Source organism: Campylobacter sp. P255 (genome assembly GCF_003627915.1).
Classification (GTDB): Bacteria; Campylobacterota; Campylobacteria; order Campylobacterales; family Campylobacteraceae; genus Campylobacter_D.
Genome location: NZ_NREN01000011.1, coordinates 1 through 54559 on the forward strand (window position 1 = coordinate 1; position 54559 = coordinate 54559).

47 protein-coding genes and 8 tRNA genes are annotated in these 54559 nt (G+C 30.8%); 17 read left to right on the plus strand and 38 right to left on the minus strand.

The genetic code is table 11. From position 1 onward, the window contains the following. Positions 1-272 precede the first annotated feature (272 nt). From CKA54_RS06305 to CKA54_RS06385, 17 genes are all read right to left on the minus strand, one after another. Positions 273-2057 carry a ShlB/FhaC/HecB family hemolysin secretion/activation protein gene (locus CKA54_RS06305; protein ID WP_120760741.1) on the minus strand — a complete coding sequence of 595 codons (1785 nt, stop codon included), beginning with the start codon at positions 2055-2057 and terminating at the stop codon, positions 273-275. A gap of 27 nt (positions 2058-2084) precedes the next feature. Next, positions 2085-5675: a filamentous hemagglutinin N-terminal domain-containing protein gene (locus CKA54_RS06310; RefSeq protein ID WP_120760742.1), complete on the minus strand. Its 3591-nt coding sequence runs from the start codon at positions 5673-5675 to the stop codon at positions 2085-2087. A 19-nt stretch (positions 5676-5694) separates the two neighbouring features. Next, entirely contained in the window at positions 5695-8262 is a 2568-nt protein-coding gene (locus CKA54_RS06315; protein WP_143297924.1) for a hypothetical protein, read from the minus strand. A gap of 236 nt (positions 8263-8498) precedes the next feature. Continuing rightward, positions 8499-8574, minus strand: a tRNA-Glu gene (locus tag CKA54_RS06320). 5 nt (positions 8575-8579) lie between these two features. Continuing rightward, a tRNA-Lys gene (locus CKA54_RS06325) sits at positions 8580-8655 on the minus strand. Positions 8656-8657: 2 nt separating this feature from the next. Next, positions 8658-8734, minus strand: a tRNA-Asp gene (locus tag CKA54_RS06330). A gap of 19 nt (positions 8735-8753) precedes the next feature. After that, positions 8754-8829: transfer RNA gene (locus CKA54_RS06335), tRNA-Val, on the minus strand. A gap of 13 nt (positions 8830-8842) precedes the next feature. Beyond that, positions 8843-8918 (minus strand) — tRNA-Lys (locus CKA54_RS06340). A 2-nt stretch (positions 8919-8920) separates the two neighbouring features. Further along, positions 8921-8997 (minus strand) — tRNA-Asp (locus CKA54_RS06345). Positions 8998-9016: 19 nt separating this feature from the next. After that, positions 9017-9092: transfer RNA gene (locus tag CKA54_RS06350), tRNA-Val, on the minus strand. Between the two features lie 13 nt (positions 9093-9105). Continuing rightward, a tRNA-Lys gene (locus tag CKA54_RS06355) sits at positions 9106-9181 on the minus strand. Positions 9182-9271: 90 nt separating this feature from the next. Further along, entirely contained in the window at positions 9272-11380 is a 2109-nt protein-coding gene (locus tag CKA54_RS06360; RefSeq protein WP_120760744.1) for a polyribonucleotide nucleotidyltransferase, read from the minus strand. 136 nt (positions 11381-11516) lie between these two features. Continuing rightward, entirely contained in the window at positions 11517-12176 is a 660-nt protein-coding gene (locus tag CKA54_RS06365) for a phosphoribosyltransferase family protein (protein WP_120760745.1), read from the minus strand. After that, a complete protein-coding gene (locus tag CKA54_RS06370) occupies positions 12173-14209 on the minus strand; it encodes an LPS-assembly protein LptD (protein ID WP_253254859.1) in 2037 nt (678 codons plus the stop codon). Before CKA54_RS06370 ends, CKA54_RS06365 begins: the two co-directional genes overlap by 4 nt. Continuing rightward, the gene (locus CKA54_RS06375) at positions 14199-14657 is read right to left on the minus strand and encodes an RDD family protein (protein WP_120760747.1); all 459 of its coding nucleotides are present in this window, start codon (positions 14655-14657) and stop codon (positions 14199-14201) included. Before CKA54_RS06375 ends, CKA54_RS06370 begins: the two co-directional genes overlap by 11 nt. Continuing rightward, on the minus strand, positions 14654-15904 hold the full coding sequence (gene purD, locus CKA54_RS06380; protein WP_120760748.1) for a phosphoribosylamine--glycine ligase: 1251 nt from the start codon (positions 15902-15904) through the stop codon (positions 14654-14656). Before purD ends, CKA54_RS06375 begins: the two co-directional genes overlap by 4 nt. A 263-nt stretch (positions 15905-16167) precedes the next feature. Then, positions 16168-17607 (minus strand): hypothetical protein, encoded by a 1440-nt coding sequence (locus CKA54_RS06385; protein WP_120760749.1) that lies wholly within the window; start codon positions 17605-17607, stop codon positions 16168-16170. Positions 17608-17722: 115 nt separating this feature from the next. Between CKA54_RS06385 and CKA54_RS06390 the strand changes: the two genes are divergently transcribed. Further along, complete coding sequence (locus CKA54_RS06390; RefSeq protein WP_120760750.1) at positions 17723-18274, plus strand: class I SAM-dependent methyltransferase; 552 nt, start codon at positions 17723-17725, stop codon at positions 18272-18274. On the opposite strand, the gene guaA is transcribed toward CKA54_RS06390, so the two are convergent. Together guaA and nhaD are read right to left on the minus strand one after the other, a co-directional pair. Further along, positions 18275-19810, minus strand: coding sequence for a glutamine-hydrolyzing GMP synthase (guaA, locus tag CKA54_RS06395; RefSeq protein ID WP_120760751.1), 1536 nt, complete (start codon positions 19808-19810; stop codon positions 18275-18277). Between the two features lie 9 nt (positions 19811-19819). Beyond that, positions 19820-21178, minus strand: coding sequence for a sodium:proton antiporter NhaD (gene nhaD, locus CKA54_RS06400; RefSeq protein WP_120760752.1), 1359 nt, complete (start codon positions 21176-21178; stop codon positions 19820-19822). Between the two features lie 134 nt (positions 21179-21312). On the opposite strand from nhaD, the gene CKA54_RS06410 reads away from it, so the two are divergent. The 3 genes from CKA54_RS06410 to CKA54_RS06420 are packed head-to-tail and all read left to right on the plus strand — an operon-like array spanning position 21313 to position 24570. Further along, entirely contained in the window at positions 21313-21771 is a 459-nt protein-coding gene (locus CKA54_RS06410; protein WP_172586678.1) for a hypothetical protein, read from the plus strand. Then, positions 21758-23551 (plus strand): excinuclease ABC subunit UvrC, encoded by a 1794-nt coding sequence (gene uvrC, locus CKA54_RS06415; RefSeq protein WP_120760755.1) that lies wholly within the window; start codon positions 21758-21760, stop codon positions 23549-23551. The genes CKA54_RS06410 and uvrC overlap by 14 nt, the downstream gene beginning before the upstream one ends. After that, positions 23548-24570, plus strand: a complete 1023-nt coding sequence (locus tag CKA54_RS06420; RefSeq protein ID WP_120760756.1) for a hypothetical protein — start codon at positions 23548-23550, stop codon at positions 24568-24570. The genes uvrC and CKA54_RS06420 overlap by 4 nt, the downstream gene beginning before the upstream one ends. Here CKA54_RS06420 and recR read toward each other — a convergent pair. From recR to CKA54_RS06435, 3 genes are read right to left on the minus strand one after another with little or no spacing between them, the layout of a single operon-like run. Beyond that, complete coding sequence (gene recR / locus CKA54_RS06425; RefSeq protein ID WP_120760757.1) at positions 24567-25139, minus strand: recombination mediator RecR; 573 nt, start codon at positions 25137-25139, stop codon at positions 24567-24569. The two genes, CKA54_RS06420 and recR, sit on opposite strands and share 4 nt — an antisense overlap. A 1-nt stretch (position 25140) precedes the next feature. Then, positions 25141-26373 (minus strand): ArsS family sensor histidine kinase, encoded by a 1233-nt coding sequence (locus CKA54_RS06430; protein WP_120760758.1) that lies wholly within the window; start codon positions 26371-26373, stop codon positions 25141-25143. Further along, positions 26370-27041, minus strand: a complete 672-nt coding sequence (locus tag CKA54_RS06435; RefSeq protein WP_039617824.1) for a response regulator transcription factor — start codon at positions 27039-27041, stop codon at positions 26370-26372. The genes CKA54_RS06430 and CKA54_RS06435 overlap by 4 nt, the downstream gene beginning before the upstream one ends. Positions 27042-27155: 114 nt before the next feature. On the opposite strand from CKA54_RS06435, the gene dnaJ reads away from it, so the two are divergent. After that, positions 27156-28277, plus strand: coding sequence for a molecular chaperone DnaJ (gene dnaJ / locus CKA54_RS06440; RefSeq protein ID WP_120760759.1), 1122 nt, complete (start codon positions 27156-27158; stop codon positions 28275-28277). Here the strand turns inward: dnaJ and CKA54_RS06445 are convergent. The 8 genes from CKA54_RS06445 to gatC are packed head-to-tail and all read right to left on the minus strand — an operon-like array spanning position 28274 to position 34509. After that, complete coding sequence (locus tag CKA54_RS06445; protein WP_120760760.1) at positions 28274-29059, minus strand: shikimate dehydrogenase; 786 nt, start codon at positions 29057-29059, stop codon at positions 28274-28276. The genes dnaJ and CKA54_RS06445 overlap by 4 nt on opposite strands. Next, entirely contained in the window at positions 29056-29868 is an 813-nt protein-coding gene (locus tag CKA54_RS06450; RefSeq protein ID WP_120760761.1) for an SPOR domain-containing protein, read from the minus strand. The genes CKA54_RS06445 and CKA54_RS06450 overlap by 4 nt, the downstream gene beginning before the upstream one ends. 19 nt (positions 29869-29887) lie before the next feature. Beyond that, positions 29888-30433 (minus strand): DUF1882 domain-containing protein, encoded by a 546-nt coding sequence (locus tag CKA54_RS06455; protein WP_120760762.1) that lies wholly within the window; start codon positions 30431-30433, stop codon positions 29888-29890. Next, a complete protein-coding gene (locus CKA54_RS06460) occupies positions 30430-31671 on the minus strand; it encodes a serine hydroxymethyltransferase (RefSeq protein WP_120760763.1) in 1242 nt (413 codons plus the stop codon). Before CKA54_RS06460 ends, CKA54_RS06455 begins: the two co-directional genes overlap by 4 nt. Further along, positions 31672-33174, minus strand: coding sequence for a lysine--tRNA ligase (lysS, locus tag CKA54_RS06465; protein ID WP_120760764.1), 1503 nt, complete (start codon positions 33172-33174; stop codon positions 31672-31674). It lies immediately after the preceding gene. A gap of 10 nt (positions 33175-33184) precedes the next feature. Beyond that, positions 33185-33640, minus strand: coding sequence for a Fur family transcriptional regulator (locus CKA54_RS06470; protein ID WP_120760765.1), 456 nt, complete (start codon positions 33638-33640; stop codon positions 33185-33187). After that, the gene (locus CKA54_RS06475) at positions 33640-34200 is read right to left on the minus strand and encodes a CvpA family protein (protein ID WP_120760766.1); all 561 of its coding nucleotides are present in this window, start codon (positions 34198-34200) and stop codon (positions 33640-33642) included. Before CKA54_RS06475 ends, CKA54_RS06470 begins: the two co-directional genes overlap by 1 nt. A gap of 21 nt (positions 34201-34221) precedes the next feature. After that, positions 34222-34509, minus strand: coding sequence for an Asp-tRNA(Asn)/Glu-tRNA(Gln) amidotransferase subunit GatC (gatC, locus tag CKA54_RS06480; protein ID WP_120760767.1), 288 nt, complete (start codon positions 34507-34509; stop codon positions 34222-34224). A gap of 152 nt (positions 34510-34661) precedes the next feature. Here gatC and CKA54_RS06485 point away from each other — a divergent pair, with 152 nt between their 5' ends. From CKA54_RS06485 to pyk, 6 genes are all read left to right on the plus strand, one after another. Continuing rightward, positions 34662-35207 (plus strand): hypothetical protein, encoded by a 546-nt coding sequence (locus CKA54_RS06485; protein ID WP_120760768.1) that lies wholly within the window; start codon positions 34662-34664, stop codon positions 35205-35207. Beyond that, on the plus strand, positions 35204-36199 hold the full coding sequence (locus tag CKA54_RS06490) for a hypothetical protein (protein WP_120760769.1): 996 nt from the start codon (positions 35204-35206) through the stop codon (positions 36197-36199). The genes CKA54_RS06485 and CKA54_RS06490 overlap by 4 nt, the downstream gene beginning before the upstream one ends. A 1-nt stretch (position 36200) precedes the next feature. Next, positions 36201-36533, plus strand: a complete 333-nt coding sequence (locus CKA54_RS06495; RefSeq protein ID WP_120760770.1) for a hypothetical protein — start codon at positions 36201-36203, stop codon at positions 36531-36533. Next, positions 36520-37143 (plus strand): type III pantothenate kinase, encoded by a 624-nt coding sequence (locus CKA54_RS06500; protein ID WP_120760771.1) that lies wholly within the window; start codon positions 36520-36522, stop codon positions 37141-37143. Before CKA54_RS06495 ends, CKA54_RS06500 begins: the two co-directional genes overlap by 14 nt. Positions 37144-37251: 108 nt before the next feature. After that, on the plus strand, positions 37252-38598 hold the full coding sequence (locus CKA54_RS06505) for an FAD-dependent oxidoreductase (protein WP_120760772.1): 1347 nt from the start codon (positions 37252-37254) through the stop codon (positions 38596-38598). 12 nt (positions 38599-38610) lie between these two features. Then, positions 38611-40062, plus strand: a complete 1452-nt coding sequence (pyk, locus tag CKA54_RS06510) for a pyruvate kinase (protein ID WP_120760773.1) — start codon at positions 38611-38613, stop codon at positions 40060-40062. Between the two features lie 7 nt (positions 40063-40069). On the opposite strand, the gene gmhA is transcribed toward pyk, so the two are convergent. Genes gmhA through CKA54_RS06530 form a run of 4 tightly spaced genes read right to left on the minus strand, consistent with a single transcriptional unit; the run spans position 40070 to position 43451 of the window. Beyond that, entirely contained in the window at positions 40070-40630 is a 561-nt protein-coding gene (gmhA, locus tag CKA54_RS06515; RefSeq protein ID WP_120760774.1) for a D-sedoheptulose 7-phosphate isomerase, read from the minus strand. Then, a complete protein-coding gene (gene rfaE1 / locus CKA54_RS06520) occupies positions 40614-41993 on the minus strand; it encodes a D-glycero-beta-D-manno-heptose-7-phosphate kinase (RefSeq protein ID WP_120760775.1) in 1380 nt (459 codons plus the stop codon). Before rfaE1 ends, gmhA begins: the two co-directional genes overlap by 17 nt. After that, entirely contained in the window at positions 41986-42939 is a 954-nt protein-coding gene (gene rfaD, locus CKA54_RS06525) for an ADP-glyceromanno-heptose 6-epimerase (protein WP_120760776.1), read from the minus strand. The genes rfaE1 and rfaD overlap by 8 nt, the downstream gene beginning before the upstream one ends. Beyond that, positions 42936-43451 (minus strand): D-glycero-beta-D-manno-heptose 1,7-bisphosphate 7-phosphatase, encoded by a 516-nt coding sequence (locus CKA54_RS06530; RefSeq protein ID WP_120760786.1) that lies wholly within the window; start codon positions 43449-43451, stop codon positions 42936-42938. Before CKA54_RS06530 ends, rfaD begins: the two co-directional genes overlap by 4 nt. Positions 43452-43580: 129 nt before the next feature. On the opposite strand from CKA54_RS06530, the gene CKA54_RS06535 reads away from it, so the two are divergent. Next, positions 43581-43886: a c-type cytochrome gene (locus CKA54_RS06535; RefSeq protein WP_120760777.1), complete on the plus strand. Its 306-nt coding sequence runs from the start codon at positions 43581-43583 to the stop codon at positions 43884-43886. 12 nt (positions 43887-43898) lie between these two features. Here CKA54_RS06535 and ccoS read toward each other — a convergent pair whose 3' ends face one another. Next, positions 43899-44105, minus strand: coding sequence for a cbb3-type cytochrome oxidase assembly protein CcoS (ccoS, locus tag CKA54_RS06540; RefSeq protein ID WP_120760778.1), 207 nt, complete (start codon positions 44103-44105; stop codon positions 43899-43901). Next, a complete protein-coding gene (locus CKA54_RS06545; protein WP_120760779.1) occupies positions 44102-46447 on the minus strand; it encodes a heavy metal translocating P-type ATPase in 2346 nt (781 codons plus the stop codon). Before CKA54_RS06545 ends, ccoS begins: the two co-directional genes overlap by 4 nt. Before the next feature lie 171 nt (positions 46448-46618). Between CKA54_RS06545 and rho the strand changes: the two genes are divergently transcribed. Both rho and CKA54_RS06555 read left to right on the plus strand, forming a co-directional pair. Beyond that, entirely contained in the window at positions 46619-47920 is a 1302-nt protein-coding gene (gene rho, locus CKA54_RS06550; protein WP_039663099.1) for a transcription termination factor Rho, read from the plus strand. A gap of 2 nt (positions 47921-47922) precedes the next feature. Continuing rightward, entirely contained in the window at positions 47923-49464 is a 1542-nt protein-coding gene (locus tag CKA54_RS06555; protein WP_120760780.1) for a DNA polymerase III subunit gamma/tau, read from the plus strand. Here CKA54_RS06555 and CKA54_RS06560 read toward each other — a convergent pair. Beyond that, on the minus strand, positions 49461-51551 hold the full coding sequence (locus CKA54_RS06560) for a TonB-dependent receptor (RefSeq protein WP_120760781.1): 2091 nt from the start codon (positions 51549-51551) through the stop codon (positions 49461-49463). The genes CKA54_RS06555 and CKA54_RS06560 overlap by 4 nt on opposite strands. Before the next feature lie 164 nt (positions 51552-51715). On the opposite strand from CKA54_RS06560, the gene exbB reads away from it, so the two are divergent. The 3 genes from exbB to CKA54_RS06575 are packed head-to-tail and all read left to right on the plus strand — an operon-like array spanning position 51716 to position 53182. Next, a complete protein-coding gene (gene exbB / locus CKA54_RS06565; protein WP_120760782.1) occupies positions 51716-52147 on the plus strand; it encodes a TonB-system energizer ExbB in 432 nt (143 codons plus the stop codon). Beyond that, complete coding sequence (gene exbD / locus CKA54_RS06570; RefSeq protein ID WP_120760783.1) at positions 52140-52529, plus strand: TonB system transport protein ExbD; 390 nt, start codon at positions 52140-52142, stop codon at positions 52527-52529. Before exbB ends, exbD begins: the two co-directional genes overlap by 8 nt. Beyond that, the gene (locus CKA54_RS06575) at positions 52526-53182 is read left to right on the plus strand and encodes an energy transducer TonB (RefSeq protein ID WP_120760784.1); all 657 of its coding nucleotides are present in this window, start codon (positions 52526-52528) and stop codon (positions 53180-53182) included. The genes exbD and CKA54_RS06575 overlap by 4 nt, the downstream gene beginning before the upstream one ends. A 16-nt stretch (positions 53183-53198) precedes the next feature. Here the strand turns inward: CKA54_RS06575 and CKA54_RS06580 are convergent, their stop codons facing one another. Continuing rightward, a complete protein-coding gene (locus tag CKA54_RS06580; RefSeq protein ID WP_120760785.1) occupies positions 53199-53645 on the minus strand; it encodes a DUF411 domain-containing protein in 447 nt (148 codons plus the stop codon). Between the last annotated feature and the right edge of the window lie 914 nt (positions 53646-54559).

A 54559-nucleotide genomic window follows, 5' to 3' on the forward strand; every position in this document is an offset into this window, starting at 1 on the left:
GAAAAGGAAATGAAATTATAGCAACAAAAGCTTAAAGTTTTATTAAATGAAAAAAGAAATGAAAATAAAAAAAGAAATTTATAGAAAGGAGAATTTATAAATATAGAATAAAAGAATATAAAAGAATATAAAAGAATATAAAAGAATATAAAAGAATATAAAAGAATATAAAAGAATATAAAAGAATTAAAGTGTATTGATATAGGGTGTATGAAGTGAAGTGTGTTAAAGAAGTGAAAAAAAAAAGGGGGGGGGTATACAAAAGCGGTGAATTAAAAATAAATCCCACCGCTTAAGTATAATTTCATTCTATGATCATCATCGTATTTGTATTGATGTAGCGCTCTTGCTGCATCTAATTTTATATAATACTCATTTGCTTTATTATAAAGTATTTGCAAGCCTATTGCATCTAAAAAATGCTCATCTGCTAATCTATCTCCTGAATCTTTTTCATACCAAGCATAACCTATATCATAAAAAGGAGTGAAATAAAAATTCGTATTTGGTAGATTAATTCTTATACCAAAGTTAGCCACTATGGTATTATCTCCATCACCCTCACCATTATCATACGCTCTTACTCCATAAGCTCCACCTAAAGAGGAACTCTCAGAAGAATCTAATTCAAAATTTCCTAATACCTTTTGATAATTGATGTTTAATGTATGAGTGATGTATTCATTAATACTGTAATAATTATTCACACTAGCATTGAGTTTTCTAAACCAACCAAAGCCTTTAGATCCACTTTTAGATGTACTTCCAAATATAGTAGTACCATCATCATATACCTTACCTATACTTACTTTTGCACTATAACTTAAGGTGTTGTTTTCAAAGCCTCTAAATAAACCTTCTAATCCCATACTCCCTACATTAGAATGTTTATCAAAGGTTAAAAGATCCAAAGTTACATCGCTAAGTATCTTATGATAAATACTAGAAGTAAAGTACAAAGATGAATTAGTATTAATCCACACAGGATAAGAAAAGTCTACACCAAAATTTCTAGAAGTACCACTAAAACCTAAACCCTCATAATCTCCACCTAAAGAATAAGTTCCTTGAGATATACTTGGAGTAATTTTTAAATTTCCTAAAAAGAAAGTATAACTAGCCCCGTAGTTGATTTGTTTTTCATTGCTTGATTGTAAGTAAAAATTATAATAATCTCCCATATTCAATATAGAATTAAATCCCATACTAACACCAGCTCTTATATCCCCTGCACTTTTAATACCATAATTATCCGCATATAATAATACATTAGCCTTAGTATCAGGGACCACTTCTATCACAACATCAGTTTCCCCTACATTCTCTCCTGCTTGTAAACCTGCTAAGGTTTGTACTCCATACATTTCATTGACTTTATATACACTATCTTCTATGAGTTTAGTAGAGATGATTTTACCCTTGATTCTTTCATTAAGCTTACTTTCTATGAAATGATCTTTTATAGTCGTTTTATTTTTTACAACATACTTACCTAGTGTTCCTAAGGCTATGTTAATTTGTATATTATCTTCAAATTCTTGTTGGGGTACATAAGCAGTTGCTGCGGGATAGCCATTGACTTGAAAATAATAAGCAATGATATTAGATATATCTTGCAAATCTTGCAAGCTAAATTTTCTCATACTAAATTCACCTACAAGGTTTTGTAGATTTTCTTCTTTAATGCCTAGTTTTTCAAAGCTAGTGTTTTCATTAACGATGACAAATTTATAATGAGTGATAACTTTTTTAGATGTGGCATTTGAGTTGTTTTGATGATGTGGCTGATGAGGCGTTTTGGTATTAGTTTCATCTTCTTGTTTGAGTTTTTCTTTTAAAATTTCTTTTTTTTCTTCAAAGTCTTTTTTAGCCTCTTGGCTTTTTTCATAATCTTCTTTGGTTTTTAGATTTTCTTTGATGGCTTTGTTTTGAGGGAGGTTTCTATCAGGAGATAGTTCTATAACCTTTTCTATATCATTTTTAGCTATGCTAATGCCTCCTTCATTAGCATAGATTAAAGAACTAAGTGCTACGGTGCTAAGTAAGAGTTTTTTCATAAATCTTTCATTCCTTATTTAACATTATCAATTAATACAAGCATTCATTACTTTAGAATTTGAGCTTGTCACACATGTTTTTTTATAATCATCGCCTTCGGTCTTACCTATGATGTTTATTTCAGGTTCTTTTCTTATGAAATCATTTCCCATTAATCCAAATGGCACTCCGCCAAAAGTCACATAATCTACCTGATCTACTCGATCAGGTAGAGTTGGAAACAAATCAATCCAAGGTAAATCTGGCTTTGAAGAATTTCCAGGATTAATATTTACTGCTTCTAGTATAGGTTTATAAGCTGTTTGAGCATAATCACCTACTAACAAAAAACTACCATTATCTATTTTGTATTCTATTTTAGATTTAATATCTGACAAGCCCAACTGACTTAAGATAGCATCTTGCTGTTTTGATAATGAATTAATACTCAAGAGTAATTCACTAAGCACATTTGTATCAATTTGAGTGTTATTTCTTACATATTCGTTGTATTGATCTGCCAAAGCTTGCAATTGTTTTTTAATCTCTTCTAACTCTGCAATAAGCGAGTTAGAATTTAAAACAACATCTTTTAGATCATTTTTTAAAGCAAAACTAATTCTATCTTTATTTTCTAAGACCTTATCCATATTTGCTTTAATATTTTTGATATAAAAATCACGAATTCCACTTTCAAATTTATCTTCTGATGCTTGATTTAATCCATTATCTTGGTATGCTGCGATAAAATCTAAACTTTGTATGATTTTCAAAGCTTCTTCTTTGTTATTAACCGTATCTTTAAGAAAATATTTAGAGATAAATTCGATCTTTTCTTCCAAGGTCATTAATTTATAATCTTTCTCTGCCAACATTTGCAATAAGGTATCAATGTATACTTTATAATGTTGCTCTATAAGATCTCCCAAGATTTCTTCTTTAATAGTAACCTCAAATAAATCATCTTCACCTAAAATCGCCTCTTCGTTTTTTATACTTTCAACATCTGGATAATTTATTTTTTCACTTTCAACAAACTCTGGTTTACTAGGAAGTTCTATAATCGGTCTTGCGATAGAATTGTCTTGATTTAAAAATTCTTTATATTTTTCTTCTTTATTCTCATCGTTATATGTGTGAATATTTACTTGTGTATCTTTCCAGTAATTTTTATCAGAATCTACATCAGAAAAATCACTTTCATGATGATATACATGAATATCATCAAAAAACAGTTTTGATGTTTTATCATCATAAGCGCTGATGAATTTTCCACTTATTGCTTTTCCTTCACTTGCAGATGAGTATATTTGAGAGTTTTTTTCAAAAAATAAATATATATTTTTTAAATTTAACTTAATATCTCTACCCAAACCACGGCCATCCACACGACCTATAAAACCTCCCGCATTCGCAAAATCACCTTTACCATATGCTTGAATATTTTTAATATTATACAAACTTATATTACTTAGATCTCCTTGACCTTCTTTTTGGATCCATCCTGCAAAACCACCAACATTTACTATGCTATTTTTTTCTTGCTCTAATTTACCCAAGATAGTATCAATATTTCTTATAGTAATATTTGATATTGTTAATTTGTCGCTTCTATATCCTTCTATTTTACCTGCAAATCCTCCTGCGACAGCACGACCAGTTTCTAGGTTGTTATTATTGATAGCTTCTATTTTATTGGCTTTTATGCTGATATTATCAAAAATCCCTCCATTAGCAAAGCCTACAAATCCTCCTGCATAAGCATTACCAATATTTTCTGAATCATCATAAAACACACTTTGACTATCTTCATTAATACTTTTAATATTTCTAACTGCTACACTAATATTACTAAATTCGCTTTCACCAGAATCAATACTCCCTGCAAAACCTCCAGCATATGTATTACTCGAAGAATTAAACACAGAATTGATATCTCCTATATCTAAATTTATATTCGACACTTCAGATTTATAAATATTACCGGAAAATCCTCCCGTAACAAACCCTCCTCTAATCTCTTCAATCCCTCTAATATCGATATTATTAAATTGTCCACCTTCAAAAGAAATTTCTCCAGCAAACCCTCCGGTATATGTTTCCCTAGTAGTTTCATCATTAAGAATTTTTTTAATATCAAAAATACTTATATTTTCAAATTTTCCATTATTTACACTTCCTGCAAAACCACCTATGTGCGATCTAAAACTAGTACTAAGTCCACTTATCTCGCCTATAGTTCCAAGTAAAATTTGATCAAACGTTGCTCCATTTACATTTCCAACAAATCCACCTACATATAGATTATTATCCATTTGGGCTGAAATTTTCGAGATATTCTTAAGTTCTATATTTTCAAATTTACTACTACCGCTTGCATATCCAATAAACCCACCTGTTTGCATTGCGTGTGAAATGATAGAATTTTGATTGTAATCAACTTTTATATTTTTAAACACAGAATTATTTGCACTACCAAATATCCCTGCATAAGTGATAGATGGTATATTAGTTGTATCTATACTAATATTGCTTAGAGTAAATCCTTGTCCATCGAATGTTTTATTAGAAAATCCATTATCTTTTACCAATTCCCAATTATCATAAATAGCATCTTTATAACCAACTATCATATTAGTACATCCAAGTCCTTCTATACAGTAGTTTGCATAGTTTTGACCACTACTTGCTTTAAAATCTATATCACTTGTAAGTCTATATTTATCAGCTGTTTCTCTAAAGCCCTCTTTGTCATCATTCCACCCTTTGGCAAAATGCCACCAATCTACATCAGAACCTATACCTACATAATCATATACTTTAAAGTTGTTATTTGTGTTTGTATATTTACCAAACACTTTAAAAGAACTAGGGTTGTAATAATATCCACTAGCATTTAAATACATAGAACCTTTAAAGTTATTGCCATCACTTCCTTTGATATTTAATTTGCTAAGTTGATTACCATTAATAGAGCTTACATCAACATGAACTTCATTGCCTTGTAAGGTTATTTCATTAGCTGAAATTTGTTTTGAGTGTTCTCCTAAATTTTTATGATAGTCAGTATATGCATTAGATATTACTTTATTGCCTTGCAAGACAACGCTAGCAGCATTGATTTCACCACCCATATTAACCACATTACCACCATTTGGTTTAAACACAGGAGAGAAAGTATTATAAGCAAGTTTTCCATCGGCAAAATCTTGCATGCTTTCATTACTCATCGACGAAGTAGAAGCCACAAAGCGATTAGCATTGATAGTTCCTGTTTTAGTAATGATTACTCCATTGGGATTGATTAAAAAGACATTATTACCACCTGCATTTAATACACCTTCTATCATAGATTTGTTAGCACCATGGGCAATGTTTAGGTAGTTTTGTTGACCTTTGAAATTATTATTTCCAAAATTTACACTTTGATCCTTACCTATATTAAAACCACCACCCCATTGTATGACTGAGTTTAGCCCATTACCACTAACTTGCATATTATTGCCATTTGTAGTTATAGTCCCGCTAGTCCCATGAGTAAATTTACCTCCACTAGGTAAAGCCATAAGAGGAGAAAAAAGCATAGAAGAAACTATGCTTGAAAGTATGATATGATTTGATAGTTTATTTGTTTTCATAGTTATCCTTTCTTATGCTTTAGTTTAAATTCACTACTATGCTTTTTGCATCTTCGCTTACACTTAGAGTGTATTTAGCTTTTTGAGCTTTTGCTTTAATGTTTTTATGCAAGCTTTGATTATTTTTAGCGATAACTTCTAATAAGCTTTGTAAATCTTTTTGATTTAGATGTTTATTGTTTGCATCTACAAAGCCTTTTTCACTTTGCATTAGAATAAAGCTTTTATTTTTTACATTATTGTTTGTATATACATTAATAGAACTATCTTTAGAAAGATTAATAGCTTCTTTAGCACTTAAATAAGCCTTAGTATGATCTTTTAAGATAAAACTATAATGATCAAAATTATTTACAAGATCAGCTTTAATGTTTGTATTTAATACTAAATGATTATTAGTATTGCTTTGATGTGCTAGTTTTTTTGGTTTAAATTGATCTTGAGTTTGAGTTTGTAAAAAGCTACCAGCTAAAAGTGTGATGTTAGTTCCTTTAGATATATTTGTATTACCACTTAGATATAAAGTATTATCATAGCTTTTATCTTTTTCACTATATACACCAGAAGCTGTTATGATGATAGTAGAGTTGTTTTTATACTCATCTATGTTTAAATTATTAATATGAGTATAATTATCATGAGTGTTCTTAGCTATACCTGCACTAATTACTACTTCACCTTCTCTTTTATCAGAAGCTGTACCTAGGGCTAAATTATCAAAGATAAAAGTATTGTTAGCACTTTCATTTTTAGCATTAACAACATAGACATTAGAACTAGCTGCACTTGAATAATCTTTGATATTAACAATATTACCACTAGCTTTTTGATTAGCTCTTAGTATGATCTTAGAACCTTTATCTATATTAGAAGCATTTGATAAAGATTGGACTATATTATATTTTATAGTGTTTTTTTCTAAATTATCTGCTTCTATAATAGCTGTGAGATTTCTACCTGATTTTACATTGTCTAAAACTATACTATTAGCATTTGCACTACTTGCATAATAGTCTTTATTCTCCAAAGTAGCTTTGCTTACTCCATATAAATACAAAGGCATGGCAATATTAGAATGGCTGATGTTGATGCTATTGTTATTAGCTTTAGAACTAAGGGTTTTTGCTGCTGTGATTTGGATTTTATCTTGGTGGTTTTCATCTTCATAAAATGTAATAAAATCACCTTCAATGTTAATGCTATTTCCGCTGGCGCCTTTAGTAGCTATACCACCATATAAGCTAAACTCATTTGCACCTGCAAAATTATAATTAACGCCTAATGGCTTTTTAAGATTAATGCTAATGCTATTATCGTTTGCTACACCATCATTAGTCACGCCTGCATAAAAATCAAACAAGGCTTTAACTTCTACATTGGTACTTAAAGAAGCTAAAGTTTGCAAACCTTTTATATCTATAGTATTTTTATAAGCATTACCTTGTACAATTTTACCACCAAAAATGTCACCTACTAAAATAGCATTATAAATAAATGGAGTGCCTTTGGTATCTACCTTTAAACCCAAAGTTAAATCTTCAATAGTTAAAGAATTATTGCTTACTTCATAAGCTTGGCTATTGTTTACATTTACAAAGGCTCCACCCAAATGAGTCCACGACAACGTAGAATAAGAATCAATCAGTCCATGCACCAACAAAGAAGCACCATCTATGACGACTTTATTATTTTTAGCATTAGCATTATAAGCAATAGCTCCTGCAATATGAGTGGCTCTTTCATCAAAACTCAACCCGCCAATCTTGCTTTTTCTATATGGCGTAGAATGAAAATCTATCTTTGCACCCTTATTTAAAATCACACTATTATTATGCGTATTTGCATCTACACCAAATGCACCTAAGATATATGGAGCACCATTTAAAGGCAAGGTGTAAGTGTTTTCAACACCCATATTTACATAGGCATCTTTTAAGAAATTTAAGGTGTTATGGCTTGCTTCGCCTTTTCTTGCTATAGCTGGAGTGATTAAAAAATTATATTTATTATCCAAGCCACTAGCTTTAGGGCTAGCCACCTCTTTATCGGTTGGTTTTAGATAATACACTGAAGATAATTCTCCTGATTTTAATACCAAGGTATTATCATTAGCTTTTGCATTAAAGACATAAGCAGAAACTAAGAAAGGTATGTAGCTAGTTTGATGGACAGTAGCACTATAAAAACTGGTATTATGAAGCCCATTGATAACAAACATACCTTCTTTGATATTTGGAGTAAGCATATCTTGCTTAAAAGCAAGTTCTCTTGCTTTATTTTGGGTATCATGAATATTGTCTTTAGGGTTATCATAGATCAAAGTGATATTAGAAATATCTTTGCCATCACTCATTTGACCATAGAAGTTTTTACCATTTAAGAATTTATATGTGTTTTCTTGATAATCATATACATCATGATTAGAAAAACTATGTTCTTTAATAATATAAGCATTAGATGTCTTATCATACTCTGCATGGGTGGCTGCGTTTAAAGAATTTAGCAAAGTAAATGCAACCAATGATGTTCTTAATAAACCCTTGCAACTCTCCTTTATAGAGTGGTCTTTGGAAATTTTTTTATTCATTCAAAAGATCTTTCAAGAATATTTAATAAATATTATTAATGATTTATTTTAATGCAAAATGTAATAATAATTACAACAACTAATTAACAAACAAATTTGAATATTAATATTATATTTATGAATTTAAGCTTAAGGGGTAAAAAATAATTGATTTTAAATATAGATATATAATAATAAACATTATAAAACAAAAAAGAATTTAAAAGTGAATCAAATAAAAATAATATTGGATTATATGGCGACCCCTAGAGGATTTGAACCTCTGTTATCACACAGAGAGAGTGACGTCCTGAGCCACTAGACGAAAGGGTCATTAGTGGTGTCCCGTGTTGGATTCGAACCAACGGCCCCCTCCTTAAAAGGGAGATGCTCTACCGGCTGAGCTAACGAGACAATGGCGCGGCGGACGGGGCTCGAACCCGCGACCTCCGGCGTGACAGGCCGATATTCTAACCAGCTGAACTACCGCCGCACCTAAAACAATAAAAGAATGGTGGTCACTATAAGACTCGAACTTATGACATCCACCTTGTAAGGGTGGCGCTCTACCAACTGAGCTAAGCGACCATTAAAGATTTAGTGGTGTCCCGTGTTGGATTCGAACCAACGGCCCCCTCCTTAAAAGGGAGATGCTCTACCGGCTGAGCTAACGAGACAATGGCGCGGCGGACGGGGCTCGAACCCGCGACCTCCGGCGTGACAGGCCGATATTCTAACCAGCTGAACTACCGCCGCACCTAAAACAATAAAAGAATGGTGGTCACTATAAGACTCGAACTTATGACATCCACCTTGTAAGGGTGGCGCTCTACCAACTGAGCTAAGCGACCATTAAAGATTTAGTGGTGTCCCGTGTTGGATTCGAACCAACGGCCCCCTCCTTAAAAGGGAGATGCTCTACCGGCTGAGCTAACGAGACATTCAAAAAAATGAAATTATGCCAAAAGAATAATTTTTTGTCAAGACCAAAAGTAAAATTTTAAGCATATTTTATAATATGCTTAAAAAATCATGCAAGATCTAAAGAAACTTTGCCGTTTTTAATCTCTAAAACCTTAACCTTAACTTCAACTCCCACTTCTAGTTTTTCTTTGATTTTTGAGTTGTGTAGCAAGCCATCTACACCTTCTTTAAGCTCTACAAAAACTCCAAAATCTACAACCTTTTGAACTTTTCCTAAGAATTCTTCACCTATTTCAAACTTAGGCATTTCTTTTTTGTCGCGTTTTTTATTGAAATTTTTTGATTGGAGCAAATTTAAAATATATTCTTTGCTTTGTTGGATTAACTCATGGCTAATACCTGCGATTTTAACTTCGCCTTTTTCTCTATCTAAGTCAATGTTTACTTCGAATTTTTCGATGATTTCTTTGATAGTTTTACCACCTTGTCCGATAATATCAGGAATTTTATTTGGGTCTACGTTAAAAATTTCAACTTTTGGCAAAATTGCCTCATTGACAACAATATTTTGATTTGCTTCTTCCATTAAGTTTAAGATATGTCCTCTAGCTTCTTTTGCTTGATACAATGCTTCTTTTAATACCTGTTGATCTATGCCGCCAAGTTTTATATCCATTTGTAAAGCCGTAATCCCATCACAACTTCCTGCAACTTTAAAATCCATATCTCCATCGTGATCTTCAAGACCCATAATATCTGTCAAAATCGCATACTTATCATCTTCAAAAACAAGACCCATCGCTACGCCTGCAACTAATTTTTTACTTTCAACTCCTGCAGCTCTTAATGCTAAAGCACCGCCACAAACAGTAGCCATTGAACTAGAACCGTTGCTTTCTAAAATTTCAGATACCAAGCGAATTGTATGTGCGTATTCAGTATCCACGCTAGGATGTAATGCTCTTTTTGCTAAATTTCCATGCCCAAGCTCTCTTCTACCTGGAGCTTTTATAGGACTAGCTTCACCCACAGAAAAACCTGGGAAGTTATAATTAACCATGAATTTTTCGCAAATTGGATTTTTTTCAGTTAGCAAGTCTGACATTTGAGCATCATTATCACTTCCTAAAGTTGCAACCACTAAAGCTTGAGTTTGCCCTCTAGTAAAAAGACAAGAACCGTGTGCACTTGGCAAGATATTTGTTTCTATATCTATCTTTCTAACATCTTTTAAGCCTCTACCATCTGCTCTTTTATTTTCATAGATGATTTGACTTCGGATTAATTCTCTTTTGCATACAAGCAAGGCTTTTTCTATGTCTTCTAGCTTCCATTCATTTTCAGTTGCGATCGTTTCGTTTTCAATTTCTTTGGCTATTTGTAAAATTTCACTTGCTCTTTCACTTTTTGCCATTTGATTGATAGCTATTTTCAATTTAGCCATGTATGAATTTTTAATATATTCTATAATTTGCGCATTATCGCTTTCTACTTTAAATTCGAGCATAGAATTTTTTCTATAAGCAGCAAAAGTCTTCTCATATTCATTTGACCCACGTAAAATCGCATTGCCTGCAAATTCTAAAGCCTTTAAGGTATCATCTTCGCTTAACTCATTCATACAATGGTTATTATCTTGTTTATTTGCTAAAGCTCTCATCTCTATCATCAAAAGTTCATCTTTAACACCCGCTACGTAAAGATCTAAAGTGCTATTTTTTAGCTCACTATTGCTTGGATTTAAAACAAATTCATTATCAATACGACCTATTCTTACGCCACAAACAGGAGCTTTAATGGGAATATCACTTAAATACAAAGCAACACTTGCAGCATTTAAACTCATCACTTGCAAATCCACTTCAGGATCAGCAGATAGCACCATAACAACAATTTGGGTTGGATATGCATAGCCTTTTGGAAAAAGCGGTCTTAAACTTCTATCTATAATTCTCGCACTTAGTGTTTCATTGTCTCCAGGTTTAGTTTCTCTTTTAACATAACCACCTGGAATCTTACCCGCTGCATAAGCTTTTTCGATATATTGAACTGTAAGAGGTAGAAAGTCCTCTTCTACCATTTTATCTTCTCTAGCCACAGTTGCTAAAACCACAGCGTCTTTTTCTTGCATCAATACAGCACCCGCTGCTTGTTTTGCTACTTTATCTGTATCAAATATCTCAAGATGGTTGTTTATGTTGATTTCATGTCGCATGATTTTTCCTTTGTAATGTTTTTATCATAGGCAAAACCAAATAAGCTTTTTAAATTTTAAACACTAAAACTTAAAAAGCCTGTTTTTATTTTGCCTATAAATTTATATCTAAACAATAAATTGTCCAGATATAAATTTATCTTTTTAACGGAAGATAATATTTGCTCTCTTCTAAGATATCTAAAATTTCATGACTTTGCAAAATTGTTTTATTTTTAAAATAAAACTCAATATCTATAAAATGATCAATCTTTTGCACACAATAAACCTCATCTACAAAAACACTGATATAATCATAAACATCACTTGGCATTAAAGCTGTAGCGTAAATAATGCTATTTACTTCTTCTTTCAACAAACTTTTTATGCAAGAAGATGCGGTAATACCACTTTCACAACCTTCGTGCAACATTAAGATATTTTTACCTTTGAGATCTTTTAAAAGATTACCTTTTCTATAACGATAAACATTTTTTAAAATTTTTTCTTCATAAGTTCTATTTGCTTCGCCATAGATATAATCTAAACTTATATCAAAAGCTTTTACTAAAGCCTCGTTGTATACTAGCTCTTTGGTTTCGCTAATCATTGCGATTTGGCATTCGTTATTATTAGGAGCTTTAATTTGCTCTGTAAATAAAAAATTATATGGGATTTCTAGTTTTTGCGCAAGCATATTAACAAAAACTATAGATTTTAAAGATGGAGTGATGATGATATAATCTTTTAATTTATTAGTAGGTAATAAATCATATAATTTTTCAAATGCATCTTTTTCATCTTCAAAAAATATCATATCGACCTTTCGTTTTCTTGAAGCGAGAAGTCATAAGACACTCCACCCAATGGATAAAAATTAAACATAAAATACACACCGCTTTGATCTTTAGCGCTGATCCCTCCACTTGTAAGTTTAGGAGATATATCTTGACGGTACATTAAAGAATAATTCCAACATTTTCTTTGATACGTATAACCTACTTCCCATTTTTCAGGATCTTTTCCTAAGTCAAACCATAAACCGCCAAAAATTTGATAATTTGCATTAATGTGGTATTGTGCTTTTGTACCTAAAAAGTTATATTTTTCTTTTTCATAGATCCTATATGCATGATTAAGGCTAAATTTCCACTCCCCATAATCAAACAATGCCTCGCTAAAAACTTTGTCAAAACGATTATCTATGCCTGAATACTCTGCTTCATTTCTAAAACTAATATAATCATTATAAAAATATTCTACAGCATTATCAAATCCGCCAAAACTTCCCTGTTTGGTATAGTACTTTGCCTTCAAACTATGATAAAGTTTTTTCTTACCTAAAGTGCTGTAAAAATACTGAAACATAGAAAAATTTAATTGCTCTGGATCGTTTTTAATGTCTATAAAATCTTCTGTGATTTCTCCTGATTTTGCTCCAGGTATATAATAATTAGCCCCTAAATACAAAGTATGATAAAAATTTTCATAAGGCTTAGAAAGATCTGTGTATAAAGAAAAATTATGTGAATTACGAAACAAATGCTCTTGATTTTTTAAATTAGTATTGGAATAATCCACAAAATTCGCATAAATTCTTTCTGTAAAAGTAAAATTTAAAAAATCATCAAAAAGACTTGTATGATAAACCAAAGGTAGATCAAAGTCTAAAGTTTTAGCATAAATACCTGTTTGCCTATAATATCTATGAAAAGAAGCATCAAGACTATATTGTATATAATTATCAAAAAAGCCATTTAAATATCTATGATACTGAAAAGAAGGGTATTCTTGCAAGGTATCCTTGTTGCTGATTTTAGAAGTATCTATATAGTACTTTGCATAAGCACCATAATAATTATCATCATCAGATAAAAAATAATTTATTTTTGAAGTCACCAAAGAAGCTTCTGTTTTTGCACTAGAACTTAAGTTGGTATAATCCACATCATTTAAATATGTTGCATCAACCCATAAGCCTTCTTGAAATTCATCACTTAAAAGACTTTTAAACAGTGCCTCGCTGGAGTATTTGACTTCTATACCATAATGTTCTTTGTTTTTTAAATTTTCTTTTCTTTTGTAGCTTGATTTTTCTCCAAAAATACCACCACTGATTTCACCTTGAGAATATGGCGTATCAATAAATCTTAAAGTTGAATACAAACCATATCCTCTTTTTGTTCTAATTTGAGGTTCAAGCTGTATATCTGCATTGTCATCAATAACATAATAAATAGGTTGGTTATAATATAACCCTTCACTTTGTTTTAAAATCACTTGAGGGATCAATAAACCACTCTTTCTTTTGGTGTCCACACTAAATCCAAAATACGGCAAATACATCACAGGTGTATTTTTTACATACAATCTTGCATTATACAAGTGTAAAAAATTACTTTCTTTATTAAGTTTACCTTCATCAAAACGAATTTCCCAGTCAGGATTTTCAACATTACAACTTGAGACAACCGATTTTTTAGTAATCACAAATTTTTCATCAAAATTGGCTTGATGACATTGCATCCAAACTTCTAAATCATTGTTAGAAAAAAATAAATTTTTAAATGCCGTTGTATTGTCTTTGAGATTAATTTTAGTATATGTAGAATTGGTTCTTTCTTTTTGTCCTCGTAAAATATTTACATCACCAAATAATTCTAAATCTTTTGTTTTTTCATTAAATTTAGCTTCATTAGCAGTAATCAAATACAAATCAGAAACCACAACTACGTTATTTTTTGCTTCGATGGTATCATTTTTTTTTACAACATCCAAAGCATAAATATCTACTTTAGAAGCATACAAGCTTCCTATGCAAGCTAAGGATAGTAATATTTTACGCAAGATCAATCACCACAGTTTTAGCCGCATAATCATGCCAAGTTTTTAAAACGACATTACTTAAAGCCCAAGCAAATCCCAATCCATATAGCATATCACTGATTTGCCTTACACCTGCTCTTAAAGCGCTTTGGGTAAAACTAGGCTTATCTAGCAATTCTTGATCAATCACCATAATCTTTAAAAGCATTTTCCCTAAAGTAGCGCCATATAAATAAGTAAAAAGCACATGGTATGTAAATTGCAAGATCAAAATTCCACTCGCAAAACGCATTAAAAGGTTATGAATTTCTTCATATGTTTGAGCGGAATTAAATTTATCAAGCAAAATGACTGCAACAATCGCAAGTATTACAAAACTATCCACAATATAAGCAAGAAATCTTTTTTTAAAACTTGCTATTTTTAATTCTTCTTTTTCTAATTTGTCGAATAATTCTTGATTAGTACTCATTTAAGAACCTGAAAAGCAATATCTTTTCTATATTGTTTTCCCTTGAATTGTACATTCTCACAAAGCGCATACGCATTTTTTTGAGCTTCTTCTATGTTTTTTCCAGTTCCCACGCAAACCAATACGCGTCCACCACTAGCATATAGTTTATCATCTTCTAAACTTACGCCTGCGTAAGAAATATGAGAATTTTGCGGGATATCTCCTATTTCAATCAATGCTTTTGGGGAGTCTTTGTAAGGATAATTTTTGCTCGCACACACTACGCCCACGGCAAATTCATTTTTAATTTTTATAGTAGTATTAGCTAAATTTTTATTAACACAGGCTAAAAACAGATCTAAAGGATTTTCGATTAAAGGCATCAAAACTTCACACTCAGGATCACCAAAACGTACATTATACTCCAAAACATAAGGCTTGTTGTTTACCACCATCAATCCTATAAACAACACCCCTACAAACTCAGCACCTTCTTCTTTCATGCCTTTTAACGTTGGTGCAACAATATCTTTTTTTACCTGCTCTAGTAAATTTTCACTTGCTAAAGTACTTGGAGCATATGCACCCATACCACCGGTATTTGGTCCCTTATCGTTATCTAATAATCTTTTATGATCTTGAGCAGCTGGCAATAAAACGAAATCACTTCCATCACAAACCGCAAACACACTTAATTCAAAGCCGTTAAGGTATTCTTCTATAACAACAATTTTTCCAGCATCACCAAAGCTTTCACCACTCAGCATATTTTTAGTAGCCTCTAAAGCCTCTTCATGGCTTTGAGCAATGATCACTCCTTTGCCTGCACATAAACCATCAGCTTTCACCACAATAGGTGGAGTTAAAGTCATAATAAATTTTTTAGCTTTTTCATAGTCAGTTGTATTTAAAAATTTGGCTGTTTTAATTTTGTATTTTTTAAGAAAACTTTTCATGTAAGATTTTGACGCTTCAAGCATAGCAGCTGCTTTAGTAGGTCCAAAAATAGCAATATTATTTTCTTTAAAAAGATCCACTATACCTTCTGCTAAAAAATTTTCGCTCCCAACTATACACAAGTCAATCTCAGATGCCTTTGCATAAGCCGTGATCACTTTAGGATCTTTCATATTAAGATTAGTTCCTATTTTAGCGGTAGCACCATTTCCTGGAGCAAAGTAAAATTCTAAATTATTATTTGTTTTTTGAAGAGCCAAAGCGATGGAATATTCTCTTGCACCGCTTCCTAATATTAAAATTTTCATTATTTTCCTTAAAAGTGTTACAAAACCCAAATGGCCGGAGTATAAGTGTCTGACCCTCAAAAAGTCAAAGTATGCCATTAGGTGATTTTTAAAGGCTGCAGCTTCTCGCTTTTTCTCAAAGCTCAAACGAAGTCACAGAACACGGTAAATCACACATCACAGCTTATAATTAATGTGTTGGATCCTCTTTAATACCATATCGAACCATTTAGGCAGTATAATTATATCTAAGAAAACTTAAAAATAGGGTTTAAAAAGGATTTTTATAAAATTTTAAATTTGGTCTTAGATTCTTTTTTGAGAAAATATTTTCCTTCTAAAATAACATCAGCCACTGGCGCCCAAATAGTCTTTTCATCAACATACACTATATCAAATTCGTTATTTTTCATCAAACCTTGATAATTTACTTTTTTAGGTGCATGTTTAACCACATAGTAAGGATTCATAGCAAAAATTTGAATTTTCATACTTACATACAAATCTGGATTAGATGTTACCACTAAAAAGCTTTTTTCACATTCTTTTCTGACTTTTTTAACATAAGAAAGCAAGAGTTGGTCGTTTGGATTTAAAGCATGTTTATTCAGTCTATTTAAATAAAGTTCAGCAAATGATAAAGTGCAAAATGAAATTTCGGTTGTATTTTTAAAATATGAATTTTTTATACTTGTTGATTTTAATGACTTTTTCCAAATTTCTATATCAAGCTTAGTTGCACATATATTAAGTCCTTGTTTAATTTTATCAAACAATTTCTCTCTAGCCATATTAAAGCTATTACTAAAAATAGAAAGATTTTTTTCATAGAAAGATTTTCTCATTGCTTCTAATCTCTCTACGCTTTTGGTAAAATAATCTGCTTCGTTTTTTATTTCGACTAATTTTTGTTTTTTTTGTTGAATCAACTCTTCAAATTCCTGACGCTTTTTTCCAGTCTCTGTTTCTAATCTAGCCTGTTTGGATTTTATGTCTGTTATCAAAGTACTCATTTGACGATCAAGTGCTAATTTTCGATTTTTTCTATTATCAATAGAAGCTAAAAGTGCTTGATAGTGGCACTGATGAGATAAAAAAACTTCATCATACAAACGCTCCATATTGATATGCTTTTGCTTATCTTTCATATCTTTATAAGCCATTTCAAGATGCACGATGATATTTTTCATCGCAGAAAAATCAGCCTGATTGATAGTGTTATCTGAAAAAAGTAAAGTATCCAAAGCCTTGTATAAAAAACGTTTCATCGCGAAAAAATCAATAGTATATGGCACCTCACTGATGTCAATATCTTTAACCGCGTTAATAGACAAGGTTTCATTATAAAAATACCTTTGAATGGCTTGTGGAATAGTCAAATTTAAGGTGATTTTATCTAACTCATCATAATTAGTTTCTCTATAAAGTTCTTGCACATATGCATCACGTCTTGTAAGCCTTAAATCCTCTAACTCATCATCACTTTCTGTTTTCCAAAAATCTCTTTCCTTGATAAAATCATTATCTCCAAATTCTTGGAATTTAGATGGTCGTAAATCTGTAATATGCTTTCCATCGGATCTAAATTCAACAAACATACCAACCGTTGGCATACTTCTTTTATCATGCCACGCATGCTTATTAAATTCAAAAAAAGTTTTTGCTAGATTGATCACTGTTCCTCTTCCAGTAGCATCTACATAAACCATTATTTTTCCGTGCATATACAAGTCCTTAAAATTTAAAGAAAAAATTAAACTCTTATTTTAACTTTGTTTTCATAAATTTACAATAATATTTTAAAATTTAATAAAATAAAATATTTTAGGTAATTCATTTATGTTTTTATATCAATATTTTAAAAATCCAAAACAAACCGGAGCTTTTTGTGCAAGCTCTAAACAGCTAAGCAAACTAATCACTTCTCACGTACAACATGCAAATAATATTGTAGAAATTGGTCCAGGCACAGGAAGTTTTACTAAATACATTCTTCAACAAAAAAACCACAATGCGAGTTTTTTTGCAGTTGAGATCAATCCCCACATGGCTAATAAATTAAAACAAAACATAGACAACATTGATATAGAAGTAAGATCGGCAGAATTTTTACCCGAAATGCTAGAAAAAAGATCAATTAACAGTGTGGATTTGATTATTTCAGGAATTCCATGGGCTTTGTTAAATTCCCAAGAGCAAGATTTGCTGCTAAATTCCATTCATGATGTTTTAGAAGAAAACGGTTGCTTTGCTACTTTTGCCTATATACTTCCAACACCAAAAGGAAGAGCTTTTAAAAAGAAGCTTTTTGCTACTTTTAGCAAGGTAGAGATTTCGCCAATCGTTTGGCAAAATCTACCCCCTGCTTTTGTATATTTTTGTACTAAATAATCATTCCCACTCAATAGTCGCTGGTGGTTTACTAGAAATATCATACACCACGCGATTAATTCCTTCTACTTCATTAATAATACGGCGTGATATATTCTCTAACAATTCATAAGGCAAATGAGAAAAAGTCGCAGTCATACCATCGCTTGCATTAACTACGCGTACGCATATTGCATTATCATAAGTTCTGTTATCTCCCATTACGCCAACACTTTGTACATTTAAAAGCACACAGAATGCTTGCCAAGTTTTATCATACCAACCACTGCTTTTTAACTCTTCAATTAAAATCACATCTGCTTTTCTTAAAAGCTCCAAGCTAGGTTCATTAACTTCGCCCATAATACGTATAGCTAGTCCTGGCCCAGGAAAAGGATGACGATACACTACATCTTTATTTAAACCAAGTTCCATTCCTAAAGCCCTTACCTCATCTTTAAAGATCTCTTTTAAAGGCTCGATAAGCTTTAAATTCATCTTTTCAGGCAAACCGCCTACATTATGATGAGATTTTATAGTTTTACTAGCTCCAACAACCGAACTTTCAATAATATCAGTATACAAAGTTCCTTGCGCTAAATACTTAACATCTTTATGTTTTTTTGCTTCTTCTTCAAATACTTCTATAAAGGTATTGCCTATAATTTTTCTTTTTTGCTCAGGATCTCTCACACCTGCTAAGCGACTTAGAAAAATCTCTCTTGCATCAATACTAATTAAATCAATACCCAAAGTATGTCTAAACATATACTCAACTTGCTCTTTTTCTCCACTTCTTAAAAGTCCATTATCAACAAAAACCACTACTACTCGATCTTTGATCGCACTTGCAAGCAAAGCAGCTACTACACTACTATCTACCCCGCCACTTACTGCACAAAGAACTTTATCATTACCCACTTCTTCTTTGATTTTCTGCGCTTGAGTTTTTGCAAAAGATCCCATATTCCATACACTATCGCAGTTGCAAGCATATTTAGCAAAATTTTTCAAGATACTCTTTCCAAATTCACTATGTTGTACTTCAGGGTGAAATTGTAAAGCAAAGAATTTACGTTTTTCATCTCCAAAAACACAAAAAGGGCTATTTTCACTAGTTGCTAAAACTTCAAAGCCTTGTGGTAAATTTTCTACCTTATCAGAATGGCTCATCCAAACTGTTTGTTTTTTTGGTAAATTTTTAAACAAATCACTATCGTTTTGAATATCTATAGTTGCTTTACCATACTCTTTGTGTCCTGCTGGAGCTACGTTTGCGCCAAAATGATGTGCCATAAGTTGCATACCATAACATATCCCTAATACCGGAATATTAAGCTCAAAAACACCTTTATCACAAAAATAAGCATCATTTGCGTATACACTAGCTGGCCCGCCACTTAAAATAATACCCTTAGGCTCCTTAGCCTTAATCTCATCTAAGCTTACATTAAAAGGTAAAATTTCTGCATACACGCCCTGCTCTCTTAATCTTCTAGCAATTAATTGTGTGTATTGAGACCCGAAGTCTAAAACTAAAATATCTGCTTTTTTCATCTAACTCCTTTATAAATTTAACAGTTGAAATTGTACATACCAAACCATAATAGATACTACATAACCTATTAAAATTGTCCAAGCATACTTTAAATGTGCATTAAAAGTATAAATACCTTTCATTTTACCCATAACACCCACTCCAGCTGCAGAACCAAAGCTTATCAAAGAACCTCCAATTCCCGCTGTAAGTGTAACTAAAAGCCATTGAGTATCATCCATGCTTGGATTTGCTTTTAAGACTGCACTCATTACCGGAACATTATCTACAATAGCAGATAAAAATCCTACTCCTATATTGATACTTGTTGCGCCAAATTTTACATAAAGATCTGAAGCATATGCAAGCCAACCCACAAAATGCAAAGCACCCACTGCAGATAAAATACCAAAGAAGAACAACAGAGTATCCATTTCAATGCGCGTCATATAGTAAAACACATTTAAATCTTTTTTACCTTGTTTTTTATTAAAAAAGTATATATATAAGCTTAATAAGGAAAGACCAAAAATCATCCCCCACATAGCAGGCAAATCACAAATACTATGGATAAATACAGCCAAAGCAATAGTTAAAAAACCCAATGCAATAAATACCTTACCGCCTGGTTTAATTTCAACTTTTTCTAAATTATCTTCATGGAAATTAGGCTGAACATTTGGAACATAGCGTGATAATAAATATGCTGTCAATAACCAACCGATAAACGAAGCAGGAAATAAAGCAAAAAATTCAAAAAAAGTTGCTTTTTTTGCAGTCCATACCATCAAGGTAGTAATATCACCAAAGGGCGACCAAGCCCCACCTGCATTAGCTGCAACAACAATATTAATAGCACCTGGGATTAAAAATTCTTTATTGTTTTTATCTATAGTTAAAAGCACCGTAGATAAAATCAAAGCGGTGGTAAGATTATCTGCAATTGGCGAAATAAAAAAAGCTAAAATTCCTGTTAGCCAAAATAACTTCCTATATGTATATCCCTTGCTTACAAGTTTATATTTTAATGTTTCAAAAACCGACCTTTCTATTAGTGCTTCTATAAAAGTCATAGCTGCTATTAAGAAAAAAACAATTTGTGCTATTTCTAAAATCAAATGATTAACACTTTCTTCAAGTATTTGAGTGTCTAGATCATTTAAAACCATGTAAATACCGATTATAATAAAAGAAACAGTGCCTATAAATAAAGCAGGTTTTGTTTTATTGATGTGATATTTTTCTTCTGCAGCAATAAAATAATACCCTAGTATAAAAATAATCAAAATACCTATACCCAAAGCACTAAAAGCCAAATTTAACTCATGTGTTGGACTAGCTAGCAAAAAGCTAACCCCCAAACACAGTAAAAAAAATATTTTACTCATATTTCACTCTCCAAAGATTGGAATTTTTTAATCTCCTTAACACTGCCATTATTATCTTTGATTTCATAAAATGGAGCATCTTTATACCCGCAAGCGTTTAAAAATATTAATAAAAAAAATGTTAGAATAAATAAATGAAAATTAAAACGAGCCATTACATCATCAATGAACTTGCCGATTTTAAACATTACAAACCTTTAAGGGCACTTTTTCAATATAAAGAGTTTTTAAATTTATTAAGTTATAACCATCAACAAATGATTAGCAAACTCTTTATTAAAAATGATACCTTGATTATTTTAGTTAAACACCATATTGCATACATGGAGTTAAATCACGATAATACCAAAAAAATGATTAAAAATCTCATAAAAAACTATACTTTAGCTAAACCTATGAGTAATTTTGCCAAAGTAAAAAATATCAAAATCCTAAGTGATAAAAATTTTACCGCACAAAAAAACACCACCAAACAAAGACTCCAAAACCACTTAGAACTTTCTAGCGGAAACTTTATCAATTCTATTCAAGATCCTATTTTACATCAAAAATTTGAAGAATTAAGGGTGTTAATAAAAAATGTTAGAAAATGAACTCAAAACTTTACCGGATCTACCTGGCGTATATCAATACTTTGACGCACAAGGAAAATTGCTATATGTAGGCAAGGCCAAAAACTTAAAAAACCGTGTAAGAAGTTATTTTAATTTTACACCTAAACTTTGTCCTAATCCTAACAACAGCTTAAGAATCCAAAAAATGATCAGTGAGGCTTCGCACTTGGAATTTATCACCACAAAAAGTGAAGCTGATGCTTTGATTTTAGAAAATTCTTTCATAAAACAATTGCACCCTAAATATAATATATTACTAAGAGATGATAAAACTTATCCTTATATTTATATTGATTTAAACGAAGATTTTCCAAGATTTGAAATAACAAGAAAAATCATTAAAAAAAATAAAATTAAATATTTTGGTCCTTTTTTTAAAGGAGCAAAAGAACTTTTAAATGCGTTATATTTATCTTTTGAACTTAGACAAAAAAAATCCTGCAAAGAACTTTGTCTTTTTTATCAGATTAAACGCTGCAAAGGACCATGTGAAAAAAAAATCACACAAGAAGCTTATGAAAAAATCACACAAGAAGCTATACAAGCGCTTTTAAATCCACTTTCTTTAGTTAAAAACCTAGAGCATAAAATGCTAGAATATGCAAAAAATGAAAACTATGAAGAAGCAGCCCTTATAAGAGATCAGATTAAAACCATTCAAGATTTAAGTGTAAAAATACAAATCGATCTTGCCAAGCTTGAAGATTTTGATGTTTTTGCAGTCTATTGCGAGGATAATCTACTATCTATGGTACGATTTGTGATTAACAATGGTAAAATCATCAGCTCAAATCATAAAATTTTAGCACTTAAAAATCAAAGCGAGTTTGATCTTAATGCAATCTATAAGCAGTATATATTAGAAAATTACACCCAAGAAGCTCCTATTAACTCAACTCGCATATATACGCATGATGAATTTGAAGATATGGAGCTTTTGCAAGATCTACTTAGCAAAAGGTTTTCTAAGAAATTCCACCTTAAAATGCCAAAACTTGGCGAAAAAAAAGCATTGTGTGATCTTGCCTTGGAAAATGCAAAAATCAATATACAAAAACACCTGAAAAATGAAAACTACCTACTCTTGAAAGAAATAAAAGACTTTTTTAATTTGCAAAACTATCCTAATCATATTGAAATTTTCGATAATTCTCATATGCAAGGTGAGGCAAATGTCGGTGCTTTAGTGGCTTTCAAAGATGGAAAATTTAATAAAAATTCTTATAGACATTATCATCTATCTTATAAAAATGATTATGATCAAATGCTCCAAACTCTTAGCAAAAGAGCTTTGTCATTTGATAAAAATCCACCTCCTGATTTATGGTTGATTGATGGAGGAGATGCTTTGTTAAAATTAGCCAACGATATCATTAAAAGTTCAGGTGCAAACGTGGATATACTAGCCATATCAAAAGAAAAAATCGATGCAAAAGCACACCGTGCAAAAGGAAGCGCTAAAGATAAAATTTACACCCAAGATGGCAAAATACAGTTAAATACTGACGATAAAAAATTGCAATTTTTACAAAAACTACGCGATGAAGCACATCGCTTTGCTATTAGCTTTCACCAAAAAACAAAAAGAAAGCAAGATTTACAAAGCTCAAAATTAATACAACTTGGAATTTCTCAAGGCTGTATTAAGAAATTTTTGGATTATTATGGTAATTTTGATAATATCTTTAACGCAAGTTTTGATGAGTTAAAATCACTGTCTAATGCAAAAATAGCTCGACTAATTAAGGACAATACATGATACTTTTTATAAGCTTTTTGGCTTTAACTCTGTGTTTTTTAAACTACTATTTTTTCTATCCTATTAATGAGAATTTATTTTATCTTTATAGTTTTATATGTGTTTTAATTGTATGCATATCCATAAGCTATGTATTTATAAGAAATAAAAACAATAAAAAAAATAATATGATAATTTGGGATTTGGAAGATTATTTTAATTTACCACATTCAAATTCTCTACAAAAAACCAAAGAAAACTTGAAAAAAGTTTTTCAAACACAACAAGAGCAATTACAAGATCAAAAAACACAAAAACATTTCGCGCAAAAGCAATTGCATGATCTTATACAAAGCTTACACTATAACAAACCATTAAAACACGACAAAGTACTTCAAAACATTTTTCAAGAATTTAATATTATAAAAAAATCTCAATTTAATATTTATAGAAATATTCACGCATGCATTATCAATGATAATTCAATCGAAAATTATCTATTGCAATGCATCTTGCACGATATGGGTATTTCTAGTGAAATCAAGACAAGTGAAGAAATAATATATGAAAACTATCAATTTATCATCTCAAAAAATCCGGTAGAACACGGCTTAAATTATGTTTTTTCGCAAGTTGATACTAAAGACTTGGCGGAATTCTTAAATACTCATTTTAAACAAGATTTCTACCAAATGCCTTATATGTCTAATGTTTTAATTTTTAAATCTTCTAGCTTTGAAAATGATCTTATTTTAAACATCACAAACCAGTTTTGCCAAAACAATCAAGCAGCAAGCAATCTTAGTGATTTTAAAAGCACTCTAAAGTTTTGTTTTAAATTAATACTACTTGATTATGAAGTGATTAAGTTTGATTTTGATTATATGCTACATTTGCTCCATGAATACAAAAACAAATATCCCGAAAGCAGAATTTTACTTTTCTCTAAAGAAAGAGTGAAGGAATGTAATTTTGCAGATGAAATTTTACACGATCTTAATAAAAACGAATGGCTTAATTTGCTTAAAAAATATCTTTAATCAAGCTTGGTTCTATGATTGATTGCCTTGTGCAGTGATATAAAGTCAACATTTTCCAAGCTAACGCCACTTGGAATTCCTTGCGCGATTTGTGAAAAACTCAAATCAAGATCTTTTAACTTTTCTTCTATAAAAAAAACAATCGCATCAGAATTTAAACCTTGCGTAAAAGCGAAAAAGATTTCTTTGGAATTTTTACTTTGTATCATATTTCTTAATCTTGTGATATTTTCTTCACTAGTATCATCTAAAACAAAATACAAGCCATCAAAACTTCCACTATCTTCTAAAACCAAAACATCTTTTGGATCTTGAACAATGCAAATGATTTGCTCATTTCTCTCTTCACTAGAACAAATCTCACACAATTCGTTTTCACTTAAGGAACCACATTGCGTGCATTTTCTAATCATTCGAATAGATTCTTCGACACTATATGCTAATTTCGCACCCAACAGCGGATCTTTTATACACACATGATAAGCAAGTCTTAATGCTGTTTTTTTACCTATGGTAGGGAGTGCTGAAAAGGCTTCAACTAATTCGTTAAATTTTTCTAAACTTTTCAAGTTATTTTAGCCTTGAAAAGACAATTTTAAAAGTATGATAACCATCTTCGTAACTATATGTCAAGTTATAACCATGAAGATTGCAGATATTATTAATAATATAAAGTCCCAATCCCATACCTTCTACTTCGTTATTATGTTCTCTAACAAAAGGCTTAAGGTAGTAATCAAAAGTTTTCTTAAGCTGCACACCTTTATTTTTTACAATCACATAATCCCCAGAACATATAATCTCACAGCTTTTATCTTCTGAATACTTAATCGCATTATCGATTAAATTTTTAAGCATTAAAGAAAATAACTCCAAATCAGCAATGATCATCGTATCTTCTTTATAGGAGATTTTAACTTTTTGATAAAAATCATCTCTCATGAGGTAATCTTCAGCCTGTTCTAAAATCAAGCTTAGATGATAAGTCTGCAAATTAAGTTGACAATTTCTTGATAATACTTTTTCAATTTTTCCAAATTCATCTATCAACAATTCAAGTCTTTCAAAAATAGCAACAAGGCGGTCTTTTTGCTTTTGATTATCTAGCATTTCGCAAACTATCCTACCCTTGCCTATAGGTGTTTTTAACTCATGCATGATCATTCTTAAAAAGAATTGTCTAGATTTAACTAGTTCTTGAATTTTATTAATAGCATGATCAAACTCAAAAGAAATTTCAGAAATTTCGTCATTAATTTGCGAATACTCCGACAAAGACTCGATTTTTCCTGCACTAATATTTTTAATTTTCTTTTTTAAAATTTTCAATGGCATTAAGGATCTTAATACAGAAAAATATAAAAATATAATTAAAATCAAACTAAAAAAGAAACTAAGTAAAAACAAATACTCCAAGCGCGCAGAAGCATTTAACTCATAAAGTCTTTTTGTATTCATTCGCTCTACGTAAAAAAAGATCTGATTGTGATAAATTATAGAAGAAAAACTTCCATATAAAGAATTAATCCTAAGTACTTTTTCACCTTTTGAAACTATATGCTTAATATTGCGTTCGTTTTCAACCAATTTAAAAGATTTAGAAAGAAGATATTCATGAATAGAAAAACCTTCTCTTCTTTCTAAATTGTAAATAATTTTCTCCACAATTTCTTTTTGTCGACTTTGTTCGCTTGTCAAATAAGAATCAATCTGAACCTTGCCAAGAAGGACAAACAAAGCACAAACAAATAAAAAAGCAGTCGCAAAAAGAATAGTAATCTTAAGATTAATAGTTACTTTCATCCTATTAACTTATACCCTATCCCTCTAACTGAGAAAATATGCTTTGGTGCTTTTGAACTATCACCGATTTTAGTTCTAAGTCTTCCAATAATCACATCTAAGCTTTTAGAATCTTTATCTTTTAAGCTTTTACAGTGATATACAAGCTGCTCTCTACTCACTGAAAAACCATGTTGTCTGATCATATAGCTTAAAATTTCATATTCAGCGGGAGTTAAAACCAAAACTTCATCATTATAGCTGATCTCATGTCTTTTTTCATCAATCTTAAATGCAGAATTGATGATTTTTTCTGGGGTTTCATTTACACGTTTTGAACGACGAATTAAACTCATGATTCTTGCGTGCATTTCTTTTGGATCATATGGTTTTGGAAGATAATCATCTGCACCTATTTGAAGTCCTACGATTTTATCGCTTAAGTCACTTCTAGCCGAAGAAATGATAATAGGTATGCTATATTTTTCTCTTATTTCACGACAAACTTCAAGACCATCAAGTCCTGGTAAAGTCAAATCAAGGATTAAACAATCGTAGTTTTTTATACCAGCGCTCATTCCTAAATAAGGATCTTCGTAATTCGTAACTTTAATATTAAATTGAGCTAAATATTCTGCTAAAAATTCCGCAAAATCTGGATCATCTTCGATCATTAAAACATTAATCATCATTTATCCTTCTTAATAAAATATGTTACAACTTAATATTATAACACATAATTTAATTTTTCATTTATTTTTTTGCTAAAATTGCATTATTAATTTTCAATTGAGAGGAAAACAGTGGAACTTAATTATTATGAAATATTAGAAATTTCTCAAAATTCTGATAAAGACACTATTAAAAAAGCTTATAGAAAAATGGCCTTAAAATACCACCCTGATAGAAATCAAGGAGACAAAGAAGCTGAAGAAAAATTTAAACTAGTTAACGAAGCTTATGAAGTATTAAGTAATGATGAAAAAAGAAGCATATATGATAGATACGGAAAAGATGGCTTAAAAGGCCAAGCAGGTGGTTTTGGTGGTTTTGGAGATATTGATTTAGGGGATATTTTTTCAAGCTTTTTTGGAGAAGGCTTTGGGTTTGGCAGCTCTAGTCAAAGAAGAGAAAAAAAAGAAAAATACCCACGTGATTTAAAAATAGCCACCAAAATCACATTTAAAGAAGCTGTTTTTGGCTGCAAGAAAAAGATTGATTTTCGTTATAAAACTTTTTGTAAAAGCTGCAATGGAAGTGGTTCTGAAAATGGAAAAGAAGATATTTGTTCATATTGTGGTGGTAAAGGACAAGTAGGCGTTAGACAAGGTTTTATGACTCTAGTTCAAACATGTAATCACTGTCATGGAAATGGAAAAGTCATTAAAGATAAATGTAAAACATGCCATGGAAATGGATATGAAGAAATAAAAGATCAAATCGAGCTTGATATACCTGAAGGCATAGATAATGAAATGAGTCTTAGAGTTCAAAACAAAGCCAATGAACTTCCAAATAGCTCACAAAGAGGAGATTTATATATCAAAATTATTGTTGAAGATGATGAGAGATTTATCAGACATGAAGATGATATTTATACTATCGTTCCTGTGTTTTTCACTCAAGCTGCTTTAGGAAAAACCATAAAAATCTCCACCATAAGAGGGGAAGCAGATCTAAAGCTTCCAGTTGGCGCAAAAGATAAACAAAAATTTGAATTAGCCAATGAAGGGGTTAAAAATATTCACACAGGAAAATTAGGCTCGCACATTGTGCAAATTGATATTAAATTCCCTAAAAATCTCAATGAAGAACAAAAAAACCTTTTATTGCAACTTGAAAAAAGCTTTGGTATAGCCGATGAAGAAGCGTTTATTGAGCAAGAAAGTTTATTTGATAAAATAAAATCTTGGTTTAGCCATTAAGGATAATTTAAAGCCATATTCATGGCTTTAAATATCTCTTCTCTTTGTTGCTCACACTCTAAAAAAAGTTCAAATGCGAACACACCCTGCCACAAGAGCATATCTGTTCCATCTTTAGTTTGCAAATTCCATTGTCTAGCTAACTCCAAAAAAGGAGTATTTTTACCATAAATTACGTCAAAAGCATATTTGGCATTGCAAAAAAGATTTTCTAAAATATCTCTTTTGCAAGGCAAAATCATATCATTCAAACCTGCGCTAGTTGTGTTAACAATCAAATCAAATTGAAAGTCAGGTTGTAATTGTTCATATAAATAACAAACACTATGGTTTAGTTTTTCAAATCTACCATCAGAACGATTAGCAATTGCCACTTCAATATCTTGTGTTTTTAAAGCATATGCTAATGCTCTGGCTGTACCACCTGCACCCAAAATCAAAGCATTTTTTATATTCTTAAATTCTTCAATCGCTTTTAAAAAACCCAAGTAATCTGTATTGTAAGCATAAATTTTATTATTTTTATTTAAAAGAGTATTAGCAGAACCTATATGCAAAACACTTTTATCTTTAAAATCGGCTATTAAACAAGCCTCTTCTTTAAAAGGAATGGTAATATTAACTCCATCAAAGAATTTTACGACATCTTTTAGTTTGTTTTTTTCTTGGAGGTGATAGCGTGTATAACTTGCACAAAAATTAAGAGTATTTAAGGCATTATTGTGCATTCTAGGGGATTTAGAATGCACAATTGGATCGCCAATAACAGCAAAGATTTTCATTTGATTCTAAAAGTAAATGCACCTTTTGCAACATTAGAACGAATTTTTTCTAATTCAGCTTTTAGTTCGCTTTCTTTATAAGGACCAACTAAAACCTTGGTAAGCTCTTTTCCATTAACCACTGTTTTATAAATTTTGTATTCATAGCCTTTAGATTTTAAAAGATTTAATTCTTTAGATTTCAAATCTAAACTATTCAAAGAAAATACTTGCACGTAAGCACCTGCTGGAAGCTGAGTTTGAATGCTTGGAGTTTGAATGCTTTCAAATAGCTCATTTGCATTGCTACTTTGCTCTGGTGCTTTTGGTTTTTCACTTACACTTGTCTTTGGTTTTTCAATCGGCTTTTGAACTGGATTTTGAGCTACTTTTTCCACTACTTTTTCTTCTTGTTTTTCTTCAACCTTAGCAACTTCTTCTTTTGGCTCAGAATTTGAAATTTGATCCAATACGCTATTGTTTGTTGTTGGAATTTCTTGTTTTATCTCTTCAGTAGTATTAGTGTCAACCAAAGCACTTTCTTCTTTTAATTTTCTAGCCAAAGCCTCAAATTCATCTTCTTCTTTAGCGCTATCAGTAATTGGTAGAGAATTAAAATTATTTTCATAAGAAGATTGCTCTTGTGGCTCTGGTGGCATTTGCAACGCTTTTTCTTCACCTGGATCATTGATTAACTTCATTACAATCATCACAACCAAAAAGACAATAATCAAAATAATAGATCGAAGTAAAATCTTCTTTAATTTCTCACTTTTGTTGCTCTTTTGCAAAATAATATCATCAAATTCATTTTTGTTGTTTTCTTCCATTTTCTACATCCTTTCAAAATTACATATGTTTAGACCAAGAAGCACCACGCTCTTTTTGATAAACCTCATAAGGTAAAGTAAGAATATTAAATTCTTTAGGTATATCCAAGCTAGGAAAAACCTTCCATTCAACTGGCATTTTTTGAGAAAAAAGCAAAGATAATTTTGACCCCAAAGAACATGCCTCATTAAAAGTAGTATGACCCTTATGAATATACAAATGCAAATGGTTATTGCTCTTTGTTTTATAAGCAGTAAAATTAATAAAACCCTCTTCTCTTAAAACTAGTTGAGCTCTATGCCAAAAACGTTCAGCATTAAAGCCATTATAATCAAATACTATGTTTTCAACCTTATCAAAACTATTGATCAACGAGTGTGCAACAATAATCTTTTTCTCCATGTGCTCTTGTATCACATTCGCAGTTAAGGGTGCATTTATTTTTTCAAATTTATCAAAAAATATTCTACCCTTGTGTTCGTATTTGTTTACTATAGTATTGCGTTTAATGTAATAATGGCTTGTAACCATTTTAATTAAAGCTAAATCCATTGTTGTAATCAAAATAAAGCCCTTTCATAAATAATAAAATTACTTGCTAAATCTTTTAATTTAGTCTTAATTTCATCTTGTAATTTTGTATTTTGTATATCATCTAAAATATCTGCTATATAATTTGCAACAATGCTAATTTGCTCTTCCTTAAAACCTCTTGCAGTTAAAGCCGCGGTTCCAAGTCTTAATCCACTTGTTACAAACGGGCTTCTAGTTTCTCCCGGTACAGTATTTTTATTTGCTGTAATTCCAGCTCTTTCTAAAGCCAAATCCGCATCTTTACCACTAAATTCTTTATTTAAAAAACTCAACAAGATTAAGTGATTATCTGTGCCACCGCTAACTAGATCGTATTTTCTGTCTATTAATACTTGTGCTAGTGTTGCTGTATTTTTAATGATTTGTTTTGCATATAATTTCCACTCATCACTTAGGTTATATTTAAATCCGACCGCTTTAGCAGCAATTACATGCATTAAAGGTCCACCTTGAATACCGGGAAAAATCGCTGAATTGATTTTTTTTGCAATTTCTTCATCATTGCACATTATAATCCCACCTCTTGGGCCTCTTAGAGTTTTATGGGTTGTTGAACTTACAACATGCGCATGAGGAAAAGGACTAGGATGCTCACCCGCAACAACCAAACCAGCAATATGTGCGATATCAGCAAACAAATACGCACCAACCTCATCTGCAATTTCTCTAAATTTAGCAAAATCAATTATTCTAGGATAAGCACTAGCACCACAAACAATTAGCTTTGGCTTAACTTCTTTTGCTATTTCTCTAACCTTATCATAATCAATTCTTCCATCAAGCTCCACTCCATAGAAATGACTTTCATAAATTTTACCTGAAGAACTTACCTTTGAACCATGAGTTAAATGTCCGCCATGACTTAGATCCATACCCAAAATTCTATCGCCTGGATTTAACAGTGCCATATAAACACCTTGATTAGCTTGTGATCCTGAATTTGGTTGTACATTAGCAAAATTACAATTAAAAAGTTTTTTACATCTTTCTATAGCAATTGTTTCTATTTCATCTACAAATTCACATCCACCATAATATCTTTTACCAGGATAACCTTCTGCATATTTATTAGTAAGAATACTTCCCATTACCTCCATCACTTCTGGTATGGTAAAGTTTTCACTTGCTATCATTTCAAGACCATCGCATTGTCTTGTTAATTCTTTTTGGGTTAAATCAAAAATTTCTTTATCAAAATTTTCTAACATTTACTCTCCTTTTGCTTCGTTTTTAAGTGGTCTCATTGCTGGAAAAAGGACAACATCACGAATTGATTTTTTATTAATCAAAAGCATAATAAGTCTATCTATCCCTATACCCTCGCCTGCAGTTGGTGCCATAGCATAGCCTAATGCGTTAACAAAATCCTCATCCATCTCACAAGCTTCTTCATCGCCTGCATTTTTAGCTTCGATTTGCTTTAAAAATCTCTCATACTGATCAAGAGGATCGTTTAATTCATTAAAGCCATTTGCAATTTCCCTGCCCGCAATAAAAAGCTCAAATCTCTCTGCAATTTCTGCATCTTTATCACTTCTTCTTGATAAAGGACTAATTGATATTGGAAAATCTACTACAAAAGTAGGATCAATTAATTTATCTTCTACATAGTGATCAAAAAGCTCAGCTTGCAAATGACCTAGCTCTAATTTTTCATTTGCTTCAAAACCATCTCTTTGAAGTTTTTCTAAAATTTTAGCCTTATCATGAATCAACTCATCATCCAAACCACCATATTTTTTTAGAGCATCTTTATAGGTAATTCTCTCAAAAGGTTTAGAAAAATCGATTATTTTTTCATCAAATTCAAACTTTTTATCTAGTCCTAACTTATCCAAAAGCATAGCAAATAACTCTTCCGTTAAATCCATGAGATCGTGATAATTATGATATGCCCAATAAAATTCTATTGTTGTAAATTCAGGATTATGTGTTAAATCCATACCTTCATTTCTAAAACATCTATTAATCTCATAAACTGCTTCAAAACCACCTACAATCAAACGTTTTAAATAAAGCTCAGGAGCAATTCTTAAAAATCTTTCTACGCCCAAAGCATTATGATAAGTTACAAAAGGTTTAGCATTTGCACCACCTGCAATAGGATGCATCATCGGAGTTTCGACTTCTAAAAATCCTTTAGATTCAAAAAAAGCTCTTATATAAGAAACGATTTTAGAACGCAAAATAAAATCTTTTCTTACCTCACTATTCATAATCATATCAAGATATCTTTTTCTATATCTTTGCTCAATATCTGTCAACCCGTGATACTTCTCTGGAAGTGGAACTATAGCTTTTGTTGCTATTTGAATTTCTTTCACGTGAAGACTAAATTCTCCAGTTTTAGTCATAAAAGGAAAACCTTTAACTAAAACAATATCTCCTACTTCAAGATATTTTTTTAAAATACCAAAATACTCTTCTCCTAAAATATTTTGATTAAAATAAATTTGCAAATTATCTTGCTCATCTTCAATATTGGCAAATACAGATTTTCCAGCTATTCTGAGAAGTTTTAATCTTCCAGCTACAATACCATATGAATTTTCATCTCTTTGATTTTCCATATCCTTAATATAAGTAAATTTATTTTTATACTCACTTATATTCATCTCTTTTTTTAAAAAATGCGGGTATGGATTTATCCCTAACTCTTTTAACTCATGTGCTTTTTGAATTTTTTGTTGCTCTAAAATATTGTCAAACATCGACCTACCTCTACTTTTTACTACACTGTGGACACAAACCATAAAGCTGCATCAAATGCCCTGTTAATTTGAAATTATATTCTTTTGCTATTAACATTTGTTGTTGTTCGATAATTGAATTTTCAAATTCCACTATCTCACCACAACTTTTGCAAATTAAATGATCATGGTGTGGTTTATTGGCAAGTTCAAATTTTTTACCTGAAGCTCCAAAAGATATCGAAGTAGCCATACCTGATTCTTCTAGTAAATTTAATGTTCTATACACCGTAGCAATACCTACGTTTAATTCGGGGTTTTTTTGTTTTATCTCCACATATAAGCTTTCAGGGGTATAATGCACATCACTATTGTATAAAGTTTTTAAAAGAACTTCTCTTTGTTTAGTATACTTTAAGCCATTATCCTTAAGTGTTTTTTTAAAACGCTCTAGCAATACATCATATTCTATATTTTCAATTTGCATTATCCATTCTCCGAATTTAAACTTAAGTTAGAATCTTTGATTTTTTCTTCAATTTTTTCCAAACCATTTTGAGTAAATTCCGTATTCATAATATATTCACCGGTTTTTCTAAGCAAATCTAAAGTATGGCTATTATTTGTATATTTTTCTAGGCTCGAATTTAAAAATTCTATATTGCTTACACAAGCTACTAAAATAGCAAAAATCAAAAATATCTTAGCACTACCAAACAAAAAACCACCGATACGATCAATAAATCCAAGTCCACTCATGCTAAACATTTTCGATAAGATATTGCCCAAAGCCATACAAACTATCCAAATACAAACAAGTAATACTAAAAAACCAGCAAAAATCGCAAGATTTTCATTTTGAATTGAATAAAAATTATTATTGATAATTTCTGCTACTTCTTTAGCATATCTTGAAGCAAGTAAAACACCACCAACTATCCCTAATAAACCAAAAATCTCTTTAAATAAACCACTTACTAAGCCTTTTAAGCCCAAAACCGCAGTTAATCCCAATACAAAAACATCAAACCATGAAAAATTTTCCATACTCTCTTAAACTCCAAATATTTATTCAATTATCTTAGGTACAACAAAAAATCCATCTTGGGAATTTGGAGCATGTTTGCTTACTGAATCAATCACATCAGATTTTTCACTTTCATCACTTCTAAAAGGCGTGCCACCATTGGTGGTACTTGTCATTGCTTCTATATTGGAAAGATCTAGTTCGTCTAATTTTTCAACAAAATTAACAATCTGACTTAGTTGCTCTTCCAGCTCTTGTCTTTTTTCATCTGCTATTTTTAAAGCACTTAGTTTCTCTAGCTTTGTTAATAAATTATCATCAATTTGCATGATTTACCTTAATTTTTAAAATGATCTTCTAAAAACTCTTTTTTAGATAGAAAATTATAACATAAAATCATTTATTTTTTCATTTTTATATGTTACAATTATAGACTTTAAACACTAGGTGGTATTTTACTATATAATCATAAAGGAAAAATATGGCTTTAAAAGATAATTTAAAAGCAGTTCAACAAGAATTAAGCTCTCAAGAACAAATGATGGAAAATTTCATTAAGTCAGAACGTTTTATAAGAAAATACAAATACTATTTTATCACTTTTATTGTTTTGCTAATTGTTTATTTTGGTGGAAGTTATATTTATCATATCAACCAAGAAAAAAATACAAAAGAAAGCAATCTTATTTTTAGCAGTTTGCAAAAAAACCCATCAGATCAAAAGCTTTTAGAGGAATTAAAACAAAAAAATTTAAACCTTTATACTATTTTTTTAATGAGCCAAAACAGTCATGATCTCAATCAAACCACCGCTTTTGATATTGATCCTTTGTTAAAACAAATTGTTTTAGCACAAAATAATCAAAAATCAGACTTTTTAAAAGACTATAATATCTTACTAAAAGGCTTTGAATTTTTAAAAAATAATGATTTTAAAAATGCAGATCTTGAATTTAATAAAATACCAGTAAATTCGCCATTATGGCAAGTTATCACTAGCTTAAAACACTATCAAGGAATAAAATGAAACACTTTTATTTGTTTATCATAACACTCGTTTTTTTAAGCGCATGTGGTACAAAAAGAGAATACTATCAACCTACACAGGTAGATCCACTTCCAAATAGCGCAAAAAACATCAATGGTAAAATTACAAGTTTTAATAACAATATCGCACAATTAAATAACAATGCTTTTATAAACACAACAGGAAATATTATTGACTTTAAATTAGATAAAAACTACCACATCTTAAATGCATATCAAGATGAAATTCTTATAGCAGATGATAATGGAAATTTTAAAATTTTAAATCTAAAAGGCGAAGAGTTATATTTTTATAAATTTAATGAAAGTGTTGTTAGTGCAAGTTTAGATGGTGATGATATCGCTTTGGTTTTAGCAAGCAATAGCTTGGTTTATGCAAACAAAAATCTTGGTATAAAAATGCTACAAAATTTAGGAACTGCTTACGCTCAAGATAGTCGTTACGCTAATCCTTATTTCTTAAATACCATTATTATCTATCCTATGCTAAATGGTAAACTTGCTATAGTAAATAAAAGCAGTTTAAAAGTAAGTAAAGAAATCATGGTAAGTAGTGAAGAGTTTTTTAACAACATCATTTATCTTCATGTTAAAAACGACACAATGATTGCAGCAACTGCAAAAAAAATCATCGTTGTAACCCCTAATAGAACCGTATATCTTAACGAGGACATCAAAGAAGTAAACGCTAATGATAGAGAAATTTTTATACTCACCAAAGATGGAAGAATTATCAAAAATGATTATAATCTTAGAAAAATTAATGAGGTAAAATTTCAGTTTGCTTTATTTTCAAAAAGCACATTGCATCATGACTTTTTATATATCTTTGAAAAAACAGGATATTTAATCCGCTTAAATACTGATTTAAAAAACTATTCTGTATACAAATTAAGCGATGCAGTAGATCAAAAAAGCTTTATGAGTCGTGACAAATTTTTCTATAATAACAAAGTTTTACAGTTAAATTAAAATGAACCAAGAACTTAGCAATATTCTTATCAGTTGTGGCTTAATTTTAAAAAATACCAAAAGCATAGATCTTTCTAGCTTTAGCAAAAAGAAAAAAATACTATGCTTGTACGGGGAAAACACAAAAAAAGAATATTGCTTGGTTTTGTTTTCTTTTGTCAAAAGTAAAATTCTTGCAAAAGATAGCTTAGAATATGAAAGAATTATCAAGCAAATCAGTACCCATCTAGATCTTAACTTTAAAAATTCTTTTATCTTTCATCAAGCCTTAATCTGCTCCAAAGCAAAAGCATATCTAAATAACCAAGGAATCAAAACCCATGCTTTTGTGTGATATTGGAAATACGACCGCGAGTTTTTTAAATGAACAAAAATTCCATTCTATGAGTATTGAACAATTTTTACAATATGAACCAACACAAAAGGTATTTTATATCAATGTTAATCCTAACTTAGAAGAAAGATTAAAACGCAATCCTTTATTTGTCAACCTTGCACCGTATTTTAATTTCGATACAATTTATGACAACCTAGGTGTTGATAGAATAGCAGCTTGCTATACCATAGAAGATGGCGTAGTGGTTGATGCAGGATCAGCCATAACAGTAGATATTGTTTCTAACTCCATTCATTTAGGTGGTTTTATTTTACCTGGAATTGAAAACTATAAAAAATCTTTTGCAAATATTTCATCACGTTTAAAATACGAGCTTAACACCCAAATCAATTTCGACGCCTTCCCACAAAGAACTGTTGATGCATTAAGTTACGGTGTTTTCAAAAGTATTTATTTACTCATTAAAGACAGTGCTTATGATAAAAAACTATACTTCACAGGTGGCGATGGACAATTTCTGGCAAATTTTTTTGACTATGCTATTTATGATAAATTTTTAATTTTTAGAGGTATGAAAAAAGCCGTTTGTGAAAATTTTAAACTATAAAATTTATTTCTCTTAATAACTCCACAAATTATAAGCTTTATTTAAACTCAAAACAATTATATTTTGATATCATTAGCAAAATCAAACACACAAAAGGAATAAACAACAATGGATCAAAAACATTTTGATACCGTGGTAATTGGCGGTGGGATTTCTGGTGCTGCAGCATTTTATGAGCTAGCAAGATATACAAATATACAAAACATTGCTTTATTAGAAAAATATAATAGCGCTGCGACCCTAAACAGTTGTGGTACAAGCAATTCACAAACTATCCACTGTGGCGATATAGAAACAAACTATACTTTAGAAAAAGCAAAAAAAGTCAAAAAAACAGCTGATATGATTGTAAAGTACGGGCTTTTACAAAATGCTCAAAACAAATTTATGCACTCACATCAAAAATTAGCATTAGCAGTAGGTGATACAGAATGTGAGTACATGAAAAATAGATACGAAGAATTTAAAGAACTATATCCTTATATTAAATTTTACAACAAAGACGAAATCAAACAAATAGAACCTAATGTTGTTTTAGGTGAAGATGGTGTTAATGATAGAACAGATAATGTTGTAGCTATGGGTGTAGAAGCAGGAGAAATTTACACCACTGTTGACTTTGGCCTCATGAGTCAAAGCTTAATAGAACAAGCTCACAAACAAGGCAAAAACACACATGTTGCTTATAATCAAGAAGTTGTTTTTATAGAAAAAAAAGATGATATTTTTTATATCAAAACAAAAGATTTTAAAGAATATAGTGCAAAATCTATCATAGTCAACGCAGGTGCACATTCTTTATTTTTAGCACATAAAATGGGTATAGGTTTAGACAAATCTTGCTTTCCTGTTGCAGGAAGTTTCTATATGACAAAAAGAAAAATCCTAAATGGTAAAGTCTATATGGTACAAAACCCAAAACTACCTTTTGCTGCTTTACATGGAGATCCTGACTTACTTGCAGATATGAATACGCGTTTTGGTCCTACCGCTTTAGTTATTCCTATGTTAGAAAGATATCATGGTTTTAAATCTTTACCTGAATTTTTCAAAACACTTAACCTTGATATGAATGTAGTTAAAATTTGCTTTAATCTTTTTAAAGACTCTACCATTAGAAACTACATTCTTTATAATTATTTATTTGAAATTCCTTATATCAACAAAAAACTTTTTGTTAAAGATGCCAAAAAAATTGTTCCTAGTTTGAAAACTGATGATATTTATTATGCTAAAAAATTTGGTGGGGTTCGTCCGCAAGTACTTGATAAAAAAGCAGGCGAGCTAATGCTTGGTGAAGCAAGTATCACAGAGATTCCAGGTATAATCTTCAATATGACTCCAAGTCCAGGTGCTACAAGTTGTCTTGGCAATGGCTATAGAGATGCAAAACTTATCTGTCAATACCTAGGTGCAAATTTTAATGAGGACTTATTTGCTAGCGAACTACTATAAAAAGGATTAAAAATGCTAAAAAAGACAAAAATTGTTGCAACGATTGGACCAGCAAGCGAAAATGAAACTACTGTTAGACAAATGATCATTAATGGTGTGAATGTCTTTCGTTTAAATTTCTCACATGGTAGCCATGAGTATCATAGTCAAAATTTAGCCACTATTAGAAAAGTCGCAGCTGAATTAAACGCAAGAGTTGGAATTTTACAAGATATAAGTGGTCCAAAAATCAGAACTTTAAAAATTCCAGAACCTTTTGAATTAAAAAACGGCGATCGATTAGACTTTTACAAAGATACATTTGATGGTGAAAAATTTTCTAATGAACATTATAGAGTATGCATTAATCACCCAGAAATTCTCTCTATGTTAAAGGTCGGAGAATACATTTATCTTTGTGATGGTTCTATTAAAACCAAAGTAGTGCAAGTTGAAAAAGATTTTATCCAAACTCAAGTAGAAAATAGCGGAATACTTAGCTCAAACAAAGGGATCAATTTTCCTAACACAAAAATCAATATCGATATTATCACACAAAAAGACAAAGATGATCTAGCTTGGGGTATTAAAAATGATGTTGATTTTCTAGCTATTTCTTTTGTGCAAAATGCTCATGATATTGATGAAGTAAAAAAAATTCTTGATGAAAATAATGCTAAAATTGCTATTTTTGCAAAAATAGAAAAATTCGATGCAGTTGAAAATATCGATGAAATTATAAGCTGCAGTGATGGTATTATGGTTGCAAGAGGTGATTTGGGTATAGAGGTTCCTTATTATAGAGTACCAAATATACAAAAACTCATCATAAAAAAAGCCAATGAAGCTAACAAACCAGTCATCACTGCCACACAAATGCTCTTCTCGCTTGCAAAATCTAAAACAGCAACTAGAGCTGAAATTTCAGATGTGGCAAATGCGGTACTTGATGGCACCGATGCAGTTATGCTCAGCGAAGAAAGTGCTGTTGGGATTGATCCTGCTAATGCAGTAGATATCATGACTCAAACTATCATCGAAACTGAAAAAAACTATCCTTATGAAAAATTTGAAAATTTCAAATGCTTTAATGAAACAGATATCATCGCAAAATCAAGCACTCAATTAGCAACTGATTTAAATGCTAATGCAATTTTCACCATAACAAGCAGTGGTGCTTCTGCTATTAAAACTGCGAGATATCGTCCAAAAATGGACATTATAGCTATTACACATTCTAAAAAAACTTTAAATTTCTTAAGTATAGTTTGGGGTGTACAACCTGCTATTTTAATAGAAAAACATGAGAATTTAACAGAACTTTTAAGCAACTCAGTAAAACTTGGAGTTGAAAAAGGTTTGATGAAAAGAGATGGTGTTTATACCCTTACAGCAGGTTTTCCTATAGGTGTAGCAGGAAGTACGAATTTAATTAGAATTTTACAAAAAGATCAAATCGAGTATTATTTAAGTTTGGGTAAATAACCCAAGCTTAGTATTCTTCTTCTATCAAATCACACAAACAATGTATAATTAAAATATGCATTTCTTGAATTCTTGCAGTATCATCGCTTGGGATAACTATGTTATGATCACATAATGCATTCATCAAACCACCGCCTTTCCCACTCAAACCTATACACTTAGCACCAATGCCTTTGGCTTTTTCAAACGCTTTGATAACATTGGTGCTCTTTCCACTCGTTGAAATACCAATTAAAACATCATTACCGCTAGCCAAAGCTTCTACTTGTCTTGAAAAAACAAATTCAAAACCATAGTCATTTCCTATAGCACTTAAAGCTGAAGTATCTGTACTTAGCGCAATAGCAGCCAAAGCTTTTCTTTCTTTTTTATATCTCCCACTCAATTCAGCTGCAAAATGCTGGCTGTCTGCTGCACTACCGCCATTTCCACAAATTAAAATCTTACCACCTTGCTTTAGACAATTTTTCAATTCTTGAGCAACCAAAGCAACTTGCTCTTTTAAATTTAAAACTTGCTCTAAAGTTTTTTGATGTTCTATTATTTCTTTTTCAATTTTTTTTATCATTAACAATCCTATTGATAATATTAGTGGTACTAAAACCTTCTTCAAAATCAATCAATTCTACTTTTTTTACTATGTCTGATCCAACTACTTCTTTATCTTTATAATCAGCCCCTTTTACGAGTATCTCGGGTTTTAAAAATTGGATCAATTCAAAAGGCGTATCTTCATCAAAAATTACCACATAATCTACAAAATACATACTCGCAAGCATACATGCACGTTGAAATTCAGCATTAATGGGTCTTAAATCCCCTTTAAGCCTTTTAATGCTTTGATCTGAATTTAACCCCACAACTAACACATCTCCTAGTCTTTTGGCTTTTTCAAGGTATTTTATATGCCCATAGTGCATGATATCAAAACAGCCATTTGTAAAAACCACTTTTTGATGTTGTGTTATTTTTACAAGCTCTTCTTTGCTTTTGATTTTATCCTCAAAAGAAGCTTTTTCTAAATTTCTTATCTCATCTAAACTAACACTAACGCTTCCAACTTTTGCCACCACAACCGCTGCAGCATCATTGGCTAATTCACATGCTTTGACAATATCAATCTTTAAAGCCAAAGCATAAGCAAGCATAGCTATAACACTATCACCAGCACCAGTTACATCATATACTTCTAAAGCCTTAGCAGGGATAATATGCAAACGATCATCAAAAAGCGCAATACCTTCTTCAGATAAAGTTATAATCGAATAACACAAACCAAGATCATCTTTTAATTGTTTTATTGCTTGTTCTAGATTTTCTATTTTTTCTATACCTAAAGCTTGCATAGCTTCTTTTTTATTAGGTGTAAGCAGTGTTGCGTTTTGATATTTACTAAAATCTTTTCCTTTTGGATCTACCAAAATAGGCAAATTTAGGGTATTTGCATGAGAAATTAAAGCTCTTGTTACTTTTGGCGTTAAAACACCTTTAGCATAATCACTCAAAACAATCGCATCATAATCTTTAGCTATTTTCTTAAACTCATCAACAAGCTCATCTTCTAATTGCGTATTAAAATCATTTTCATCATCAAGTCTTAAAACCTGCTGCGAATGCGATAAAACTCTGCTTTTGAGTGGAGTTTTTCTATTTTTTTCTACTAATAAACTTGCATTTAAATTTTCTTTTAAAAACCTACCACTCTCATCATCACCCACAAGCCCCAAAGCATAAACCTCAGCACCAAGACTTTTTAAATTTGCATATACATTTCCAGCACCACCTAATCTTTTGTCTTCTTTTTGTGATTTCATTATCATTACAGGAGCTTCAGGAGAAATTCTAGTACAATCACACCATATATAATGATCGACCATAAAATCTCCGACAACTAGAATTTTAGGTTTTTTTGAGCTTAGAAAATCAAACATTTACTTCCTTTTCATAAAGTCTTTTGATTTCATTTAGATAGTCTTTGATTCCTTCTTCAAGACTATATTGTGGTGTATATAAAAAATTTGCATCTAGTTTTGCTTGAGTATGAAATTGATAAGCATTTTTATAAGGATTAGGAATATACTCACAAGGATAATTAGTGTTTAATTCTTTTTGTAAAATATCCACTATATCTTGAAAACTTCTTGCTTTTCCTGTTGCAACATTATAAACACCACTTTTTGTTTCTAATGCTTCCAAATTAGCACTTACCACGTCTTTAATATAAACAAAATCACGATAAATTTGATCACTACCTTCAAATAAACGAGGATTCTTCCCTGCTAAAATCTGATGTCCAAATTGCAAAATCATAGAAGCGGTAGTATTTTTAAAAAATTCCCCTTTACCATATACATTAAAATATCTAAGCCCTACTATATGCATTTTATCAAAATATTTTTTTGCTAATTTATCCATCATTAATTTTGAAAAAGCATAAGGATTTTTAGGGGCTTCACTTAAATTTACAGTTTGAGGACTAGGAGCATCTCCATAAACTGATGCTGAACTTGCATAAATTAATTTAGCATCAATCTCTAGCGCAAGCTCAATAAAATCTTTAAAAGTATTTAAGTTGGTACTTAAAACTTTATTTTGATCATAAACCGTTGTATCAGAAATCGCAGCTTTGTGAAAAATCACATCAGGTTTAAAACTTTTTATATATGCTAAAGTTTTTTCATCATTAATATCGCCTACATAAAGCTCCCCGTTAAAGTCAAGCAAATTCTTAAAATGTCCAAAACTTTCTAAATTTCCATTATCAAAAACAACATTTGAACGCATTTTATCTACAATTAAAACCTCATGTTGTTCCTGAAGTTCTAAAGCCAACGCTGATCCTATAAAACCTGCTCCGCCTGTTATTACAATTTTCATTTTTCTTCCTTTAGATAATGCAAAAATTCTTTTAAATTTTTAAAGGCTTTATAATTTTCATCATCGTTATAATTTTCGTTGATTAAAAATAAATTTTTTATGCCTGCGCAAATTCCAGCCTGCATATCAGTTAAATTATCTCCCACAAAAAAAGAAAGAGAAAGATCTAGGTTAAATTCTTTTTGTGCTTTTAAGAACATGCCAGGTTTTGGTTTGCGACATTCGCAATTTTCCAAATGAGGACAGTGGTAAATTTTTTCTATTTTTATACCTTGTTTATTTAACTCACTTAGCATATATGCACTTAAAACCTCAAAATCTTTTTCACTATAATATTTTCTTGCAATGCCAGATTGATTAGTTGCAACAAAAATTGCAAAATTTTGTTTTTGAAAAAAATCACAAAGCTCAAAAATACCTTCACAAAATTCAAAATCCTCAATCTTATGAACATATTTTTTATCTATATTGATAATTCCATCTCTATCTAAAAATAACGCCTTTGTTTTCATGCAAAAATTATAATGTATTTTTATTAAGATTTTTATAATTTGACTGCTAAAAAAATTTTTAAGTATATTTAAATAAAAAAAGCTTATAATTAAAAACATTTTATTTTCAATTTATATAGGAGTGATACAATGAAAAAGCTACTTGTTTTATCAGCTTTGGCATGTCTAGGTGTTTCAGCTTTTGCTGCAGATGGTGCTACACTTTATAAAAAATGTGCAGTATGTCATGGTGCTAAAGCAGACAAAGTTTATCTTAACAAAGTTCCTGCGTTAAATTCTTTAACTGCAGCTGAAAGATTACAATACATGAAAGAATATGCAGCAGGCAAAAGAAATGCTTATGGCCAAGGTGCGATTATGAAAATCAATCTTAAAGGTTTAACTGAAGCAGATTTCAAAGCGATCGAAGAACATATTGAAAGCTTAAAAAAATAATCTAAACAGCCTTTATGGCTGTTTTTTATTCTTTAAAATTTCCTCTTTCCTCTTTTCTAAAATCACTGCATCATTTAAAGCATCTTCACTATCATTTAAAATGGTAAATTTATAATCATCATCAAATTGCTTGTTTTTAATACCCCAAAGTAAAGCACAAATTGCCAAAAACAAAGCAAGTAATGAAACTCCAATCATCATCATTAAAACACCATTCATTTTCTTATCCTTAAAGCATTTAAAATTACTATTATACTACTAAATGACATCGATAAAGCCGCAACTAGCGGATTAATCAAACCAAAAAAAGCCAAAGGCATACTCAAGGCATTATAACATAAAGAAAAAGTTAAATTTTGTCTAATGATATAATATGTTTTTTTTGCTATTTTCATGGCTTTTTGTAAACTTTCAAGATCATTTTTTAACAATACAATATCACTATTTTCCATAGCAAGTTCTGAACCTTCCTTTAATGAAACCCCTACCCCAGCATAAGAAAGCGCCAAAGCATCATTAACCCCATCTCCTACCATTAAGACTTTAGCTTTTTGATTTAAACTAGCTATAATTTGCATTTTGTCTTCTGGCATACAAGAGGCTTTATAGTTGCTTATTTTTAATTTTTTTGCAACTCTTTCTACAGCAAAAGGATTATCCCCGCTAAGCATATAAATTTGCATTTTTTGATTTTTAAGAAAATCGATCAACTCTTTAGAATTATCTCGAATTTTATCCTCCAACTCAAACACCGCCATAATCACTTTGTTTTTTGCAAAAATAAAATGAGTACTTTCAAAAGATTGGGTTTGAATATAATTTTCTTTTAAAAATTTCTCATTACCACCAAGCCACTCATCATTTCCTAAAAATGCCTTATATCCTCTTGCCTGGAAATTTTCTACCTTATCAAATTCAATTCTATTATATTGCTTTATATTTAAAAATCGCAAAATACTTTTTGCAACAGGGTGGTTGGTTAAAGATAAAAAACTCACCAATTCATTATGATCTAGCGTTTCATCTAAATAGTATTTTTTTACTTCCAAGCTCGCCTTTGTCAGCACTCCTGTTTTATCAAAAACCGCTATATTGCATTTACTTAAATCTTCTACTACACCAGCTTCTTTAAACAAAATCTTTTCTTTTAACCCTGTGCTAATTGCTACCAAAGAACTCACAGGAGTAGCTAAAGCCAAGGCACAAGGACATGCAATAATCAATACCGAAACCATGCGTATCATGGCCTCTTCGAAACCTAAATTCAACACAAAAAAAGTGAAAGCAAAACACAATAGAGCGCAAGTTAAAATAATAGGAGAAAAATACCTACTAACTTGCTGCACCATTTTTTCTATTTTTGCTTTTTTGGTACTTGAGTTTTCAAGTAAAGTGATTATCCTTGCTAATTTAGAGTCTTTATATAAAGCACTCACTTTATACAAGGCATTACCACTTAAAACCAAAGAAGCAGAATATACAACATCGTTTTTTTGCACATCAAGTGGTAAGCTTTCTCCGCTTAAACTAGAAACATCTAAACTTACATTACCACTGATACACACCCCATCAATTAGTATCTTATCTCCTTCTTTTAATTCGATAATATCTCCTATTTCAACTTCTTCAACATCGGTGTTTTTGATTTCTCCATTTTTGAAAACTCTTACCTCGCTTACCAAAAATGAACGCAAATGATCAAGCGTATCCAATGCTCTTTTTTTACTCAAAAGCTCTAAGTATTTTCCTATAAAAACAAAACAAATAATCATTGCAACAGAGTCAAAATAAACCTGCGAAGCCCTTGAAAACATAGCCCAAATAGAATAAATATAAGCCAAACTTGCTCCGCTAATAACCAAAGTATCCATATTGATGTTCTTAAATTTTAAGGCATAATAGGCGTTTTTATAAAAAACAGATCCTGTATAAAAAAGCACAGGAGTACACAACAAAAACTCCGCAAAATGCAAAATATCTTTAGTATCTGCATCCATACCACTAAAAAAACCCGCATACTTTGCAACAGAAATCCACATAATATTCATCACACAAGCTATAGCAACGATTAATTTTGCATAAAAGTCTCTTTTGGTGTGTGTTGCTCTTTGTTCATTTTTGGTAGGCAAATACACACTCGCTTTATAACCTATACTTTCTATATTTTGTATAATTTGTGCTAAGTTAATACTTTTATCATCAAAAACAATCCTAGCCTTATGAGTGATAGAATTAATATCAACCTCAACCACTCCTTCGCTTTTAATGAGAATTTTCTCATTCAGCCAAACACAAGCAGCACAGTGAATTTCTTCTATAAGCAAAAAGATTTCACTAAAACCTTCTTTAGTTTTTTGAATATACTTGCCATAGTCTTTATTGATATGTTCTATAGTCACTGGATTTAGAGTTTGACTACCTAGTTTTTCATAAAATTCCTCTAAGTTGTTATCGTGTAAAATTTCATAAACACTCTCACAACCCTTACAACAGAAATAATTTCCATTTTTTTCTATCATTTGTTCTTGTTTAAAACTTAATTGACAATGCTTGCATTTCATTTTAGACTTTCGTTGTTATTTTTTACTATTTTATCATTTTTTTAAAACAGCAATTTTAAAAATTATTTACAAAGCTATATTATAATTTCAAAAATTTGACAAAAAAGCGTTTTTTTGAATAAAATCTCGTATTCATTTTAAATACTACATTTTCTACATTTTAGAGGATATATGGAAAATACTAAAGAAAAAAAACACCAAAGAACACACATTCCAGTGGAAGGTTATAAAATTGAAGATTTGAAGTTGCTTGACTTAGAAAGCTTAGTTAAAATTGCCAATGAAGCAGAAATAGAAAATCCAAGAGAATTTAGAAGACAAGATCTTATTTTTGAAATTTTAAAAGCACAAACTAAAAAAGGCGGCTTTATACTTTTTACCGGAATTTTAGAAATTTCACCAGATGGCTATGGATTCTTACGCGGAATGGATTCTAATTTAAGCGATAGCGTAAACGATGCGTATGTATCAAACTCGCAAATTAGAAAATTTGCTTTACGTGTGGGAGATATTGTTACAGGTCAGGTTAGAGAACCTAAAGATCAAGAAAAATACTACGCTTTATTAAAAATCGAAGCAATTAACTACCTTCCTTTAAAAGAAGCTAGAGAAAGACCTTTATTTGATAACCTTACTCCGATTTTTCCAACCGAGAAAATCAAATTAGAATATGATCCTTTAAAACTCACTGGTAGAATGCTTGACTTATTTGCCCCTATAGGAAAAGGTCAAAGAAGTTTGATTGTAGCACCTCCAAGAACCGGTAAAACCGAGCTGATGAAAGAACTAGCAACCGCCATTGCCAAAAACCACCCTGAAGCTCACTTGATCGTACTTTTAGTAGATGAGCGTCCTGAAGAAGTTACAGACATGCAAAGATGTGTTAAGGGTGAAGTTTTTAGTTCAACTTTTGACTTACCTGCTTATAATCATGTTCGCGTAGCAGAACTGGTGATAGAAAAAGCAAAAAGGATGGTAGAAACAGGTAAAGATGTGGTTATATTGCTTGATTCTATTACAAGATTGGCAAGAGCTTATAACACCGCTACACCAAGTAGTGGTAAAGTTTTAAGTGGTGGGGTTGATGCGAACGCGCTACATAAACCAAAACGCTTTTTTGGTGCAGCTAGAAATATAGAACATGGAGGCTCACTAACTATCATAGCAACTGCTTTGATAGAAACTGGATCAAGAATGGATGAAGTTATTTTTGAAGAATTTAAAGGTACAGGAAATAGCGAAATCGTTCTTGATAGAAATATTTCAGATAGAAGGATCTATCCTGCAATTAACATTATAAAATCTGGCACTAGAAAAGAAGAATTGCTCCAAGGCGTCGAAAAACTGCAAAAAATTTGGGCGATTAGATCAGCCATATCTCAAATGGATGATATTGAAGCATTAAAATTTTTATACTCAAAAATGCTCAAAACTAAAAGCAATGAAGAGTTGCTCTCTATTATGAATGAGTAATAATGTTACAAGCACTTGCTGTTAAATACAGACCCAAAAATTTTAATGAACTTGTAGGACAAAACACAGTTTCTACAAGCTTAAAATATGCGCTTGAAAATAATCGCTTAGCACATGCTTACTTGTTTTCAGGACTGCGAGGGAGCGGTAAAACATCGAGTGCAAGAATTTTTTCAAGAGCCTTAGTGTGTGAACAAGGACCAAGTGCTAATCCATGTGGAGAATGTTCTCAGTGCCTTGCTTCACTTAATGGATCCAATATTGACATCATAGAAATGGATGCTGCAAGCCACAGAAGCTTAGAAGATATCCAAGAATTAATAGAACAAGTAAAATATGCTCCATCACTAGCTAGGTTTAAAATTTTCATCATTGATGAAGTACATATGCTCACTCCACAAGCAGCAAATGCACTACTTAAAACCTTAGAAGAGCCGCCAAGCTATGTTAAATTTATACTTGCGACAACTGATCCTTTAAAGCTACCTGCAACGGTTCTTTCAAGAACACAGCATTTTAGATTTAAGCAAATTTCCACTCATGATATCTTAAATCATTTAGAATGGATTTTAGATAAAGAAAATATAAATTATGAAAAAGAAGCTTTAAAACTCATAGCAAGAAGCGGAAATGGATCTTTAAGAGATACTCTAACTTTATTAGATCAAGCCATAGTATATTGTCAAAATCACATAGAAACACAAAAAATTACTGCGATGCTAGGCTTTTTAGATCCAGCTAAGATTGAAGAATTTTATCAAGCTATCTTAACCAATGAGAAAGATAAAGTTCTTGAATTTTTAAAAGATTTTGAAGACTATGAGGCAAGCAATGTAATAGATGAAATGATATTTTTTCTAAAAGAAGCATTTTTTGCCAAAAACAATTTATTTTCTATGTTAATTTATGAAAGATTTTTTAGAATACTTTCACGCGCCAAAACTATGTTAAATTCTAGTGATGATGATAGTTTTGTGCTTTGCGTTATGGCTTTTATGTTAATAGAAGCAACCTATCTAAAAAGCATTGATGAGGCTATCGATACAAGTGATAATTTAAAACCATACGATATATCAAAAAACATACAGCAACAAAATTTACCTTCAACACAAACTACCAAAGATGAAAAACTCAATCCATACGAAAGCTTATTAAAGGCTATCTATAAAAGAGATTATGATTTGGCTGAAGTTTTTAAAAAAACTACACAATTTATCTCTTTTGAAGATGATATTTTAAATATTAGCTCACATGCTCAAGATGAAGATAGAAAAATTCTAAATAATGGATTTAAACTAATCAAAACTCTACTTCATGAACTTTTTGGAGAAAAAGCACAAATAAAAATTCAAAAAATAGAAAAAATAGACACGCAAAAACTACAGGATATATTCAAAACCCCTATAAAGCAAGAAGTAAAAAGCACTCCAAATTTAAATGAGCATTTTGAAAATTTTAAAAAAGATGCTAAAAAATACGATCCCAAAGACGAAGCCAAAGAAGCGCTTAACAAGCTCTTTGGCTCCCCATCAATTCAAAATTAAAAACTACCATTGATCGAAATATAAATTCTTCTTCCTTCTTCAATACGGTTATAAGTGTTTACCCAAGTATCTTCGCCTTTGTTTTTATAAGAATCCCATGCATTTGTAAAACTTTTATCAAAAAGATTATAAATTGCCGCATTAATGTTCCAATTTTTATTGATATCATAACGCACACCCATAGAAGCTAAAAAGACATCTTGATAATATTCTCTATTAATATTTGTATCACCCATATAACGATCTATTTGCCATTCACCTTTTACCCATGGAGTGAATTTATTAAAGATATTATAGCTTGCTTTTAACATGATGTTGTGTTTTAAACTATCAATTTCTGGCTTTCCTATCGCAGCCTTATCTTGTGCATCTTTAATTTCGCTATCAAGATAAGTATAAGCTAAATCTAAATTTAGGTGTTCTATAGGAGTAACCCCTGCTCCAAGCTCTATACCTTTATACTCAACCTTGCCATGATTAATCGCTTGATAACAAGTATCAGCTTCACATTTTCCAATACCAGAAATCATATCGCCATTGCTAAATTTTTGACTAGAAATTTTATCTTTGAAATTTGTTAAAAAGCCGGTTGCTGAAATATAAAATAAGTCATTATTATAAACAGCGGCTAATTCATAATTAAGCGAAGTTTCTTCTTTTAAATTCGGATTTCCATACATAGGGTACTTACCCTGTCCTCCATAATTATAAGTACCTGCTATCAATCTATTAGCATATGGGGTTCTAAATCCTGTTGAAACACCACCTTTTAAAGTAAGTTCACTAGTAGGATTATAAACCAAATAAGCTCTTGGAGAAATATTATTTCCAAAAATTTCATGATGATTATACCTTGCGCCAAAAGTAAATCTTAAATCATCTCTTATGCTATATTCATCTTCTGCAAAAAGAGCTAATAAGTACTGATCAAAATTTGTAGGATTAGCGATTTTATCTTGCATTTTTTCGAGTCTATATTCACCACCCACGCTTATAATGTGACTTTGACCTAAAGGTATAACTGATTTTGTATCTACAATAATATCTTCAGCAACTATATCTCTATTTTGTCCCAAAAATGGTTGACCTGCTTGACCAACTACCTCTCGCCCATCATTACTAACACGGTTATACTGCAAGGAAGAAGTAATCGAAAAATCTTCATAAACACCCTCATGGCTTAAATAAGTTACTAGCTTATCTACTTGCATAGTGTCTGTATAGCCACCTGTTAAAGCACCATTATCACCAGATGGCTTAGTCAGTGTTCCTAGTTGTCCTTTTTTATTATCATAATGATTTCTTGAAAAATCGATATCAAATATCAAAGTATTATAATCATCTACTAGATAATTTAACCTAGTTCCTAAGTTAAAATTATTAGCTTTTGTGGGACTTTGAGCCTGATCGCCTTGCACTCTTTGTCCACTTCCATTGCTAAATTCAACATTTGACTGTTCTCTATAAAACTCTCTAAAACGCAAGGTTAATCCTAGGCGATCATTCATTAATGGACCACTTGAATATATACTTGTACCATAAGTATTACCCCATTCTTTATGTGCATTAAAAATACCGTCTAAACTAACTGATGTTTCCCATTTATCGCTTACTTTTTTTGTGATGATATTTACAACACCACCTAAAGCTTCAGAACCATATAAAGTACTCATTGGCCCTTTTATCACTTCTATTCTTTCTATACTAGAAATTGGAGGTAAGAAAGAATTTGAAATCTCATTAAAGCCATTAGGTCCAACCTCCCCACCTATACCTTGTCGCCGTCCATCAATCAAAACTAAAGTATAACCCGTAATACCTCTCATGGTAATATTATAAGAGCCTGTTTTTCCTTTATTTGCAAATAAATCTACTCCAGGAATATCTGCAATTGCTTCAGCAACATCTCTATATGGCTTACTTTCTAGTTCTTTTTTACCAATCACACTAATAGTCGCAGGAGCTTCCTTAATATCTTGAGAAAACCCCGAGGCGCTCACAATGGAGCTATCTAACACAACCTCTTGCGATAAAGCACTTGAAACCAAAAGATTAGCAACACAAAATGATAAAATGTATTTTTTCATTATTTCCCTTTGCTATATTTACTCTATGTTTTAAAAATTGAAATATTATGATAATAATTATTAATTTAAAATAAATTTATTGTATCAATTATGATAATTGTTATTAATAAATGATTTAATTTTAAATACTATAATCACAAAAATTAAACAAGAGTGAGAAAAAAATGGAATTTTTAAAAACTTATATCGATTTGATTATTTTTGTGGTCTTAGGTTTTATGGCATTTATTGCTATATGGTGTACAATCGAGCGCATTTTGTTTTTCAGAAAAATCAACTTTAATGATTATCCGCGCCAAGAAAATTTTGACGATGCGATCAGTGAAAATCTTACTATGCTTTATATTATCTACACCAATGCACCTTATGTGGGGCTTTTAGGAACAGTAGTTGGTATTATGATTACTTTCTATGATATGGGATTAAGCGGGGATATTGATGTTAAATCTATTGTGATAGGTTTATCATTAGCACTAAAAGCCACAGCATTAGGGATTTTAGTTGCCATTCCTTCACTGATGGCTTACAATGCTTTACTAAGAAAAATATCACTACTAAGCAACTCATATCGTATTTTTAAGGAAAAAAATGCTTAAACTACCAAAAAACGAAGGTTTAAATATCATTCCTTTTATAGATATTATGCTTGTTTTACTTGCAATTGTACTCAGTATATCTACTTTTATTGCACATGGAAAAATAGAAATCCATCTACCACAAAGTGAAAATCCAAATAAAATTGATAATAATAAAGACAAAATAAGCATTCTAATCAATAAAGAAAATCAATTTTTCATCAACGACAAAGCAAGCTCACTAGAAGAAATAAATTTAAAAATCAACTCTATTCAACCCCAAACCATAGTAGAATTAAAAAGCGATAAAGATGCAAAATTTGAAAGCTTTATAAAAATCATTGAAATCTTAAAAAATAAAAATCACGAAAATTTTCAAATTTTAACAGAGCATAAAAGATGAGAACATTTTTAGCTAGCCATAAAAGTCGGTCTTTTTTTATCACGCTATTTCTTTTTATGCCTTTGTTTTTTGTATTGATTTATTCTAAAAATTTTATGCATATAGAACATGGTATGCCAAAAGAAGATAAATTTAATATAGCTATCAAGCAGTTTATACAGACATCTCAAACCACAAAACCAACGCAAAAAACTATGCAAGAACCAATCAAACCCATTGAAACAAAAAAAGAAAAGCCCATTGCTAAACCCAAAAAAATAGTCCAAAATACACAACCAAAACCAACAACCTTACCAAAAGAAAGCGCAATCCTCAAACAAGAAACAACACAACACGCCATAACAAGCAATACTCATGAAAACATATCCTTAAGTGGTAACAATAATGATTTATTAAAAGAAGTTAAGCAAGCCATAGATAAGGCTTTAATCTACCCAAGGCAAGCCAAAAAAATGCGTATGAGCGGCGAAGTCCTATTGGAATTTACGTGGACAAAAGACAAAAATTTATTAGACTTAAAAATACTTAAATCATCAAAATATAAATTATTAAACGAAAGTGCTTTAGAAACCATACGTATTGCATCTAAAAATTTTCCACAATATGACAAAACTTACCGTATCAAAATACCGCTCATTTATAAAATAAACTAAGCAAATTTTGCTTAGTTTATTTTATAAGTTGATGACCCTTATAAATACCATAAATTTTATAATCTCCATTTTTCAACATCAAAACCACAGGGTACTCTTCCTCATACCCTTGTTCCATTCCAGGACTACCTTGAGGCATACCAGGAGCAGAAACACCTATAACATCTTGAGGTTTGTTTTTCAAAAGCCAAGCAACAGCATCTTCTGGCACATGACCTTCTATCGCATAACCCTCAATCACACCTGTATGGCAACTTTGATACATAGGTTGAATATTCATCTTTTCTTTTACTTTTAAAAAATCATCACTCTTGTGTACTTGAACTTGATAACCTTTAGCTTTCATATAATCAGCCCAAAGATCACAACATCCACATGTAGGACTTTCATAAACATTTAATACTTTACTACTAGCCAACATTGATAATGAACTTAACGCAAGCGCAAGAACAATCTTTCTCATACATCCTCCATATTTTACACGCCACTATATAAATATAGCCACTTAATGTTACACAAATACCAATTATATAATTTTAAAGCAAACTGTTATTTCAATTTATCTAAAAACAAACGCGAGAATAAGCCAGAAACTTATTTCAAATTACATAAACAAATTAAGCGCTATTAATTTCTACTAGAAAATATCAATCAATAGATTACCATTAACTTCTAGTATCTAAACTCATTTAAAAATGATCTCACTTTGACAAATTTTACAAACTCAAACTAGGAAATAATCTATAAAAAGTATACAATCAATATTTACAGTAATAACCATAACAATATTAACAAACAAAACAACATAATTTAGACTTATTAAAAATATAAAAACATTATTTATTAAATTGCTAAAAATTACACCATCAAACCCATTCGCCAATCTCACTGCAAAAACCGCATTTCAAGTTATTTGGAGAATGTAAATTTTACATTTTATGTAACTGAAACTTTAAATATTATTCAGGGATTTATTAATCACAAGAAATGCTCTAAAGTTATACCTGAATATACTTTAGGGAACTCTAAAATTATTTATAAAGAAAAAGACGAATGGGGTTATTTCAACTTAATATCCATAATATCGCTATTTTGCATAGCTTTATCTAAGATAGGATTTTGAAATTTTTCACAAATATCAGACATACTCCCAATATTTTAAAAAGTATACTTATAAAATCCACTTTTCATAACTATCTCTTAATAACTCTTTGTTATATTCTTAGAAAGATATTTATTATATAATAACTAACCAACTAGCCAACTATCAGAATAATTCAATCACAATAACACAACTTAAAAGCTATAGCAACCAAATAAACCAACTCTATACAAAAACGCTACGCCCACCCCCCCCCACACAAACTACACAAACTA

Bases quoted from the DNA above. Each gene is read 5' to 3' on its own strand.
- CKA54_RS06305 (WP_120760741.1), bottom strand. From the start codon at position 2,057: ATGAAAAAACTCTTACTTAGCACCGTAGCACTTAGTTCTTTAATCTAT.
- CKA54_RS06310 (WP_120760742.1), bottom strand. From the start codon at position 5,675: ATGAAAACAAATAAACTATCAAATCATATCATACTTTCAAGCATAGTT.
- CKA54_RS06315 (WP_143297924.1), bottom strand. From the start codon at position 8,262: ATGAATAAAAAAATTTCCAAAGACCACTCTATAAAGGAGAGTTGCAAG.
- CKA54_RS06360 (WP_120760744.1), bottom strand. From the start codon at position 11,380: ATGCGACATGAAATCAACATAAACAACCATCTTGAGATATTTGATACA.
- CKA54_RS06365 (WP_120760745.1), bottom strand. From the start codon at position 12,176: ATGATATTTTTTGAAGATGAAAAAGATGCATTTGAAAAATTATATGAT.
- CKA54_RS06375 (WP_120760747.1), bottom strand. From the start codon at position 14,657: ATGAGTACTAATCAAGAATTATTCGACAAATTAGAAAAAGAAGAATTA.
- purD (WP_120760748.1), bottom strand. From the start codon at position 15,904: ATGAAAATTTTAATATTAGGAAGCGGTGCAAGAGAATATTCCATCGCT.
- CKA54_RS06385 (WP_120760749.1), bottom strand. From the start codon at position 17,607: ATGCACGGAAAAATAATGGTTTATGTAGATGCTACTGGAAGAGGAACA.
- CKA54_RS06390 (WP_120760750.1), top strand. From the start codon at position 17,723: ATGTTTTTATATCAATATTTTAAAAATCCAAAACAAACCGGAGCTTTT.
- guaA (WP_120760751.1), bottom strand. From the start codon at position 19,810: ATGAAAAAAGCAGATATTTTAGTTTTAGACTTCGGGTCTCAATACACA.
- nhaD (WP_120760752.1), bottom strand. From the start codon at position 21,178: ATGAGTAAAATATTTTTTTTACTGTGTTTGGGGGTTAGCTTTTTGCTA.
- CKA54_RS06410 (WP_172586678.1), top strand. From the start codon at position 21,313: ATGAAAATTAAAACGAGCCATTACATCATCAATGAACTTGCCGATTTT.
- uvrC (WP_120760755.1), top strand. From the start codon at position 21,758: ATGTTAGAAAATGAACTCAAAACTTTACCGGATCTACCTGGCGTATAT.
- CKA54_RS06420 (WP_120760756.1), top strand. From the start codon at position 23,548: ATGATACTTTTTATAAGCTTTTTGGCTTTAACTCTGTGTTTTTTAAAC.
- CKA54_RS06430 (WP_120760758.1), bottom strand. From the start codon at position 26,373: ATGAAAGTAACTATTAATCTTAAGATTACTATTCTTTTTGCGACTGCT.
- CKA54_RS06435 (WP_039617824.1), bottom strand. From the start codon at position 27,041: ATGATTAATGTTTTAATGATCGAAGATGATCCAGATTTTGCGGAATTT.
- CKA54_RS06445 (WP_120760760.1), bottom strand. From the start codon at position 29,059: ATGAAAATCTTTGCTGTTATTGGCGATCCAATTGTGCATTCTAAATCC.
- CKA54_RS06450 (WP_120760761.1), bottom strand. From the start codon at position 29,868: ATGGAAGAAAACAACAAAAATGAATTTGATGATATTATTTTGCAAAAG.
- CKA54_RS06460 (WP_120760763.1), bottom strand. From the start codon at position 31,671: ATGTTAGAAAATTTTGATAAAGAAATTTTTGATTTAACCCAAAAAGAA.
- lysS (WP_120760764.1), bottom strand. From the start codon at position 33,174: ATGTTTGACAATATTTTAGAGCAACAAAAAATTCAAAAAGCACATGAG.
- CKA54_RS06470 (WP_120760765.1), bottom strand. From the start codon at position 33,640: ATGCAAATTGAAAATATAGAATATGATGTATTGCTAGAGCGTTTTAAA.
- CKA54_RS06475 (WP_120760766.1), bottom strand. From the start codon at position 34,200: ATGGAAAATTTTTCATGGTTTGATGTTTTTGTATTGGGATTAACTGCG.
- gatC (WP_120760767.1), bottom strand. From the start codon at position 34,509: ATGCAAATTGATGATAATTTATTAACAAAGCTAGAGAAACTAAGTGCT.
- CKA54_RS06485 (WP_120760768.1), top strand. From the start codon at position 34,662: ATGGCTTTAAAAGATAATTTAAAAGCAGTTCAACAAGAATTAAGCTCT.
- CKA54_RS06490 (WP_120760769.1), top strand. From the start codon at position 35,204: ATGAAACACTTTTATTTGTTTATCATAACACTCGTTTTTTTAAGCGCA.
- CKA54_RS06495 (WP_120760770.1), top strand. From the start codon at position 36,201: ATGAACCAAGAACTTAGCAATATTCTTATCAGTTGTGGCTTAATTTTA.
- CKA54_RS06500 (WP_120760771.1), top strand. From the start codon at position 36,520: ATGCTTTTGTGTGATATTGGAAATACGACCGCGAGTTTTTTAAATGAA.
- CKA54_RS06505 (WP_120760772.1), top strand. From the start codon at position 37,252: ATGGATCAAAAACATTTTGATACCGTGGTAATTGGCGGTGGGATTTCT.
- pyk (WP_120760773.1), top strand. From the start codon at position 38,611: ATGCTAAAAAAGACAAAAATTGTTGCAACGATTGGACCAGCAAGCGAA.
- gmhA (WP_120760774.1), bottom strand. From the start codon at position 40,630: ATGATAAAAAAAATTGAAAAAGAAATAATAGAACATCAAAAAACTTTA.
- rfaE1 (WP_120760775.1), bottom strand. From the start codon at position 41,993: ATGTTTGATTTTCTAAGCTCAAAAAAACCTAAAATTCTAGTTGTCGGA.
- rfaD (WP_120760776.1), bottom strand. From the start codon at position 42,939: ATGAAAATTGTAATAACAGGCGGAGCAGGTTTTATAGGATCAGCGTTG.
- CKA54_RS06530 (WP_120760786.1), bottom strand. From the start codon at position 43,451: ATGAAAACAAAGGCGTTATTTTTAGATAGAGATGGAATTATCAATATA.
- CKA54_RS06535 (WP_120760777.1), top strand. From the start codon at position 43,581: ATGAAAAAGCTACTTGTTTTATCAGCTTTGGCATGTCTAGGTGTTTCA.
- ccoS (WP_120760778.1), bottom strand. From the start codon at position 44,105: ATGAATGGTGTTTTAATGATGATGATTGGAGTTTCATTACTTGCTTTG.
- CKA54_RS06545 (WP_120760779.1), bottom strand. From the start codon at position 46,447: ATGAAATGCAAGCATTGTCAATTAAGTTTTAAACAAGAACAAATGATA.
- rho (WP_039663099.1), top strand. From the start codon at position 46,619: ATGGAAAATACTAAAGAAAAAAAACACCAAAGAACACACATTCCAGTG.
- CKA54_RS06555 (WP_120760780.1), top strand. From the start codon at position 47,923: ATGTTACAAGCACTTGCTGTTAAATACAGACCCAAAAATTTTAATGAA.
- CKA54_RS06560 (WP_120760781.1), bottom strand. From the start codon at position 51,551: ATGAAAAAATACATTTTATCATTTTGTGTTGCTAATCTTTTGGTTTCA.
- exbB (WP_120760782.1), top strand. From the start codon at position 51,716: ATGGAATTTTTAAAAACTTATATCGATTTGATTATTTTTGTGGTCTTA.
- exbD (WP_120760783.1), top strand. From the start codon at position 52,140: ATGCTTAAACTACCAAAAAACGAAGGTTTAAATATCATTCCTTTTATA.
- CKA54_RS06575 (WP_120760784.1), top strand. From the start codon at position 52,526: ATGAGAACATTTTTAGCTAGCCATAAAAGTCGGTCTTTTTTTATCACG.
- CKA54_RS06580 (WP_120760785.1), bottom strand. From the start codon at position 53,645: ATGAGAAAGATTGTTCTTGCGCTTGCGTTAAGTTCATTATCAATGTTG.